The following is a 57,671-nucleotide window of genomic DNA, read 5'->3' on the forward strand; positions in this document are numbered from 1 at the left end:
ATTCAAGAAAAATTAAACCACCTATCCCCTAAAGAATTTAGGGAACAGATGGTTTAGGTGTTTTGATAGGTGTCCCGTTTTCGGGGTTCACTTCATTTTTTCAAGGAGGGCTTTTTCTTGTTTAATGACTTTGATGTTTCAATTCCACCAGACATTCTTGTACTAAGGTTACTGCCTGACTCATTGCAGCTCCCCCAGCAAACGCGGCTGAAACACCACAAGCTTCTAAAATTTCTTTATCAGAACATCCTTGGTCGATACAGCCCTTCGTATGATAAATCGTACAATATTCGTCTTGTGTTGCTAAACTAATCCCTAATGCAATGAGCTGCTTTTCTCTTTTAGTTAATGTACCCTCCTGAAAACATGCTTGTGTAAAAGCGTTATATGTTTCTGCAATTTCAGGGATTTGTTGCGTAAAATTCCCTATACCTTCTTTGTAATGAAGTAATACATCATTTATAGATCCATATTGTTGATTTTCCATCGTATATCCTCCATTCATTTTATTCACACTTACTTTAGTATGAGATAAAATGAAGGACATATACAAATATTTACCTTAAAAATAGAATGAATTTTCAGTTTATTTAACTTTTAAATTTGCACGTCTACAGTTTCAGCTCATTATCCACCGACACTTTTTCTTTAGAGCTTATCCTTTCAACCTCTTTACTACGCTCTTCCCAAATCGTTAAACCTTCAATTCCTACTTTTTTAGGATCAAAAACCGGATCTTTTCCTTCTTTTTTCTGCGTTTCATAATCTTTTAACACTTTTAATGCAGTTTTGCTTAACAATAGGATTGCTATAAGGTTTAACCATGCCATACTACCAATTCCTAAATCTCCGAGGTTCCATAAAAACGAAGCTGATTCTACACTACCGATGTATACCATAATTAAAAATCCAATTTTTAATACTGGTTTTAACCAGCTATATTTGAGCCCACGATCTAAATAAGTAAGCGTCGTTTCAGCGATATAGTAATAAGCAAGCAAAGTTGTAAATGCGAAGAAGAAGATTGCGATTGAAATAAATATTGGACCAAATCCGGTCATAACAGTTTCAACTGCTTGTTGTGTATAAATTGGACCTGCTTCCACATTTCCTATATTCCGTACAATTGCGCTTTTCCCTTCAGGTATAACATTATACATACCTGTTATTAATATCATAAGAGCTGTCGCTGTACATACTACAATTGTATCGATATATACAGAAAAAGCTTGCACTAACCCTTGTTTTGCAGGATGCGATACTTCAGCAGCTGCAGAGCTATATGTTGCTTCTCCTACACCAGCAACGTTTGAAAATACTGCACGCTTTACTCCCCATGCAATAGCTGCCCCAACGATTCCTCCAAACATTTCATTTACACCAAATGCACTTGAGAAAATTAAAGCAAACATACTTGGAATTTCCGTTATATTCGCAATTAATACGATACATGTAACAATTACATACCCAATTGCCATAAATGGAACTAACATTTGTGAAACGCCTGCAATTCTCTTTACTCCACCAAAAATAATCGCTGCCAATAATACAACTAAAAATATACCAGTTATATATTTGCTAATACCATTAGAATTTTCAAATCCAACTGCGATACTACTCGATTGAATACCTGGTAATAAAACGCCATATGATAGTGTTACAACGACCGCTACAATGACCGCAAACCATTTCATTTTCAAGCCTTTCTCAATGAAATATGGCGTACCACCACGGTATTCATTGCCTACTTTACTTTTATATACTTGTGCTAATGTTGATTCAACAAATGCACTAGCTGCTCCTAATAATGCCATCACCCACATCCAAAATACAGCTCCAGGTCCGCCGAAAGCGATAGCTGTCGCTACTCCTGCGATATTACCAATTCCAACCCTACCTGATAACGCCAAACAAAATGCTTGAAAGGATGATATCCCAGTCTCCGAGCTCTTCCCTTCAAATAATAGTTTAATCATCTCCTTAAAATAGCGAATTTGTAAAAAACGAGTTGCAATTGTGAAATACACTCCTGCTCCTAATGCGAAAACAACTAAGCCAATACTCCAAACTTGCCCTACTAACCATTCTACTAACTGCTCCATCCAAATCCCCCTTATCATTCTTTTGAAAAAGCAATTTTATATATAAGAAAACGGACAACCTTTATCCTACCTACCAGTTGTCCGCATCTCTTACTATATTTCATCATTCTTTTATTCTTCTATCCTGCTATTCGCAGGCAGTAAAGCTCCTCAGCGAATAGCGTTTCACTTTATATTTACCCAAACACTTTTCACTTCTGTATAGTTATCAAGCGCATACGAACCTAACTCACGTCCAACACCAGATTGCTTATATCCACCAAATGGTGCAGCTGCATTTTCTAAGTTATAATCATTAATCCACACTGTTCCTGCCTTTAATTTATTGGCAACTTGATGTCCGGTTTTAATATTTTGTGTCCATACGCCCGCAGCAAGCCCGTAAGACGAGCGATTTGCTCTTTCAATTACTTCTTCTGTCGAATCGAACGGGAGTACAACGACAACTGGTCCGAAAATTTCTTCCTTAACGATTGTCATATTGTCTGTAACATTTGTGAATACTGTTGGCTGTACAAAATAACCTTTTTCAAATGCACGTTCACCGCCCGCTGCAACAGTAGCACCTTCAGCTCTTCCTTGTTCAATGTAATTTAGCACACGCTCTTGTTGTTTTTTAGATACGAGCGGTCCCATTTCAGTTTCCGCCTCCATACCTGCTCCAAGCTTCACGTTATTTGCCATTTTCACAAGTTCATTTACGACTGTTTCATAATGCTTTCGATGAACGAAAACTCGAGATCCTGCGCTACAATTTTGACCATGATTATACATAATTCCTTGGAACGCACCGTTAATCGCTTCTTCTAAGTCAGCATCTTCTAAAATGATGTTTGGTGACTTACCACCAAGTTCTAATGTTACATGTTTAATTGTTTCTGCAGATTGACGCATAATGTATTTCCCTGTAACTGTTGAACCTGTGAAAGCTACTTTATCAATATCATGATGGTTTACAATTGCAGCTCCTGCTTCAGGTCCGAAACCTGGTACAAAGTTTACGACACCGTTTGGAAAACCAGCTTCTTTAAAAAGCTTCGCTGTATATAGTAAAGATAAAGGTGTTTGCTCTGCTGGTTTTAATACAATCGTACAACCTGTCGCAAGAGCGGCTCCCATTTTCCAAGAAGACATAACGAGCGGAAAATTCCACGGAATAATTTGACCTACAACGCCAACCGGTTCATGGCGTGTGTAATTTAAATAATCTTTTGAAATTGGAATTGTTTGCCCGATAATTTTTGTAGCCCATCCCGCGTAATAGCGGTAATTTTCTACAGTCGCTGCAATATCATCATCAAGTGCTACTTGATATGGTTTTCCATTATCTAAAGCTTCCAGCTGTGCTAATTCTTCTCTATGCTCTTCAATTAAATCTGCTAATTTATAAATAAGATGTGCTCTTTCAGCAGTAGTCATCTCTGCCCACGGGCCTGATTCAAAAGCAAATCTTGCCGCTTTTACTGCGATATCAACATCATCTTCTTGCGCTTCACATACAACCGCTAGAACGTCTTCTGTCGCTGGATTGTATGTTTCAAACGTCTTCCCACTAATAGAAGGAACAAATTCGCCATTAATAAACATTTTAATTTCTTCATTTAAAAACGCTTTCACTTTTGGTTTCAGCTCAATGTTTGTCGTTAACATATATACTCTCCTCCTTATTTAAACAGCTGCATGAGCTGCAATTTCTGATAAAATCGTTTGAAGCTTTTGATCTTCTTCTTCCGTTAATCCTAATCTCGGATAGCGAGAAGGTCCTCCGACTTGCCCATGTAATTCCATTGAACGTTTAACGATTTGCACATACTTTCCTGATCCTTCAAGAAACTCACAAAGAGGTAAAATAGCATCGTTCATTTCCCACGCTTTTTCTAATTCACCATTTTGAAAATGCTCATACATTTTCGTAACGAGTCCTGGAACGATATTTCCTGCTACTGAAACCCATCCCGATGCACCAACTAAATAAGATTCCATAACTAAATCTTCAGATCCACAGAAGACTTGAAAAGCACCTTCGCCTTGTCTTACTAAATCTCTCGCTTTTCGAATATCTCCGCTAGATTCTTTAATATGTGTAACATTTTCACATTCTTTTCCAATACGGAGCATTAGCTCTGTACTCATATCAACACCAGAAGTAAATGGATTATTGTATAGCATAATTGGTATATTTACAGCGTTTGAGATTTCTTTAAAATGAAAATAAATTTCCTCTTCTTTCGGTTTACAGTAATACGAGTTTATAATTAAGGCACAATCTGCTCCGTGCGCTTCTGCATGTTTCGTATATTCAATCGTTTCTTTCGTCGTCTCCGCAGCAGTTCCAATAATAACTGGAATACGGCCATCAACTTCTTTTAATACTGTTTCTACCATGTTAAATCGTTCTTCTTTTGATAAACTAACAAATTCTCCCGTACTTCCATTAATAATAATTCCAGCTACTTTTTGCTCAATAAAGTAGTTTACGTTTTGTTTTACACCTTTCCAATCAATCTCTTGAAACTCATCCATTGGTGTTATTAATACTGGAAATGCCCCTTTAATATTTTGCATCTTTATCTCTCCCTTTAACATATTATTTTAATAAGAAACCTGTTGGAAACGGATCGGTAGGATCTAATATAAATGTTTGCATACCTGTAATAAACCCTCTACTTTCAAATCGGAAAATGTATCCGAGTTCTTCTTTCTTCACTTTTTCTACTGTTATAAAGCTATTAAAAATACTTTCATTTTTAAAAGGTTTATCCGCTATATATTCATTTTTAAATAAAGCATGAACATAAGACACAATAGTAGAAACAAAACCTGGTGAACGTACTATAAAGTTATCTTCATGAAATGTAATCGACTTTATATGGTTCTTTTCTTTTTGCATAGAATCTACTAAAATAAGTCTTTTTATTAATGACTGTTTTTGTATATTTTGAAGTGTAGCTTCACCCCATTTTTTTAATTTAGAGATGTTTTCAATACTGATTTCTGGCGAATACGTATCCTTTTCTACAACTGCATATACTTTATCTGCCTGTATGAGAGAGTAACTTATATTACCAATCTTTAAATTTTTTTCAATCATATAACATAGTTTACTTTCAAACGAAACAGATACAACTTCATCATTCTCTACATATGCATCCACTGAAAATATGCCAGATAGCGTTTCGATTTTGTATTGATTAGACTCTCTCTTTTTTAAATACCCGCTTTCTAGTAACATCGTTATTACTGCGACAATGCCTCCGTAATGAAGAAGAATGGATCCTTCATGATTAAAAAACAATACAGCTGCATCCACTTCATTATGAATAGAAGGAACGACAATACACCCATTTAAACCGATAAAACCACGTGGTTCATTTAATAAAAGCTTCATTTCTTCTGCTAATTCACCTGAAAATTGTTCGTTTAATTGCTCCAAACTGTAATAGTATTTGCATGGTACGTCTTTCATTACACGAAACGCCTCGCCATTTACGTGTACGTCTACTGCTGTATACATTTTTTGAATATTCATTTTACATCCTCCGTTTCATGTTCCATCGGCGGAATTAGCAAAAAGCCTTCTTTAAGTGGATCCTTTTCATTGTAAAAAAATCTATGCATACCCATAAGCCAAGCTGATCCTGTAATTTTCGTTATTACAGCTTCAATATTTTCCACATATGTCGTATTTATGACACACCCTTTAAATAATGAGCCAACGATACTCTCATGAATAAACTCTTCATCGATTTTAATTTTTTTATGAGCGTATAATACAGCTAACTTCGCTGATGTTCCTGTGCCACATGGAGATCGATCAATTCCTCCTGGCGGAACAACAACTGTATTTTTCACATGCGCACTTTCATGAGTAGGATCCGTATAAAATTCAACATGTGTTAATCCTCTTATAAACGAATACTCTGGATGAATGATTTCAAACTTCTCATTAATTGTATTTCTAATATGAATCGCCTTATCAATGATTGTAGATGCGTTTTCTGGTACTAACTCTAAACCTACTGACTTCGCATCGATAATGGCATAAAAATTCCCTCCATACGCAATATCCGCCTCTACAGTTCCAATTTCTTCGACGTGTACAGAAATATTTTTCAGTAAAAAAGCTGGTATGTTACAGAAGGAGACTTCTTTCGCTTTCCCATCTTGAACAGAAATATCTACTTCAACTAAGCCAGCTGGTGTATCTAGCTTTAAAGAAGTAACCGGTTCAATTACTGGAATTAAACCTGATTCAACTAAAGCTGTACATACACCGATTGTATCGTGGCCACACATCGGCAAATATCCACCTGTCTCTATGTATATAACACCTATATCAGCTTCAGGATGACACGGATCTGTTAATAGTGCTCCTGACATTACATCATGACCACGTGGCTCATTCATTAACAATTTCCGAATCCAGTCATACTCCTTTTTCATATGTAACATCTTCTCTGCCATTGTCTCTCCAATTAACTTAGGAAGTCCGCTAATTAATGTCCTCGTTGGATTCCCTCCTGTATGTGTATCAATCGTCGTAAAGACTCTTTGTAACCTCATCCGTTTAACACCCTTTCTGTAAAACGACTCAAACGAAGTGGTTCAATAGGAATGATTGTTTCTTTTTCATTTAATAACTCTTCAATCACTTTTCCAGTAACTGCTGCAAGACTAATTCCATCACCTTCATGTCCTGCTGCAATAAAATAATTCGGAATATGTTCCACTCGTGAAATTATCGGCAAATGATCTTCTGTCCACGGGCGTAATCCAGCATATGAACGAATCACCATCATATCTGCCATTTTCGGATAAAAACGAATTGCTCTATTTGCAATACATTTAATAACCTCGTTATTTATCTTCGTATGAAACCCTACAAACTCTCTACTACTACCAATTAAAAAATTTTGGCTTTCTGTCGGTTCAAATACAAGAGCTACCCCGTATTTCTCAGTTAAAGCATCCACTTTTCGTTTTCCACCAAATTTAGAAATTAAATAACCAAATTCCATTACTTTACGGCAGCCAACGTGTTGTTGCCTTGAAGCTACAATAATATGTCCCTTTCTCGGTTCAATTGGGATATTCACATCTAACATCTGTCCAATTTTAGGAGCCCACACACCGGCTGCGTTCACCACTTGTTTCGCAGTAAACGTTCCATTTGTCGTTTCTACAATAAAGGAACCGTCTATATCTCTTTTCACTTCTTTAACTTCCGTATGATTAAAAGCTTTTGTACCAAATTTCTTCGATTCTGTAAGAAGTGAAAAAGCAAGAAGATATGGATTTACAGTTGAATCCGTTGCACATTCTAAACCACCCAATAAATCATCTGCAAAAAATGGTGATTCCTCTCTTATATCTTGCCTATCAAGCATTCGAAATGGTAAGCCAGCCTCTTTTTGACGATTTACCCATTGCTGTGCTGCCTCCATCTCTTCGTCTGATTCACAAACGAGAATGCTTCCTGGCGCTCTATATTCAAATGAGTGCTCCAACTCTTCACTTAATTCAGTTACTAAATTTTGACTTACTAACGACATTTGACTATCAAACCCTGGGTCTTTATCAATAGCCAAAATGTTCCCGTCACACCGTGAAGACGTCCCACTGACAAATTCCCCTTTTTCGATGATTGTTACGTCTCTTCCGTATTTTGATGTATAGTACGCGATAGAGCAGCCTATAATACCACCGCCTATTATTAAAACGTCACAGTGTCTCACATAGCGCCCCTCCTTTCTCCTAAATCTCTCACTTTCTATTTATGCAATTGGTGTGCCAACTCTACATACAGAACTATTTATATGAAATAATTTTTATTTGTAAAAATATTTTAAATTTATCGTAAATAGGTGTATTATTTTTTTATCACTGTCTAAATTTTTATACATAATAGGAGGGCAATATGGCATTTTCATTCCCAACAATAAAAGAGTTTATAAAAATTTTATCAATTGATCGTACAAGTATCGTTAAGCGCATGAAACAGGTAGGTGAAAAATTTTATTACCTCCATTCACCTACTGAGGAATGGAGGTGCACAGTTATATATGAAGATGACTCTTTCACTACTTTAATCGACGCATTTTCTCATGAACTAGCCGTTGTCATCATTAAAGAAAATCAAGAGCCTTTATGCTGTATAACTGCTCAGCAACTGATTCCTTTTCTTTATAAGTATTACAATGAACTACTAGCTTTTTATAACACTGTTATTCAAACGTCTGATTCTTCTGTTACAGTCATCGATGATAAAGAATGCGTTCGTACTTGGACAGATGGCGCTGAAAAGATTTTTTCAGTGAACCATAATGAAATTATCGGACAACCCATCACCCGTTTTTTTGATTATAAAGATTTAGAAATTCTGCAATCATTACATGACGGAAAAAGCATAATTGCTCAGTTCCATCAGCCACGTCCAGATTTGTTCGTATTAATTAATTCAAACCCAGTTTATTGCAACGATAAAATTATTGGAGCAGTCGTTTCAGAAACGGATGTTACAAATCAAGTCGTATTAAATGAAAAACTATTTAATATGTCGCATGAAATGCACCGTTTAGAACAAGAAGTAGCAAAATATAAAGATACATCCGACCCTTTCCTTGCGATGAATGGAAAAAGCCCTGTTATACAAAGAACGATTCAATTAGCTAGAAAGGTTTGTTCAGTGAAATCTACGGTCTTAATACTCGGAGAAAGCGGAGTTGGAAAAGAAGTGTTTGCGAAAGCAATTCATGAAGCAAGCGAAACAGCAAATGCCCCTTTCATTTCAATTAACTGCGGCGCAATCCCAGAAGCGTTATTTGAAAGTGAATTATTTGGTTACGAGCGCGGGGCGTTTTCTGGTGCAAATAGTAAAGGTAAGAAAGGTAAAATAGAACTTGCACAAGGCGGTACTTTATTCCTCGATGAAATAGGCGAAATGCCGCTCGATATGCAAGTGAAACTTTTGCGTGTACTGCAGGAACGAAAGTACTACCGAGTTGGCGGAGAAAAAGAAATAAATATTGATTTCCGCATTATCGCTGCTACAAACCGTGATTTACAAGAAGAAATGAGAAAAGGAACTTTCCGAGAAGATTTATACTATCGCTTAAATGTAGTTAGCTTGCTTATTCCACCGCTGCGCGAAAGACGAGAGGATATTATCGAATTGACGTACTCCTTTTTAAACGATTTTTCAATAAACTATAACAGGCCTATTCGAGACTTACCTTCAAATATTATGCATGAACTACTTCATTACAATTGGCCTGGTAATATTCGCGAGCTCCGAAACGTAGTTGAAAGACTCGTCGTATTTGCGACAGACGGCATTATTAAACAAGAATATTTACCATTTCATACAAATGAAACTTTAGACAATCATACAGCTCACTCCCTATTACTCAGCAACAATAATACGATTCTTTCTTTACAAGAAGAAATGGATGAGCACGAGAAAAAGGTAATTGAAAGAGCTTTACGTATTTTAGATGGTAATAAATTAGAATGTGCGAAACAACTTGGCGTAACAAGGGCCACTTTATATAACCGTTTAAAAAGACTGGGGTTACAATAATCCCTCTCCACCTCTATATTGGCATAGTTTTTGCATAATAATTTATGTAAACCGAACTAGAGGAGGAATACATATGACGAATAAAGAGAACTTAATTGTTTGTCGTTGTGAAGAAGTTACATACGGACAACTTCAATCGACAATTGCTGAATACAAATGCTCGGCAAGAGAATTAAAACTAAGAACACGTGCTGGCATGGGATTTTGTGGTGGTCGCACATGTAGAATGATGATAGATCGAATGATTGAAAGTACAAACCCTGACATAACTCCCAATGAAATTTCATTAAAATATCAGCCACCCGTGCGTGTAGTTACTTTTGGAGCGGTAGGTGAAAATAAATGAGTAGAATTACAGATCACCCTATTTTAGGTAGTTTAAATAATAGTGAACGCATCACTTTTCAATTTAACGGTCAACAATACGAAGCTTATGAACACGAAACGATAGCTGCTGCCTTGCTAGCAAACGGAATACGAACTTTAAGGGTCCATGAAGATAGCGGGACACCACGAGGTATCTATTGTAATATCGGGCATTGTTCAGAATGCCGCGTGACAGTAAATAATCAATCGAACGTACGAGCATGCTTAACAATTGTAGAAGACAATATGGTTGTTGAAAGTGGAAAACAGCATCCGAATATCGTGAGAGAGATGGTGAAAAAGCGATGATCGATGTAATTATTATTGGCGCAGGACCAGCAGGATTATCAGCGTCTATCTCTTGTGCCCATTTTGGACTTAACGTACTTGTTATTGATGAATTTATGAAGCCGGGCGGGAGATTGTTAGGTCAGTTGCATCAAGAGCCTACTGGGGAATGGTGGAACGGAATAGAAGAATCAAAGCGCCTTCATGAAGAAGCAAAATCCCTTTCAGTCGATATTCGGTGCGGTGTTTCCGTATATAACTTAGATGAAGATGAGGGGTCTTGGTTCGTGCATACAAATATCGGTACGTTAGAAGCACCGTTCGTACTAATTGCTACTGGGGCTGCTGAGTATTCCATTCCCCTTCCTGGCTGGACACTTCCAGGAGTTATGTCAATTGGAGCAGCTCAAGTTATGACAAATGTTCACCGCGTTCAAGTTGGTAAAAAAGGAATCATTATCGGTGCTAATATTTTGTCATTCGCCATTTTAAACGAATTGCAATTAGCTGGAATCACAGTGGATCATATTGTACTCCCTGAAAAAAGCGAATTAAGCCAAAAAGCCGGTGAACCAGAAGAAGTTTTAAACTCACTCTTAAATTCGGCTCACCTCGCCCCATCTCCCTTCCTACGTATAGGTAGCCGTTTTATGAAATATGATTGGATTCGAAAAGTTGGATTAATATTTTATCCAAATAGCGGCATGAAAATAAACGGGACGCCGCTTCATCTTCGTAAAGCTGCACTTGAGATTATCGGAGCGGAACAAGTTGAAGGTGTTCGTGTTGCTAACATTGACTCTAAAGGGAATATTATTAACGGATCAGAAAAGATATATGAGGCAGACTTCGTTTGTATAGCCGGAGGTTTATATCCGCTTGCTGAGCTTGCGGCTGTAGCGGGATGCCCTTTCCATTACATTCCAGAATTAGGCGGACATGTTCCACTTCATTCAGAAGAAATGGAAACCCCTCTTCCAGGTTTATTTGTAGCTGGAAATATTACTGGAATTGAAAGCGGAAAAATCGCGATGGTGCAAGGAACAGTCGCTGGATATTCAATCGTAAAACAAGCTAATAAAACATCTAATTCGGTTGAAAAACATTTACAACAAGCAATTCAAAATGTTCACACTGTACGTCAGAAAGCTGCGATTCAGTTTAATCCGATGGTTGATGTTGGTAGACGGAAGATGAATGAACTTTGGCGTGATTTTCATTCTAAAAAGGATACTTCATATAAGCAACAAGAAATTATTTAATATTCTTATACTACACTTTCTATGACAAAAAGCTCCCCTTATCAACAATAATAAGGGGAGCTTTTCAAATTATTTCACTTCAATTGTCCAATCACCATCTGCTTGAATAGTGAATATATGTATACCGTTTTCTTTTACAGGCATTTTTTTCGTTGTATCAGCTGCACCAATTTCATTAAATACTATACTATCATTTAATTCAACAATAAAATTACTTTCACCGTTCATATGTACACCATGTAACTCTTTCAAGCCTTTTTCAAGTTTTACAAAAACAGCATCAGATCCATGGCCACTAATTGTTCCCGGAGTTGTTATTACTTTATCCATTGAAATAGACTGTGACATATTAACTTTCCAATGACCATCCGCTGTAGGATTAATGAAATATTTACCGCTCTTTTTTATGAGAACTAACCTTTTTTCTTTTCCATTACCAATAAAATTTGAAAGTGAACCAGCGTCATTACCTTGTTCGTCTTTCAACTCAAGAATCGCATTACTTTCTCCTGTATGTTCTACCTCAGCAATGACAAATCCAGATTTCAATTCAAAAAAGTCAGAAGAATTCTCACCATCACCTTCTAATGACACATTATGATCTTGAGATAATCTCTCCACTGTACTTTTTTCTGTTATTTCTTTAGCTTTTGGACTAGTAGTTCCAGTTTGTTGTTCCACATTATTATCTTTCTTTTCGTTCGCTTGTACATCTTTCGTTTGTTCTGTTGAATTGCAAGCAGTTAAAGATAAACAAACCGTAGCTAATGCTACTAATAATTTATTTTTCATTATATCCTCCTATTAACATAAAATATTCTTGATTATAATAACATGCTTTTACCAATTCATTAGTTTATTAATAATTGGATTTTATCCCAAAAGAAGAAACATACTAACAATATGAATCCAAATAAAAAACTGTTAGAGCATACAGCTCTAACAGTTTTATTGTTCATTATTATTAAATTTCGCTAATGCGTAAATGCCTTCTTCATCATCTAATTCAAGTTGCAATCTTGCTGCAAATGAATTGACATTATATTCTCTATCTAGCAACAAGCGTAGTGCTTCGATTAAGTTTGCTTGAATTAAAATTTGCTGGCGACCATTTACCTCTACTTCTGCAGAGAAACCGTAGTCATCATCATACATTAGTTCAACTGAAACTTCTTCTGGACCAACTTGTCTTTTTTCAGCGATATATACGCAAAGCGCATTTATAAGCTCTTGTTCAGAAATTTTTATTGTTTCCATGCTACTTCATCTGCCTTTTTCTTACGTTGATCTTTGAAGTATTTAAATGCACGAACTGCTAACATTACGATACCAGCCATTAATAACATATTTACCATAAACGCTAATACAGAACCAAGAGCTCCCATATTTGCAAATAAGCTACCCATTAGTAAACCACCAAGACCACCTAGTAATAAACCTTTCATAAAGCCACCTTTATTACTTTTTGGCGCTGTGTTTGTTGCTTTTGTTTTTGAATCAGTTGTCGTTTTTTGTGAATTCACATTAGAATCTTTTTTGTTTAAATCAACTTTTGACTTTTGACCTGAACTTGGTGTATATGATTTTTTACCAGATTTGTAACTTTTCGCTGCCGCATGATCTACGAACATAAAGCTACTAGCCCCAAAGATAACCATGAATGCTGTCATTACTGCTACAAGTTTTTTCAACATATTATATCCATTCTCCTTTTATATAGATATATGTGAAATCTACCTTTCTAGTAAATTCAGAATGATAGATTTGTTTTAAAACCATTTTAAAGGTTCTTATGAACTTATTATATGAACTTTTGTCGAAATATGCAAGCATTATTTACTTACGACAATTTCATGACATAGGAAAAATTAAGCAAAACGGAATTGACTTTAAATGAAACAAAACATATTATAAGTTCATAAGAACTTTTTATAATTTTGGAGGTGAAAAGATGGAAACATTTCATCTCACACGAAACGAAATGGCAACGCTCCTTCTATCACTAAGAGGATGGAATACGAAGAAGCCTCTCGGCATTTTACAAGAAGCTTGGGCAAAGTCACATAAAAAAGATATTGAAAGCGGACAAAGCGTTACTGCTTTTATTACAACCGCACTTTCACCTATTTTTGAAAAATTGATTAAGATTGACGATACGGATGTCGGTTTTTCTTTAAATGAAATAGTTGCGCTTGGCAATCAGATTGAAAACACGAGTTTCTCTGTAACTGCTATGCAAAACTGGGTGAAACGAGATATAAAAGAAATGATTGGCTCACCTCAAAAAGGGAAAAAATACTCCATCGAACAAGCAGCATTACTATTCATTGTCGAAGATTTAAAAACAGCGCTTGATTTTGAATCTATTCGCAAACTATTACGACTCATCGTAAATGACCCGGCCGATCGAAGTGATGATTTAATTAATCCTCTTCATTTATATGTAGCTTATTCTTCTTTATTTGAAGAACTGAATCAAGGGAATTGCTTACAACTAAATGCTACAGATACAGTTCATACGATCGAAAATATCGTAAAAGAAAAGGCTGATAAAATAGCAAGTAAGTTCGATCAAATTAATAACGAACAACGCGAAGCAATTCGTAACGCTATTATTATCGCCACACTTTCTGTACATACCGCTTATGTACAAATGCTAGCAAAACGTTACGTTTCAGCAACGTTATTTTTACAAAATTTAGATGTGAAGCCGTAAAAAATAGGAGCAGAATTGCTTCTATTTTTTTTATAACAAAAAGGTATTTAATTTTAAAGACGAAAACAAGCATAACCCTGTCGTATATTGAGAACAGGGTTATGCTTATTTTCCCTCGATGTAAGATACTTAACTACACTAAACAATTTAATCAGAAATTCTTTTAAAATCTAAATTTCATTCCATTAGATTCCTAACCGATTTTTTCCATAAATCTAATTACTTCATCCCTATAATTGAATTTATCATTAATCTTTTGTAATAATTCAATATCATGAGTATGGGTTTTTCCTGTTTCGAGCAGTTCTCGATATAAATCAATATACGGAAGTTGTTTATTAATAGCATTTTTTAATTCCTTTTCTACATCATAAGAAATTTTTTTAAATCTCACCTCTGCAATCCCTGCCTCATCAATTTCAAGAATTGCATACTGAGCACGTAGGTCAGAGTTTAACTTGTCCCATCTGTAAAAAGGTTGTCCAATAGTTCCTGGGTTAATAATTAATTGATCATTGCTACTATAGCGTAACAATTGGTGATGGGTATGAGCGTAAATTGCAATATCATAATCATGATCAAATAACTGATCAAAATTTTCCTGATTATTAGTGGGCCATAAATCTCCTCCATAATTTTTATTTGGTAGATTATGACTAATACTGATAGATAAATCATTCACCCGTTTTGTTATATGTAATGGTAGATTTTTAATATGATTTATATAGTTTTTATCCAGATTTTCACATTGATACTGCACTAATCTAGAAACATAAATATCAGTAGCGTTATTAATATCAATGTTTTTATTAAGCACATCAAGAAAGCTATCTTCCCAATTCCCTTGAACATAAGTATCAACGTTAATACTCTCTAACATCTCAAATAAATCATTCGATCCAGGCCCAGGCATAATTAAATCTCCTAAAAACCAATAATCAGTCACACTTTCTTTAATAGAATCTTCGATAACTGCTTTTAAAGCAGTTGCATTACCATGGACATCGGCCAGTAAAGCAATTTTATGTTTCATGTATTTCATTTCCCTCCCTTAATTTACAGTACATTCAGAATTAATTATATGTAATTTTTTCCTCTTTCTTAATTCTATGCATATCATACACTTTCACTTGATTCTCTATATACGACTTTTCTTTTTTAAATCCAGCTTTCTCATAACAACGAATGGCCCTCTTATTATCTTCCCTAACTTGCAATACAACGGCTTGTATATCCGGATCTAAAAATGATTTACTAATAAAATACTTTGTAATCTCCGTTCCAAGCCCTTTTGAATATAAATTCGAAACACCAATGAGGATAGAGTATTCCATCACGCACGCATCGTCATATTGCTTCTTTTTTAATCCGACTCTCCCTATTACTTCATCCTCTACTACTATTACATGATAACTCGCATAAGACCGCGACAATTTTCCAGTCCAATACTGCCGAAGCTCTTCGATTGTATATCGCTTAAATGATTTCACATCTGCTATGTTATGTAAATATTCGTCGTTATATCATTCTAATATAATTGGCATATCATCCAATTCTAAAAGACGTTCTTTCCAATCCATATTTCCACCTCATTCATTTTTAAATTTTCGAACCAATTTAAATTGAATACGCATATTCTTTTTTAGGCAATTTTACTATCTCTTGAATGAAAGGTGATTGTTCTATAATATCCTCTAACTGATCATTACTATAAACATAAATACCACCCATGTATGAACTGTAAGCCTTTTTTTCAGTTATTACTGCTAAGGTGCTATTTTCCTTTTTAAAATCACCCTCTAGTCCCTTTTCAAATGATAAACTTTTAGAAGCTGAAAAATATAGCTGGATTAACGTCGCTATTTCTATGTCGTCTGATTTTGCAAAATACTTTATTTCATTTAAAATCATTTCATCTTGTAACGGAAGAAAGTCCTCTACTTCTAACCTCTCCCCTTTATGAAAGAAATTTTGTAACTCAGGAGTATAGAACGAAAGATTTTTCTCCTCTACCTTTTTAAAAATAGATTGTATTAATAAGTCTTTCCCTATTACAAATGGATGGCCAAAGCCATTATTGTAAAGCCCTTCTTTTATTTTCATTAGTTGTTCGATCAAAGGGATTCCTGATTCTTCAATAACAAGTTTACCGTTAATAAAACGCATATTAGCAATCAATTCTTCTATTCGTAAGCCCTCCAATTCAAGCGTGGAATAATATAAATCTCTATTCCAAAAATCTAATTGATCCATTCCTAATGAATTAAATAATAGCTCATCTATAATCGGAAAAACTCCATCTTCGGTTAAAGCTTTCGTTACATCTTCTAATAATCCAGAAGTCTGATTTAAAATCGTGCGTATTTCCTCATCCTCCTGAATCATTCGAACAGTCCAATCACCATGATCCTCACCTGATATTTGCTGAAAACAATGTGAATATGGACCATGTCCAACATCGTGTAGAAGGGCTACAGTAGATACTAACTTTCGCTCATATTCTGACAAATGAATGTCACCAATCTCCGTAAGATGTTCTATCACTTTATTAACTAGTACATATACACCTATTGAATGTTCGTTCCTCGTATGTATTGCGTTCTCGTGTAAAAAATATGTATGTCCTTGTTGTTTAATATGAGCCAACCTTCGAAACGCTTTCGTATCGATCAATCGTATAATATCTCTATCTTGAATAGTAATTGATCCGTAAATAGGATCTGTAAAACGCATAACTTCTCCCCCTTTTTAAATTCAACACTCACATCATTATACAAAATTTTCAGTCTACTAACCCTTTCATTCTCTTTAAATATGAGAAATTTTTAATAATCTTTTCATTATCTCTTCATGAAAACATGGCTTATATCCTTTACTATAATACTTATGAGAGACATAAAAGAATTGAAATGGCAATCCCCTATATAAATAAGGTATAATCTACATATAGTGAACCTTTTATATTGTTAAATAAAGGGGCTTATATTCAAAATTCATAAATTAGAAGGTGCAACAATGTTAAGTAGTTTTATTCATTCAGTATTAACATTTTTTGAAGGATTAGGTTATTGGGGCATTATGCTCGGACTTATGATTGAAATTATTCCAAGTGAGATTGTCCTTGCTTATGCGGGATATTTAGTATTCAATGGTAGTATCTCATTTGTAGGCGCAGTTATATTCGGTACAATTGGTGGTGTTATTGCCCAAATCTTTGTTTACTGGATTGGACGATATGGTGGTCGCCCTGTATTAGAACGTTACGGAAAGTATATTTTCATTCATAAAAAACAAATTGACGCTGCTGAAGATTGGTTTAATCGATACGGAACTGGCGTAATTTTCACTGCACGTTTCATTCCTATCGTTCGTCATGCGATATCAATTCCTGCTGGTATTACAAAAATGCCATTACTACGTTTCACTACATTAACAGCACTTGCGATCATCCCTTGGTCTATCATTTTCATTTATTTAGGTGAGAAACTAGGTGAAAATTGGGAGAATATTAACGATATTGCTGGACCGTATGTGAAATCGTTCGCTATCGGTGGCGTTGTACTTATACTTTTATATTTCGTAATAAAAAAGTGGACAAAAAAACGTGAAAATCTTGCTTAAGATTATAATAAAAACCGCTATAAATTCATTAAGAATTATAGCGGTTTTTATTATCGGCTTGATCATGTATTAGAAATTGTATTATTTCTTTTTTATGCTTTAAGTCATGCTCGATAAGTGATGAAAAATAATTATTTAACCTCAATTTTTTTGTGCCAAATTGATAGTCATTATTAAAATTCCGAGCAGGAATTCGCTCAATTTGGTCTACTAATTGTTTACGAGTAAAGCTAAATTGATCTATTAGTTCTTCTTTTGAAATACCAGACCTTGCATATTTTATTGCACCCTTATTCATTTCCTCAACATCTGTTGGAACGATAGGTACAGATTTCCCGCTTACAAAATATGAAATTCTATACTTCATTAGAAACTCATCCCAAACAATAAAATGTGAAATTACATCCGCAATTGCCCATGAACCTTTTTTAAATGGTTGAAACCATATATCCTCCGATATTCCATTCAATGTTTGGCACCATTCTATTAGATTTAACTTTTCTTCCAGAATCCTTCCTTTCTCCATAATGCACTCCTCTTCCACACAAATAATTCATTCATATTAATGATTTCTAGACATTTCATTAAAACCCTCCAGTTTAAGATTTACTTGGATAAGTTACAATTCATTTGTAATTTCGTATAGTAACTCAAAAAGGAGTGATCCCCCTATGCATTGGCAGCAAAAAGTACCATACTTAATCGGACGCCCTGTTGGTGTTTCTCTTATTAATGGGCAAGGAACTTCCGGCGTTTTATGCGGCGTTCAAAATAATCAATTATTTGTTTACGAATACCTTTACCAAGCCCAGTTCGCCATGAAACATTATGACTTTAGACAAATTCAAGATATACACGCCTTTCCAAATTGCCCACACCAAAATCCTCTATACTAAAAAACAGGAACGGCTTTATTGCCATTCCTGTTTCTATTGTTTATGCATTATTTTTCAGAGTAAAACTTCTGCACTGCTTCATCAAAATAGATCCATCCTTTCCAGCCTAAATGAATCGTATCTTTTAAGAAATACTTATCATATTCATGGCTAGAAAAATCGACTACTGGGTATCCTGCTTTCTCAACTTGATCGCGAACCTTATTGTAATACACATCACGACGTTCTTTTGGGAAACCAGCGTAATCATACCACGGTCCGTTTACAGGCACAGAAATAAAGAGTGGTTTTACATTTTTTTCTTTGAAAAGATCTAAAACAATTTGTAAGTCATCATATTCTGGTGAATCATCATACGATTCATTTGCTCTAAAGTTTTTTAAACCTTTTAATTTTTTCTTTAAATTATGTTTATAATAATATGGATTTTCAATTCCGAATGTATTTGTTGTGGATCCTACTTTACCTTCTTGTTCCGCATGTTTACGTGCATCTTCCCAAGAAAGCGAACGTAATCCCATATTTGTTTCCTCTTTCATCGGTTCGATCTTAAATAGAGAGTTAAATAAATCTCGATGATCTAAAATGTTCCGGTACATATACGCTAGCGGTTTAGCTAGTCCAGCTTTTATGTTATGTTTTGTATCGTTATATACAATACTTTCTAGCGAACTACTTAATATCGCATCCTTACGAACAACTTTATAATCTAGTAAACGTTTCGCGATTTTTTTCTTCATTTCAGGCTTTATTTCGTCATTAAAAATAAAGTGATAGGCTTGTTGTTTGGAGAAATTATTTGTAAAATCCCCTTGTGATACACCGGTTTTTGTAAACCATTGTGGTGAAAGAACAAAGACTACCTTTTTACCTTCTAATTCATCCATTGTAGACGTCATATTTAATATATGAGCCAAGCTTTGCGTGCCACCAGTCCCTATTAAAAATGGAGTAAAACCTGCTGGATTTACTTTAAAATAGTTAGATGGATGATATGCATCCATTCGTAAAAACTCTGATGAACCATACATCGGTAAATACTGCGAATTCTCTAACATTTTCTGTTGCAAGAAAACACTTTGTAATTTCTCTTTTTGTAAGGAAGTTGCTGCATCTTCTATCTTTTTATCGCTTAATAGTGATACTAAACTCTTAGATGGAATAAGCAATACAATGAAAAAAAGTACGCAGGCTAAAATAATTGGTCCGAAAGCATGCTTCATCTTCATCTGCTATTCCTCTTTCTAGTACTATTAAATTGTAACCCTTGTTTTTGACACGTCATCATTTTTCTCCTTTTTCTCTATACATGTTCCATTCTATTTATCTATTATTTACATGTATGTATTCCCTTTCTTTGCACTATTAAGTTAAATACTTATAGAGCAAGAAAGTGTTTCCAAAGAAACATGTTAATTATACAAGATTCTACATAAATTTCACACTGGAATTTTAGTAATAATTTTATTTTTAAACAGTGAAAAAACACGTAAAATGTCTATAATCCATCAGATGATGTATTGAGTTCAAAATATGATAATAAACGCCCACTATGATCAACATCTTGAGTATATGTAAAGCCTAGCTTTCGTAAAAGTTTTTTCGAATTCTCATTAGCTACTTTAACCCTAGCAATTATTCTTTTTAAATTCATCGTTTCTGTTGCATATTGAATGGAAGCCTCTGCTGCTTCTGACGCATATCCATTCCTCCAATACTCTGGATCAAGGAGATACATAATTTCTGTTTCACCTGTTTCATTTACCTTTCTTAAACCACAATGTCCTAATAACTGGCCTGTTTCATTTTTGAATAACAGCCATACACCAAAATCATACTGTTCCCAATGCAATATAAGTTGACTCATATAATCTTTAGTTTCATCTATTGACATACCTCTTGATTTAGCAAGCCATTGACCAACCGCTTCTTTTTTCAATATGTTATAAAATTGATCAACATCTTCTATATTCGGTTTTCTCATCACCAATCTTTTCGTATGTATTACTTTCCCCTTTACAAATACAGACATAGTGCCCCTCCTAATACTGTTTATAGACTAGTAAATTATACCATGAACTATCATCGGCTTTAACTAAGGAAAAACAGACTATCACATACGTGAAGTCTGTTTTTCCTCTTTCTTTACTTTTGTACGTCCGCCCATTTCAAGCTAGTTGCTGGACCAAATTGGTGAACATATAAATCTTTTACGTACGGTTTTTGTAAGTAAGATAATCCGCGCTGGAATACCGGTGCAATTACTGCATCATCAAGAAGTACTTTTTCAGCATCTTGCATTGCTTTCCAGCGAGCCTTTTCATCATTACCTAATTCAGTTTTAATCTTCTTAATTAACGCGTCATACTCTGGATTTGCATATCCTGTATTATTTACGGTACTTCCCGAAAGGAAAACTTCTAAGTATGTCATTGGATCTGGATAATCAGGTAACCAACGTGATAACGACATTTCGTATTCTTTTTTCTTCTCTAACGCTAGTTTTTGCGTATGTGGTTGTAATTTCACATTAACTTTTAGCCCTGGTAAGTTTTTCTCAAGCTGTTCTTTAATATATTCTCCTACTTTTTTAAAGTTCTCTAAGTCATAGTTTAATAGCTCTAACGTCACTTCATTTGTGCCCGTCTCTTGCTTCGCCTTTTCCCAATATTCTTTCGCTTGTTTTACATCAGTCTTATTAAACTCACCTACCGTACTTCTAAAGTCTTTCTTATCTGGTCCTTTTAAAAATCCTTTTGGTACGTAATAATTCGCAGCAACTGATCCATCATTTAAAAATGAAGTCGCAAGCCCTTTCTTATCAAACACTGTACTTAGCGCAAGCCTTGCATTTTTATTTTTAAGAATCGGTACACTTTCATTAAAACGGAAGAAGTACATAACCGGATCTGTATATTGTTTTAGCTCTTTATTGTTTTTATATTTATCTACGAATTCTGTTGAAATGACAGCTCTATCTACTTTATCTGTTTCATATAAATTTACCGAAGTTGAAATTTCTTTAACAATTTGGTAGTTTACTTCATCTAATTTCACTTCTTTTTTATCCCAATATTTATCGTTTTTCTTCATTGTAAAGCTCGCTTCGTGCTTCCACTCTGATAATGTAAATGGCCCATTATATATCGCTTTATTTGCCTCTAACCCGTATTTATCACCTTGCTCCTTCGCATATTTTTCATTAATTGGATAGAAAGATGGTAAAATGAGTAGTTTCGTAAAATACGGTACAGGATGTTCCAGCTCTACAACGAACGTTTTATCATCTTTTGCTTTCACACCTAATTCTTCTAAGCCTAATTGTTTCTTATTTATCTTCTCCGCATTTTTCACATCGTACGCGATATATGCATATTGAGAGGCTGTATCTGGATTTATAAGTTGCTTCCAAGCATATACGTAATCATGAGCTGTTACTGGATCGCCGTTAGACCATTTCGCATCACGCAAGTGGAATGTATAAGTCTTTCCGTCTTTACTCACTTCATATTTTTGTGCTCCAGCCTGGATCACTTCATCATTTTTCGATAAACGGAATAACCCTTCCATTACATTGTTTAAAACATTAAACGATACGGCGTCTGTTACTTTTCCGGAATTTAGTGACGGAATTTCACCCGTTTCTAATAGTTGCAATACTTTCTTCTCATCTTTCGGCTTTGTAGCTGTTTTTTCTTTAGCACAGCCTACTAAAAATGAAGATACAAGTAGAGTACTAACTAATGAGTAGCGAACAACCTTCTTCATATAAAGCCCCCCTATCTTTTTTAAGGTAAGTAACGACGAGCACCAGCGTATTCTTCTATATATCCTGGTGTATTTAGCGGTATAATTTCTACCGATCTTTCAGCTCTTGGTGAGTGAATCATATTTCCATCACCAATATACATGGCAACGTGATGAACACTACCTTTTCCTTGATTATGTGCAAAGAATATTAAATCGCCCTTTTGTAGGTTTTCTTTATCAACCGCAATTCCTGCTTTTGATTGTGGCCCAGAATCCCTCGGTATTGTAATGCCATGTGATTTATAAATCGTATGTGTAAATCCAGAGCAATCAAATCCAAAACCACTTGTACCAGCCCATATATACGGTAATCCTAAAAACATTTTTCCGGTGTTTATTAAGTCATCAGCGGTTGGAGTCGGAATATCATTTTGAGAATGGTAAACAGTTCCATCATTTTTCCGTAGCCACGCCTTCTGACCATTTGGCAATAATACGCGGTATGAAATCGTATCTTCACTTAGTAGCGGTAATCGCGTATTATAGCTGACTTCAAGCGATTTATGTTTTTCAGAAGGGTTAATATATACAATTGCTGTCGGTTTCGTTATTAATACGAAAGGTTCGTTTGTTTTATCTACAAATTCTTGATTATACGTTAATTGTTTTTCAGGCATCCACCCTGGATACCCTTCTTCATTTCGCGGCGTTGGCTGTCCGTGCACTAGTACTTTTACCCAATCACCTTTTTTATCAATTACTGTTACTTCTTGACCGAGTAGCGCTTGCGTTTCTAATTTATTTGCACTCGTTAACCAAAGCTTCTCATCTAGCGTCATTGATTTCGTCCACTTCCATAAATCAACTGGATTTGTTGCGCTCGGTGCATCAATTGGGCGTAATGAGTCAGGTGCAGTCCATAACGTTGCAGCAGATACATCTATAAATGCTTTATTATCCTTCTTATCTTCAGCATTTGCCGATGTAAACGATGAAAATATAAATAAGGTTGTCAAAAATGCAGTTCCTACTTTTTTCATATATATCCCCCTTAAAAGATAGTTTACTAGGTACTACTTCTAAGATTGTATATTCACTACAGAATGCAGGTTTACCTTTGGACCATTGTAAGTCATTCCTTCCGGGTCTTCCATTAACCATAACGGTGCATCAAGATCAAAGTAATGAATGTTCGGATGTGCCGCAGCTAAATGGGCAACAGCACTAACTGAAAGTGAAGATTCCATCATACTTCCAACCATACATTTCACACCTGCTGCTTCCGCAATATCTGCAATTTTCCAGGCTTCTCGTATGCCGCCGCATTTCATTAATTTAATATTAAGTAGGTCTGCATATCCTCCTTGGACAATCTTTAATGCGTCGCTTGCCGAAAACATACTTTCATCTGCCATAATAGGCGTTTGTACATTGTCCTTCACGTACTTTAATCCTTCCCAATCTTTCGCATGAACTGGTTGTTCTACAAATTCTATATTTAAATTTCTATTCTCCATTTCTCTAATAATAGAAACCGCTTCTTTTGGATTCCATCCTTGATTTGCATCTAAACGTAACGTCGTATTCTTTGGTACTACATTTCGAATTGCCTCTATGCGTTCTAAATCTAAATGTGCCTCTTTACCCACCTTAATTTTTAATGTTTGGAATCCCTTTTCGATATGCTTTTTCGCTTCTTTTGCCATTAATAAAGGCTCATCCACACTTACTGTAATATCAGTATAAATCTCTTTCTTCCCACCTAATAATGCATATAACGGTATGTTGTGAAATCGACAATATACATCGTATAAAGCCATATCTACCGCCGCTTTCGCACTTGTATTTCCTATACAGCTCATTTGAATGTGTAACAATAACGTTTGAAATTGTAGCACATCTTTATCAACTAATACGGAGCGAATTGGCCCTAATATTGCTTCCTCAATCCCGTTGGTAAAATCACCTGTAATAACCGGTGTTGCTGCAGCAGCTCCTTTTCCAACAATCCCTTCATCTGTATGAATAAACACATCTATACTTTCGATTTCCGTTACAGTGCGAAGCGCAGTTTTAAACGGTGTATGAAGCTTTACATGTCGGCGGTTTACCTTCACATCGGTAATTTTCATTTTGTTCATCCTTTCATTGTTTATAGAGTGATACTTTAATCCCCGGGTGGCTTTTCCGTTAATGCGAAACAAAAAAATCCAGCCATAAGAAGATTCTTACGGCTGGATTTTGTCTATGAATGTGTAGACAAAGCAGCGATCTGATTATATTTTTTCTGTGCATCCTTTAGCGCTACAAGTAGCGCCTTTTGAGACGAACCGAAGTATCGATTTTTTATTTCTGTTACTAATGCTGGGTCATTAATATTTTTATGTAGAAACAAATATTTAACAAATTGAGATGTTAATGCAATTGTGGCTGAGCAATCTGCATCTACAATTTCCCCTGTATCCTTCTCAAGTACAAATGCTACAAAATAACTTTTGAACTTTTCGGTAATGGGATTATTTTGAGGTGCTTTCGCATCCCCTACGACGTAAATTGTATTTGAAGCGTACACAGCTATCTTCCTTTCTTATACGAGGATAACGGTTTTCTTAACAGACGTATAAGCTGTTAACTCAACGTTGATTAAAAAATGTATCCGCTTACCTTGTATTATATACAATTGACAGAATTTTAACAATATTTATTTTGACATATATTCCATAATTATGAAAATCTCTTGAAACAATTAAAATTGGCTCAAACTTCTCATTTTTACAATATGTCATTGCTCCTTGTACCATGACATTCACACTACAAACAACTTTTCCCTCATACATCAAAAAACAGTTAGCTATCGCTAACTGTTCCACCACTTCACTTTGGCAATACGAATATTGTTTCGTTTGACTTAGAAAATTGATACTCTTTTCTAGCAAACTTTAAAATCTCTTCTTCATTATCGGTTAAATTCTCAATGTTAGTCTTTAAAGAACCTTGATCTTTCTTTAAAGAAACTAATTGTTTCTTTTGATTTGTTATAGTATTTTTTTTGCCATTAATTACTTCTTGTTGTTTCGTTAAAATATATTGAACGTACAAAGTAGTCGCAGCAATAAAAATGAACATGAAAATAAAACGCCTTAACTTCTTCTTATTTATAGTTCGCTTGTCGTTAGGCTGTGATAGTTGCTCTGGTATATTAGGAACATTGACTCTTTTGAGTTTCCTCATTTTCAAATCCCCCTAACCCATATTTTCTCACTACCATAGGCACGATCTCTTACTAACTTAAATTCTATTCTTATAAAATAACCTCCTTCACAAAAAAATCTCACAAATTAACCAATTAGAGATAGCGTTCGACGACATCTCTGTATTTAAAATGAGAATTTTTATTTATGCTGCTATAAAATAGTAGTTTATGTTATTCTTTTTCCCCAATTGTAGAAAATATTTTTACACATATAAATTCTAGTTTTGCATACCGATGTTATAACATGCTTACAAGGAGGGAAAATGATGCACTACCGTACATTAGGTAAAACTGGAATTACTGTTTCTGAAATTGGCTTTGGAGCGTGGGCGATTGGCGGCGATGAATGGGGTCCTGTTAACGACACACAATCTATAACCGCTATGAAGAAAGCCATTGAATGCGGCGTAAACTTTATTGATACTGCTGATGTATACGGATTAGGACATAGTGAAAGGTTAGTAACTCAAGCGATAAGAGAGCACCGTAATAATATCGTTTTATCAACGAAAGGCGGTTTAATTGGGCATCACTATGATCCAAGTGGAGAGCCTGTTTATAATACTGCCGAAAAAGTGATCGCAGTATTTGAAACTAGCTTACTACGCCTAGAAACAGATTATATTGATGTTTATTTCTGTCACATTTGGTGGGATAAACAAGAAGAAACAGAAGCATTTTTACGAGCATTTGAAATATTAAAACGGGACGGAAAAGTAAGAGCTGTTGGTGTTTCAACTCACGACATACAATATATAAAACACTTCAATAAAAATGATGAAATTGATGTTGTGCAACTTGATTACAACATATTAAACCGAAAACCAGAAAACGACATACTGCCCTACCTACAGGAGAACAATTTAGGAGCTGTTATACGCGGCCCTTTAAAAATGGGGATATTAACTGGAAAGTTTACAAATAAAACAACTTTTCTTGACGGAGATTTACGCCAAGAATGGCCAAAAGAAAAGTGGTTTCAAGATGATTTACAAAAAGTAGAGAAACTACGATTACTCTCAAATGAAAATCAAACCTTAGGGCAACTTGCACTTCGTTATGTCCTCACTCATCCAGCGATATCGGTCGCAATTCCTGGCGCAAAAACAGAAAAACAAGCGAAAGAAAATGCAGACTCGTCTATCCGCCCGATTCTTACAGATGAGGAATTAGCGCATATTCAGTCAATATAAAACAAGACGAGCAGCTGGAAATATCCAACTGCTCATCTTGTTTTATTTTTAATATTGTAAATCAATATCATATTCCATTCTCTTCGCTGTTTCTTCAGCAACCTCAGCACCCAACAAATTTTTCACAATATGAAATGACATATTAATTCCGGCTGAAATTCCACCAGACGTAATAATATGCCCCTCATCTACAAACTTTACATTCTCTAATACTTCCACATTCGGAAAATCATTTCTAAAACTTTCAATACTTGCCCAATGTGTTGTCGCTTTGAAGCCATCGAGTAATCCAACTTTCGCAAGTAAAAGCGCACCGGTACAAACAGAAGTCATTAACTTTACTTCTTTCATTTGCTCGCGGATCCAATTTGTTATTATTTCATTTTTCATTTCGTTTTCTCTAACACCTAACCCACCAGGAATAATTAAAATATCAACTGGAGGCAAGTTTTCGATACTATAGTCCGGTTGTACCTTTAATCCATTTCTCGCTGTAATCATTTCTCCATCTTGACTAACAGTATGAACTGTAAATGGTTGACCTTCACTTGTTGCTGTAACGGAAAAAACTTCAAATGGACCCGCAAAATCTAACACTTCCACTTCATTAAAAAGAAAAACCCCTACATTCCATTGGCTAATCATAAGCTCACTTCCTCTTGCAAATGATGTAATAGGGATTCATGCTCTTTTTCTAAAGCAATATCATATGCGGTTTTCCCATCATTTTTCTTAATCATTTTATTAGCACCATTTTCAAGAAGTAATATAATGATTTCTTCATTTCCTAATAACGCTGCTTCATGAAGTCCTGTCCAGCCACCACTTTGCACAGCATTCACATCTGATCCCTTTTCAATTAAGAAAGCTACAAGCTCGCTTTGCTTATTCGCAATTGCTGCTTGAAGAGGTGTATTTTCATTTTCGTTTTTTGCTCTAATATGTATTTCTGCTCCCTGTTCTAAAAGGAAACTTGCAATTTCTTTCTGTCCAAAATAAGCAGCTAAGTGAAGCGGTGTCCATCCATCTTCACTAAATGAGTTAACAAAACTTGGATCCGTATTAATGATTTCTACTACCTTTTCTTTTTCCCCGCTTATGACTGCTTGTGATATTGATATGATTTGTTCCATAATGAACCTCCATGTATAGAAATATTAAGTACCCCTTAATAAATTCCATTAATAATCACATGTTCCTTTCTAAATAATTAAGTTTACATAATAATATTATTTTTATAATTCGTTATCCTAATAAAAAAACAACCGACTCTAATGAGTGGATTGTTTTTTAGTTTCATTTTTATAATCGTTTTAAAAAAATATCGTTTTCACTTACAACTAATAAACATTATTAAAAATGAAATGAAATTATATATTTAGCAGCCATGAACTCTTTACATATCAAAACCGGCTATTTACTTAAATTAATAGTTTTTTATCATTTGAAAATAAAAATGGAATTTATCCTTACATTTGAAAAATACGTATATAGCAAGAATCTATAGCAGTACTCTTATCATACTAATCTATAACAATTCTGCCTTCTTCCCTTACCTGTATCCTTTAAAACATAAGACTTTAAAACGAGTGCTGTTAGTGAATCTGTTAATGTTTTATATGATAAATTTGAAAGAGCTAATAGATCGTTCGTATATAACATTCTATGCTTCTCTAATAATAATAGTACTAATCGTTCTGACGGTTTTAATGTTTCATCACTTTCTAGTATAAAATCTATATTTTTCATATTCCTACTTCTTACTCCTTATATAAAAAAATGATTTTAGTAGTTATTTAATATAAAAATACTACATAACAAATTTGAAGATATATCGAAATAACATAACGCCCAAACACTTTTATACTATAACATAAAAAAGACATTTCCCCAAATTGAAAATGCCTTTTTATATCTACTTCTCTTTTTTATATAATTGATATGATTGTTCTAGCCCTTTATTATATTTCGTATTATTATCTGTCCATTCTCCCCCTAAGTTTCCTGGCCACCCTGATGTATTAGCAACATATTTAAGCAACTCCCAATCCTGCAATCCTTTTTTCACACCACGTTCATACGATTTGACCATACTTGAAATTGCTATCGTTGTATTTATACGCGAATCCACTAAACTCTCTTCCGATAATTGCACTGGTGCTAATCCACCACGATGTAATTGGAATAATCCAAAAGATGTTCCGTTATCTCCTATTGCTTTTCGGTTAAATTTTGTTTCATGATCCGCAATTGATAATGGTATCCAATCTGGAATATCATACCTCTTTGCAACTTCACTAATTACTTGCTTATTATTTTTAATCTCTTTCTGCTTTTCATAGTTAATATAAATTACATAACTTAAAGTAACTAACGTAAATAATATGAATATATATTGTAGTGCCTTTTTCATCATTTCATCTCCTGCTTTGTATATGTTTCACTTTCTATATACACTATAAGACTTTTATGTGACATTCATTTGACGAAATAATATTAATTATACATAAGCAGTTACAGTTTTAACTATCAATCTAAAAACTACAATTCTTCTAAAAGACTCCTTCAACACAGAAAAACAATCAGCCTTTCATGTATAGTACCTGAAAGGCTGATTGTTTTTCACTACACTTTTTTATGTATACAGTATATCCCCACTATTATAAGACAAATTGAAATTATAGATAAAGTTGTACCATGAATTTCATAAAATGCAGTAAAGAATTTCCCGCTTAGTCTATCCCAAATTTCTAATGAACCCGCGTAAATTGCGGAAGTTATATATGTAAGGCCAAATAGGAGAACTCCCGAAAGAACATAGGTTGTTCCAATATTTTTCATTAATAGCTCACCTCTATTAATTTTATTTGTGAATAAAACAAAAAAGACCTTTATACGTTAAAGATCTTTTCCATCTTATTTTTGTTACAAAAAACGCCAGAATCTAAAACAAAAACTCACTTCAGGATACGTATCTCCATATACAAATTAAAGACTATAAGGTTACCAGCGTCTTCTCGATTATCATTTTTACATTAAATGTTTCTTGCAATATGCGGTTTGCTGTAATGACTCGTTCCACCGCCACCTACTACTACTTTACCACCTTTTTCGAAGATTAATAATTTACTTGAACCATCTGAAAGTAAAACTATTACTTCAGCATGATCACTTGTAGCTACATAGATTACATAACCACTTTTTGAAATACAAGTTTCCCAATTCTCATCAAATTCTGATCTCACTACTCGATTTGAATACACTTGATTTTCAATTCTTCCTTGTTCTTCGTTTTCCAAGTTTATTCCTCCCACTTCTCTAAAGTGTCATTTATAGTAAAATAACAGCCCATTTAAAATAGTGACTGACTTTAACATAAATAGTATATGTAGTTAGTAGGAGAATGCTTGGACAATGAAAACGTAACAGCATTTAAGTATTTTACAATCGGAATTTTCCCTTAATCATTACAGCTACTTCTTTAGCATTCAAATGAGTATTATTAATTTTTATGTACTCTTTTTTTTCAATTTCATCATGAAATGAATTTAATCTATGTTTTTTCATCGTTTCTTTTAAATTTTTTTCAGACCATTCAATGTCTCTTTTTTTCGGTTTATGCTCTAGTCTATGTGGACTTTTATTTCGCTCTAATCTTTCATCTAATTCTGCCTCGAGCTCTACAAAATATACTGCTGCGCCTTTTGATTCAAAAATACTTACTACATGGTTTATGTACTCCCAATCCGATTGAATGTCAAATGCCCATACATATGTAAAAATCATTCCGTATAAATCACTTTTAGACACTTCTTCAAATATTTCATTACGAAACAAACTTACTAATCTTTTTGCTTCCTTTGTACTGTAATCAAAAAACGGACTTACTAAATCAATGGTCATGTGATTATGAAAAATTTTCAAATCTGTTAGTTTCGCTAATTCTTGTCCGACTGTCATTTTCCCGACTGCTTGCGGGCCAAATATTAAGATGAATTTCATTTGTTTTCCTCCGATCTTTCTCTATAAACAATGAAATAAAACATATCCTAAAATTGAAAATAAGGCAGTCGATGTTGTGTCGATTGCCTTATTTTCATGAATAGTTCCTATATTATTCCTTTCGTACAGCTTCAAAAGTAATAATTTGTTCTGCATTTGACGGTTGCTTTTCATAAACATAGTCAGCAGAGCAAGTAATGTCAGTGAAACCTATACTTTCTAAAAGGAGCTTAAACTCTTCTATTCCATACCACCGCATTGCAAAACGTTGTAGTTCAGTTTGTACTAACTGTCCTTTACTCCATTTTTCATATTTTAAATATGATACAGTTACTTGGTTAAGCCAATCTATTTCAATTGATTTATTTTCTAATGTAATTCCGTCCCCGCTTGGCAGAGAAAAAGTCGATGTATGAATCTCACCCGTCTTCCAGTCATATGGAAGCGCAAGATCTACAATTAAACGCCCGCCTAGATTAAGATGTCGATAAAAACATTTCAGAGCATTTATAGAATCATCACGATTTTCAATTAAACAAAAGGATCCAGTAGGAATTATTATCGCTTCATATTTATGTGGCAGTGAAAATTGTTGTAAGCTTCCTTCATATAAATTAGGATGCAAGCCTCTCTCTTTACACCGCATACGGCAAGAGTCTAGCATTTCAGGCGAATAATCTATCCCATCAACTTTAAAGCCAGATTCAAGAAATGGAATAATGACACGTCCCGATCCTACTGCTGCTTCGAGAATTCTCCCTTTACAACTTTTTAAACGATCTTGATAATATTCAATATCACCATTCAAAGAGTAACCGACAGGTTTTGTGAAATCATATAATTCCGTACAAAGTGTACTATAATAACTAAACATTTATTTTCTCCTCCGTTTTATGTGTACGGAAGATTCTAATTTACTTAATCTTTCCGTACCTCAAATTTTAATGAGAATTCGAAAGAGCTGACTGTCATAATATATCACTCGCTTTCCATAGAATATAATCATATTGTATAATATTCCCTTAAAAATGAACATATAGAAACCAAAATTCAGACTTATACCGAAAGGAGGATATGATGAATTCATTAATTGGATTTGTTTTTCTTCTTATCATATTTAATACACTGATTTTCTTTATAGCAAAGCAGTATAAACGAATATGGAAAATAGCCAGTGGTATTTTCATTCTTTCTTCCCCCATTGTTTTCTTTGCCACTATGCACGTAATTGGAGAAAAAGTAGGAGATGGATTAGCTGGAGGTTTTGCCGCTTTTACCTTTAGTGGCCTTTTAATCATTAATGCAATTTTTTTATTTGTTGTAAATATTATTATATCTACCAATAGAAATGCATAATACACTCCCTATGCTTGTAGACATTTCTATTTCAAAATTTAAAGAGCTTACTATAGTAAGCTCTTCATCAAAAACTATTTATTTCACAATCGGCAATGTCACTTCACTCAATTTCACAGTTAGCTTCGTTCCTGCTTTCGGTCTAATTGTATAATCGTAATCACTTGCGATTAAAACGATTCCCATTTGATGCCCTGCTTTAAATACGTAATCATCTGGCTGCATGTCCCATGTAAATGTGTAATCTTTACCAGGTTGAATCGCTGTTGAATTTTCTATACTATTTAAGTTTTGCGGATCCATCCAACCTCTCGTTACAATTTCAGGCCTCGCTCCGCCATAATCAACGAGTAAAGCTGTTAAATTCGAAACAGATCGATCAATATTTCCTGTTATTGAAATTTTAGGCGTACCACTTATTCGCATATCTTTTTGCAGTATAGGCATTGTATATACTAATCGATTCGCTATTTCTAACTCAGGGTTTTCTACTAGTTGATTTGACTTTATTTTAGCATCATCTACTAATGAGAAAACATTGTTTACTGATCCCATACTTAATGGTAGATTGACTGCTTTATTACTTAAATACATACGGACTTTTGATGGTACAGCTGCTGGATCTGGCCAATTTTTTATTTTTTGCCACGATTTATTTTCACGTTGTACATCTACCATCGGTTCATCCATAATTCCATTTTCAATTCCATATAACCAATAATCGAACCATTTATTTTGGGTTTGTTGCCAGTTATTACTTGATGTTCCGCCATGTCCACCTTGATGTAACCACATTTTACGAGGAACATTATTTTTGCCAAGAGCTTCCCACCACTGTGCGAACTGCTTCGTTTTTACATTCCAATCATTTAAACCGTGAACAACAAACACACTAGCCTTCACATTCTTAACATCTTTTACATAGTTACGTTTATCCCAAAAATCGTTATAATCGCCTGTTTTACGATCTTGTCCAGCTGTTAGTTCTTTAATAATTTGCCCGCAAACTTCAGGGTTCTTTCTTGTCAGTACTGCTTCTGCCATATTATCTGTATCTTCTCCTTGATAACCACCCGGCGCAATAACCGCCCCATTTGCACGATAATAATCATACCAGCTACTAATCGCTGCGATTGGAATAATTGTTTTTAACCCTTCCACTCCTGTCGTTGCGACAGCATTCGGTAACGTACCATTATAAGAAACTCCTGTCATTCCTACATTTCCCGAAGACCAATTTGCATTTACTTCCTTACCATCCTCTGTATATGCTTTCGCACGTCCATTTACCCAATCAATGACAGACTTAGTCCCTAATATTTCTTGCTCATCTCCAGTGGTCGGACATCCATCTGATTTCCCAGTTCCGATACTTTCACCTAAAATGACTGCATATCCTCTTGGAACGTAATAATTTCCGTATGAACCAAGATTAACAGCTCCATACGGTTTTCCTCCATATGCATTCAATTCTTCATCAACACTATAAACAGGAACATCTTTCAATCCAGATCGATATGGGCTCATTTCATAAATAACAGGGACTTTCACATCTGGATTTGTCTTTGGGCGCATAACCTTTACTGATACACGATCTTTTTTACCATCTCGATCACTATCAACTTCTGTCTCTACAAATAAATTTTCTACGATGGCCTCATCAAGTGAATAGATTGGCTTCGTCATCCCATTTTCTAATTCAATTTTTGTGTTTGGAGTTAAAGCTTCTGAGACTTGACCATTTAACTTAATATCACTCCCTTTTACAGAGCTCCCTTCCTTATTTTCCGCATGTGCAGTCATACTAGAAACTCCTGAAGTAATTGTTAAAGATAATATAGCTGAAAGTGTTATTGCTAATTTCTTTTTCCTCATGCCCTTCCCTCCCCATATATTCCTTCTTTTACTATACAATAAAAATGCAGAAAATTCAGTTTATTTTTCATAGAAAGTTGAGAAATTTGTAAAAAATTCGAATCTTTCAAGATAATAGAAAAGGAACTAATGACAATTAGTTCCTTTCTATATACATATAAAATTGTATTTCTCCATCTTCTACCGAAACTCCGTATTCAAAACCATGTCTTTCTAATATACTTTTTACAATCGCTAATCCTAATCCAGTACCTGATTTTTCTTTGCTACGTGAAGACTCTAATACGTAAAAAGGCTCCCAAATTTTATCTATCTCTTTACTGCCCTCAGCAGCAATACCATTTTGAATTTGAAAATACACAATGCCATTTTTCTCTTCTAATATGATTTTTATATTTTGATTCGTTGTATATTTTATCGCATTAGAAATTAAATTTTGAAAGACCATTCTCATTTTATTTAAATCAGCATAAACAATCGTGTCACCAACACTATAGTTCACTTGCAACTTGATTTCTTTCGACTCCAGTTCAATCTTATGCTTATCTATTATACTTTGTACTAGTGGTTCAATAGGGAATTCTTCTTTTTGTAAAATATCTCTTTCTAGTTTAGAGAATCGCAATAACTCTTCAATTAAATTTGAAATTTGATCTGTTTGTTTAATGATTGTATCAACATATGTGCCATCATCTAAACCGTCTTTTATTCCCATAGAATATGCTTTTACTAATGCGATTGGTGTTTTTAATTCATGAGTTACATCGCCCATAAATCGTTTTAAGTGGTCATTTCGATCTGTTAAATCTTGATGTGCTTCATGTAATTTATCACTCATAATGTTTATACTATTTGCTAAATCACCTATTTCATCATTTGTTTTAACTTTCGTCCGTTTAAATTTCAGACGTGAAATATCTTCTGCGACATCACTCAATTCATTCAGTGGTGTAGTGATTGTTTTTGAAAAAATCCAGACGAGCACGATAATAAGAAATAGTGAGAATCCCAAAATGTATAAATAAAATGAGTTAAGCGTGTTAATTACTTCATTGGAATGTGCGATAGAAACTCCTACTAAAATCAACATATCATCTTTCGCAATGTATTTCGCAAAAAAACTAGATTTTATCTTTTCTTGATCATATATTTTATTCGATTGTCCGAGGTTCTTCACTTTCGTAATTTCTTCTTTTGTAATCCAAAGTTTATTCAATGCAACTCTCTTTTTTGTAAGTTGCATGCGTAATTCTTCATTAATAGCATCTTCTGAACTATTTATTGATGTATACGCAATCGTAACATTACCTTCATTTTCAATACGATTTATAGCATCATCCAGCTCTTTACGCGGTATTGACTGGATTTGCGCTGTAATGCCTTCTAAGCTTTCGCGTGTTTTGTGCACATTATATTTTGGTAAAAAATAGTTAATTAATAATAAAGAGATGGCAAAAATAAGGATGACTGTTAAAGAGATGCTGAAAAATAACTTTTTACCGAGTTTATTCACACTCTTCCTCCAAACTGTATCCTAAACCGCGATGTGTCTTTATAATATTTTCTCCTATTTTTTTACGTAATCTTCTTACATGCGTATCAACCGTTCGCTCTTCCCCAAAATAATCAAATCCCCAGACTATATCTAACAACTTTTTCCTCGTTAAAATCGTGCCTTTATGATTTAAAAAGCACTTTATTAATTGTAATTCTGTCTTTGTAATGTCTAATTCTTTCTCATTTTTATATACTTTATTTTTGGTGAAATCTATTTTTAAATCTTGAACTTGAATAACCTCTTCATGCTGTACAAGCTTTTTCGCTCGCGTAATTAGCACTCCTGGGTGAAATGGTTTTTTCACATACTCATCTGCCCCACTTTGAAGAGCTGCTAATTCATCTTCACTTTCACTTTTCGCAGTAAGCATTAATACTTTTACACTCGAATTCTTTTTTATTTCCTGACAGACAGCAATACCACTACTTTTCGGCATCATCCAGTCTAAAATAGCTAAGTCAATTTTCTCATCATAAAATATTTGAAGTGCTTCCTCTCCATCCTTTGCTAATAAAACTTCGAAGCCTTCTTTTTCAAAATACGCTTTTAAAATTTTCAGCATATCTTGTTCATCATCTGCGATTAATACTTTCATTACATTTCCTCCATTACTTATAAACAAATATCAATTTTATCATACAACTTCTTTGTTACATCAATGTGACATAAAAATATTTACAACGTTTGAGGGTATAGTAAGTGTGAGGTGTTGTTTCATGTTCAAAAAAATAGGAGTCATTACTCTTCTCTTCTTTTTATTATCAACAAATGCGTTCGCAAATACAAATAAACAAATTGAAGTATTTGATTGTAAAAAAGAAATGGTCGTTCAAAAACAATCTTTAGATCCAGCTATTCAAAAAGAAGCTGTTCAATATGCTAAATCCATTACTGGCCCGTTCAAAAACTTAAACGTCGTTCCGAAAGATGGACATATGATAAAAATCCCATTATCGAAACCTGTTCCTATTACAAATCAATGGTTACATACAACAATTGATGAAGTACTCATCCTTCTCCCACTTAACGAAAAACCTTACATTATGCTTTACGATGATGAAAATAATCCGCATTTTTATTATGTAAAAGGTAATCCGAAGGGTTTATTGAAACAAATGAATGTTAAGATGTAATTGCATAAGAAAGGTTCCATACGCAATGAGCATGGAACCTTTCTACAATATTATATAGTGACTCGAACCTTTATAATATTCTCCTTTTACAAATCCATTTGCGCTATAAAACTCATCACCTTGCTTTGTATCCGAATGTAGAACAACAACGTGAAAATACTTTTCCGCATGTCTTAATAGTTTCTTTAATAACAACTTCCCTAATCCGATGCGCCGATAATCCTTTGAAATATAAAATCTCCTCAATCGGCCAATCTTATTATCTTTCGTATACGGATCTTGATTTAATCCACCGATTCCAATTAACGTATCACCTCGAAAAATGCCATATAAACATTCGCCCGTTTTACTAAATGTATTTCTTTTACTTTCATATTCATTTATTAGTTTTATTAAGAAGTTAAATCCTTCTTTTGTACTTTCTTCGATAAGATGATTGATCTCATATTTTAGTAAATCTTCAATTTTCTTAATTTGTATATCTTGTAGCATAATTACCTACTCTTTCTATCGAAATCATTTCAAACTTCTTCTTTATCATTATTTAACCAATTAACCACTTTAAGAATTGTATCTGCATAGAAATTAATATCATGTATTGTTTCTACTACTTGAATCGTTCCTAATTTCTGTTCTTCTTCGTCTGTACATTCAATTCGTAACGAGCGTTTTAAATTATATTCAAGCCATCCTAGCCTTCCTAAAAATCCAGCTGCTAATACTATTTTCCAGTTCGCGTGTAGTTCACCATATTTATTTTTATAGCCACTAATAAAAGAGGAGAATCTTTGTTTTTCAAGTTCATCTTGTTCATTTTTTGACCAGTAAATTGCGGTTTCAATTAAATCTTGCATTGGATTTATATAACCTGCTGATTCCCAATCAATAAGCACTGGTTTATTATTATTCCACATTACATTTTTAGGATCTAAATCTCTATGACTTATTACCTTTGATTTTGAAAGCATTTCGGATGATTCAATTGCTGCTGCGTTCCACTTTTTAAGAATTTCATTGTTTTTTAGGAATAAGTCACCCCATTCCAACTGATCTTCTTTACCTCTTAGCAAATAATAATTCCAATCGATTAATTGGTCATTATCCAACCCATCATTGGTTATATCTAACTCCCCAAAATCCGTTTTATGTATTTCCGCAAGGATTTCACCTATTTTTTCGCAGTGGACATTATTTATTTCATCGTCTTTCAGCCTTTCGCCTTCTATCCAATCAAATATGAGATAAAACTGATCATTTATTTTTTGTATAGAATCACCTTTAATTTCTTTGGCTGGGAGAGCTGGTACCTTTTTAGATACGCGAGTAGCTATTTTCTCTGAATTAATATAGTTTTGCATCGCCTTTGGTCTAAGCATTATTTGAGGATTTAGAAGTTTTATCGCATACTTTCCTTTTGTTGTTTCAATAACATACATCCGATGTAAAAGCCCACCACATATAGATTTTGGAACATTCAACATCTCGCCAAGTAAAGAATTTTTGCATATACCTTCAAAGTCTAAGTAATATTTGATACTATCCATTTTTCCACCTACTTTTCTATGTAATAATTACAAAACAAAAATGCCCTAAAATATATTATTTTGAGCATTCATTTGTCTGTTCACTTATTCAATTTGTAGTGTAAGAATTCTTCAATTCTGGTAATATCCCCTTCAGTTCCATTAAATCATCAATTACTAAATCAGCATGAGCAAGTTCATCTTCTTGTGCAAAATCAAAATTACATCCAATCGCAATTAAACCATTATCTTTTGCCGCATTAATATCGGATAAACGATCTCCAACTACCGCTGCCTCTTTTATATCATATTTTTTCAAAATACTTTTTACTAAGTCACTTTTATTAAGCGATTGAATTTGTTCAATACTAAACGTTTCAGTAACCCATTGGTCTAAATCATAATAAGATACGATTGCCTGTAAATATTCCGTTAAACCGTTACTAGCAATGTAAATGGAACAGTTATTTTCTTTTATAAAACTAAAAACTTCCTTTACATTCGAATATAAGGCACCATTTCCGCTCTTTATATTTTCAATTAGTCTTTCTAAAAAATATGCATCTGTTTGTTCCCTTACTTCATTAGAATGATTAGGTAATAAAGCTTCCCAAACTTTAGGTAAAGGTACACCCATAATTTCACGATATTTATCAATTGGTGTTATCGTATCCCATAATTGTAGTGACCGTAAATGATCAAATGTATCATCTAGTGATAACTCTAAAACTTTATCTGTTTGAAATAAAGTTCCATCCATATCGAAAATTAGTGCTTGTAACATGATATTCTCTCCCATTCTTTACTTATGAACTACAATACAGCTTTACTCGAAATATTTTTAAGCATCTCAACAATAATTTCTGAACAATAATTCGCTGCAATTTTCGCAAAGTCATCATATGAAACTTGCGCTGAATCATCTGCACTGTCAGAAATGCATCTCAAAACGAGAAACGGTATGTCATTTATATAAGCAACATGTCCAATTGCTGCTCCTTCCATTTCTGTACAATGAGGTGCATATTCAGTGACTAATTGCTCCTTTAATTTTGAATCCTCGACGAAGCATTCTCCGCTGACGATTCTTCCTTCATGAACAGTAATATTTAAACTACTACTATTAACAGCTTTTCGGGCTAAATCTCTTAATTCCTCACTTGCATGAAAAGCTTCTTGAAACGGAAATAGATTCTTCATTTGATGTTTATTAACATCATGATGCGTAACATTTGTAGAAATAACTAAATCGCCAATTTTCACATCCGGATGTAATCCACCCGCAACACCTGTATTAATGATAGAATCCACATCAAATTTATTAATTAAAATTTGTGTACATGCGGCAGCATTTACCTTTCCTACACCACATCGCGTAATAATAATTTCTGTATCCATGAAGTTTCCTTTATAAAAAGGTATTCCCGCAATAGTATATTCCTCTTTAATGATTAGTTTTTCTAATAGTAAGTCTATTTCCATTTGCATTGCTCCGATAATGCCGATTCTGTTCATGTATGTAGTCCCCTTAATTAATTTGCAAATATTCATCAATATCTTTATGAATTTGCATAAAAGCTTTATTCCAAAATTCATACTCCGTTAGATCAATATCAAAATGTTTTTTCATCAATTCTTCAACTGTGGCCTTTCCTGTTTCTCGTAAAAACTCTTTATACCTCAAATGAAATGCATTTTTATTTTTATTTTCCTTTGCTATTTCAATTAAGCTAAAACTCGCTAAATACCCAAATGTGTATGGATAATTGTAAAAAGGAACATCTGCTATATAAAACTGAACGTATTTCATCCAAACAAACGGTTGATATTCTGTTAGTGCATTCCCGTATGCCTTTTCTTGCGCGGCTATAGATAATTTCTCAATTTCATCAGCACTTAAAGGACCTTCCTTGCATTCTTCATAAAACTTCTTCTCAAACTGAAACGATGCACGAATTGCCATAACATAATTAAAACTATTTCTTATTTTCCAGCTAAGCAATGACTTTTTCATCTCTACACAATCTGTTGTTTGAATTAAATAATTCATGATTACCGTTTCAAAGAAAATAGACGCTGATTCAGCTGTACTCATTGGCAGATAATCATCTAAAAATGTTGTAGATTGTTCAAGACTCATAACATAAAAATGCCAAGCGTGTCCTAGTTCATGAGCAAGTACTCTTACACTATCAATTGTTCCATCATAACGAAGTGAAATGCGAGATTCTTTTTCACTGAAAAAAGGAGCACAAAATCCACCCGGTGGTTTATTATCTCTCGGTTCAGCATCGATCCAGCCATTCGCTATTGCATTCTGTGCGAACTGTGCCAATTCTTCATCTATATTTTTTAGTGCATCATATATGTTTTTTACTGCTACTGAAAAAGGAATAACAGTCTCATTACTTTCTTTCCATGTCATTAGCTCGTACCATGTAATTGAATTCTTTCCTTTTTTATAACCGTTTAACGCAATTACTAGCTTCGTAAGATTTTGTTCCGTTGCATTCCACATCTGGGATAATGCAGTTTCAGAGATGCCATTTGCTTGTAGTGATTGTTTTAAAATCTCTGTTCCTTCCATTTCATCACTTTTAGCATGACGTAATCTTCCTATTTGATTCAATACAGTAGCAAAGATATCTTTTTCCTTATTCAAAGCATTTGTAAGAGAATCAAATACTATTAATCTTTCATTATGATCATCACTATTCATCACAACGTAATTTGCTTGTCCAAATGATAAAGTCTCTTTATCGTGTATTACTTCTATTTTATTTCGTAATTGTGTATACATATCTTCCCAAGCTTTTAATTCATTTTCTATTAGTTTAATACTTGAATGATTTGTATTAACACTTTGTCCCTTACTAGATTCTATTAATAGTTGAACTTCTTTCTTTAATTGATTTACTTTTACACTTAGTAAAGTATTTTCAGGATGCTTCTCATCTTCAGCAGCACGGCAATATAAGTAATACTCTGCTTTTTCGATAGCCTGTATAAGTTGTGAAAGGATTACTGAGTCTTTTGTTGCTTTATATTCAATTTTTAATCTTTCTATCGTTTCTATAGAAAACGTGAAGTTTTGTTCTTGAGGATATAGCCTGTCCAAATCCCATTGAGATTGGGCTTGTATTATTTTATTCATTTTGCACCCTCCTTTTTTTACAAATAGTTACAAAAATCTACTCTTTTCACTATTATATATGAACTATCAAAATTTTAATATCTTGAAATGTTCAAACTTATATGAATGTAATTTGATATTTCATTTTCTATTTCTTCCTATTTATATAAGTTGTAAGTATTACTACTTCTACTAGGGAATTTCTAGGTTCGTATAGACTACACTGTTTATTTACTCTTTCTTTTGTTTGAAGTTTATAACTTTCACTCCACTTGGATTAATGTTATAAGTAATTGTTACAACATGATTTGGTGGGTTATGGGCGTTTGTATAAGTTCGATACTTTGCAACGACAATGAAGTTAAAAGTGTATTTGGGGGATCGGTCAATTTTTATAACCTTCACATCAGTTAAACTATACTGATGCGAAGGTCCAAGTTTGCTTTGAATCGTTCGACTTGCATACGGAGCCAATAAAGTGTTATAGGAATCATAAAAATCTTTATCAGATATGTTAGCTGCGTTTCCTTCTTTCGGAGATGCAAATATGACCATTATTAGAATCCCGTAAATTATTAGGGATAGTTTACTCTTTAGCATGAGATTCACTCCAGGCTTATTAGATGATAAACTTTAGGATGCTCTAAAAAATAATGACTATTCTCTTTATGTTATTCTTAGCTTATTAAGCATCAAATAAATCAGAGCTTTTACTTGCGAGTCAATATTTTTAATAACATTTATGCTAGCTCGAATGACTGGAACTGATTTTTAAATATATTTCAAACAAATTGAAAAAAATACCACCCTAACGATATCTAAAGATGCTGGCTTTTACTGAGTATATATAGAATTTAAACATAGTAGAAAGTGAGAGAATAACTTATGACAACTCATATTGTACAATCAACCGACTATAATCAAGCATCTGATGCATTACGACGCGAAATTGCTGTAATGCTACAGCAGGTTTGGCCAGATTTCGATTCCACGCCTAAGGAAACAATTTCAGAAACTCACCTTAAAGAATTTAATGTACGCTCATTTTATTCCTACATAGATGGAAAGTTAGTCAGCTATGCAGGTGTAGTGCGCAAAACTATCCATCATAATGGGCAAATATTTAATATAGCCGGACTTAGTTGTGTAGCGACTGATCCAGATTATCATGGGCAAGGCTTAGGTTTACAAACAGTTGCTGCAGCTACTGAATGGATTGAAAAACAAAGCAATATAGATTTCGGTATATTCACATGTAAACCATCTTTAGCTCACTTTTATAATCGCGCTGGTTCCTGGCCTGTTTTACCGGATATAGTGCTTATTGGTAGAGAAGATGAAGATGCTTTATCTAGTGAATCCTTAGAAGTTGTTGTTTTAATGCGTTTGTTTTCAAAGAAAGCGAACTTCCATAAATCAATGTTGTGCCATACCACTATCAATCTTGATTTTCCAGTTGGCCAGTTTCTATAATACAGATAAACAAAAGCCAATTTCCATACGTTAAGGACATTGGCTTTTTCTTTTTTATTTTGCTTCGCATATGCAATTCACATTAGCGGTTCTTTCCATACAGAACCGCTAATGCGGGATAAAAAAAGTTTCTCCCTAAGGGCGTTAAAACACGTACTCTTTAGGATAACCCCTAATAATTTATAAACTAAGAAAACATATTACTGAAACCCTGTTTTAATCCATTTTATTTTCAGCTGATATTTTAAAATACTTTGCAGATAATTTATAGGAACGATTCTCATAATAATAATCTCCTAATTTATAAGCTAATTCAGTAACCAAGCTATATTGCTGTTTTTCTATCCCCATCTCAATTGCTGTTTTCATATTCTTCTCATATCCATTATAATCTGTCCATATTTTAGATTTTTCCGCTTTAAATCCATATAGTTGAACATGGGCATACGGTACATCACAAATCGATAAAATTTCAAATGCCTCATCTATAAGTTTAGTTACTGTTTGCCAATCTTTTAATTCTATATAAATTTCTATTAAATTCCGAATTGTATATACCTTACCTTCTTTGTTTGGTAAATACTCACAAAGAATCAAGTTTTCCTTGTAACACTTTATTGCATTTTTATAATCTTTTAATGCTTGATAAATTTTCCCGTAATTATATTTCAAAAAACATAAATTCAATGGCTCATTTTCCACCTTTGATTCATTTTCTACTTGTTTTAAAATTTCATATGCTTGTTCATACTGTTTATCTTTGTTATATTGCATCGCAAGAAGTATTAGCGCATAAATTTTATATTGTTCTATATTAAACTTTTTATACAATTTATATGCTTTTTTTGCATATATGCGACTAATACTTTGATCTTTATTAAGATTCTGACTTACTATACTTAGATTGTAATACGTATCTGCGTGCAACTCTGTCTCTTCTAGTTCCAGCATATTTTCTATCTTTTTGTAAACTTCATATGCTGTAAAATATTCACCTTTATTAGAAAAATAAAGACCTCGAGCTCTTAAGTAATAAATATAATCCTCAGTATCTTGCATTTCCACCTGACTTGGAATCATTTGCGAAGCTTGATCTACAAATAACTTCACATATAATAAGTTTTTATTTCGGACATGATAGTATATGATGACGCCATACGTCTTTAGTAATAAAGGAATTGCGTCCACTTCACGAACGTATAATTCTAACAAAGATAATTCAGCTTCAGTTATAATTTTATCTTTTTTATATTTATTACATATTTCAAGAATAGTAAGCTTTATCTCCTCGTAATTGCCATCTATGAGAAAATCGCAATCAACACCCAGCTTCTTAGAAACTTGTTTTAAAAAAGAAGATGATGGTTTGATTTTCCCACTCTCAATTCTACTTAAATATGTTACTGAGCATATTTCTGATACGAGCTCCCCCTGTGTCAATCCTTTATGCATACGAACTTGCCGAATACGTTCCCCAATTTCCATCTTTTTCTCTCCCTAATTAACCATTTCATGCTTTTCACTAAATAAGTCATTATGTATTTCTTAATCTTTCATACTATATAAAATATACAATTTCACAAATGTAAAAAAATGTATCATTTATTTTAATATTACATTCATATTATGATTATTTCTAGATAGCTTGTTAAATTTAATGGTTTAAATTTAAGGTTTTTGCCCACTTTTTTCATACAATTTTACTTCTTGTTATTAACAAAGACGGCGCCATATACTTGAATTACGATAAACTTAATGAAAAGGATTTAACTACATGTAAACTATCATTCTTAAAATAGATCGAATGGTTAATTACATTTACCTAGTACATGGAAGACATCTATTGTAAATGAAAATAAATTAAATGAGCTCAATAGATGAATTATCAATATCACATCCTAGAAATTAGTTTGTCGAATTATTTAGTAAATATGAAAGGATGACAAATATGATTGTAAAAACAAAAAAAGATTCAACACGAAAAATAGCAAGATATGTTGGAGGCGCTGCTACTCTTTTATTGCTAGCATCCTTCCTTTATCAGTGGAACAATGGTTTAGTAGTTGATGATACTGAAATATTTAGTTTCATACTAGCCTTCACTTGTTTCCTTTATACCTTCTTACCTATAAAACAAAGCACTAATAAATAGTAAATTCTATATTTTATTTAAAGAAAAAAGGATTGATCAAAAGATCAATCCTTTACTCTACTTCATTTAAGAAAAATAATGTTAACGCACCTGGTCCTGTATGCGCTCCGATTGCAGCCCCAATTGTATTTACGATAAATACTTCACAACCGAATCTTTCAGTAATTAATGCTTTTAATGCTTCGGCAGTTTCTAAATCATCACCGTGAGTCATACCGATTGTTTGACCTTTAAGGTCTTTCCCACGCTCTTCCATAATATCAACAATTCGGCTTAATACTTTCTTTTTCCCTCGTACCTTTTCAAGTGGTACAAGTTTTCCTTCATCCACATTTAAGATTGGCTTAATGTTTAGCAAACCACCGATGAAACCGGCTACTTTACTTAAACGTCCACCTCTAACAAGGTACTGTAAGTCAGCTACAGTGAAGATATGCTCCATATGCTCCATTAGAAAAGCGACACGGTTTAATATTTCTTCTTTTGATGCGCCCTCTTTTGCCATTTTTGCAGCCTCTAATACGACAATACCCTGACCGAGTGAGGCACATTTTGTATCAATAATTTCTAAATCTAAATCAGTGTATGTTTCTTTCACTTCTTTTTTAATGAGAACTGACGATTGATATGTACCAGACAATTCAGATGAAAAAGCTAAATATATACAAGGGTTACCTTCTTTTGCATAAGAAATAAATTTTTCTTGGAATGTTTCAAGTGAAGGCAATGACGTTTTATAAACTGCGCCTTCTCTCATTTTTTGCAGTAATGTAACTGATTTTAATGTAACCCCATCTAAATACTCTGTTTCTGCTTCATCATATACACGGAGTGGAATTAAATCAATATCATATGCTTGCAGCAATTCTACCGGTAAATCCGCCGCACTATCCGTAATGATTTTAACACCCATTTTTAAACCTCTATTCTGTTATAAATATATAATAAATAAAATAAAAAATATTACTTTTAAATTATATACGTAAAACTAAAATGAAGAAAGGAAAAGACTTTATATTGTATGCACTATTATTCAAAACTTGAACTGCAAATAAAAATGATTTCATTTTAGCCTCTTTTTACAAGTTATTACACTGTGTATAATGAGAATATTACATTTTTTCTGAGGGAGGATACATATGAGTATTCAACTAGCTACATCTAATGATTTAGAATGGGTTAATAATCATTATGAATCGATAGGATTTGTACCAAGTGATTTAACACGAGACACAGTTGCGATCATTATATACAACAACGAGTATGCAGGTGTTGGACGTTTAGTCCAAATAGATGAAAATACTATTGAAATGGGTGGGATTTTTATTCTCCCTAAATTCAGGGGTCTACAATTAGCTGGGGAACTCGTATCATTTTTAGTACAAACTGCGAAAAAATTACAAATACAAAATGTGTATTGTCTTCCTTTCGAGGAACTAGAAAACTTTTATAAAAAATATGGCTATACTGAAGTCGATACTACGAAAGAAGTTGTCCACCCAATTATTCTAAAAAAATATAATTGGTGTTTGGAAAATTACGATAAACATGTTTTACTATTTAAGTTGTGAGTTTTGTAAAAAAGGAGTCAATGCACTTTGTATTACACATCAAATTATACAAGAAATTATCTGTGAATTAGCTTCTTTATTCAAACAACATATACGCCACATTTTATGCCTATTTTTAATAAGTGTTAGCAAGTTCGTTGACAAACTTGTTAGCACCTTTTTAAAACATAAACCTGAAGAAATTCATACAATTAAGTAACTATCCTAGCTAGCAATAATATCATCCTTCATAAATATTAAAATGAATTCATTGAGGATAAACCGTTTGGAGGATATTCTATAGTACTGAATGATTTACAAAAGATTACGCATTGATACGCTACGAATAAAAATAATGAGCTAATCAAGGGAATATAATCATTTTTATGTAATTCGCACTTGTACTTCCTGTTCTTGTATCACTTGAATGATTAATTCCAATACAATATTTTGTACTAACTGATACACATTGTCATGAAATGTACTTTGTTCTGATATGTATTCAATACATTGATATATATATCCTTCTACCAATAAGCTCCCTTTTTCAACTATAAATTTATTTTGTCCATTCTTCTTTACTTTAGGTACTAAAAATTCGGTTTTTGTCAAAACAATCTCCTGTTCCACCTCTTTTATTCCTATGACTTTTTCTGTAAATACCACTTTTTCTCGTAAACTAATTTCACCTTTATATTTTCCTATTTCTACTGGTAGTCTGGCTGTTATATAATTATTTACTTCTCCTTCATTTCCACTCTCTAATATTATGCTGTGAATAGGAATCCATGAAGATGTCTCTACCTTATTCTCTTCATTATTCCCTTTAACTTTTTGATTATATAATTCAACAAGCACTCTCTTTTCATGAAGATTTAAAGAAACTAATTTACAATAAGCCTCCGAATGATATTGTTGCACTGTAGTTAATAACTTAGAATCTAATTCACGCTCCTCCGCATCTTTTTCATTTCGAAATACAAATGCATCTTGATTTTTCACATTTATTTTTGGAAATACTTTAAAGCTAGACACTTCTGAAATAATAGAAAATGGCGTTTTCACTACCATTGAATGCACTGAAGTCTCTATTTTTGATCCTAAACCTATACTTTCTCTCTTTGATTCAGTTTCTTCACTTTTTTTCTCTGATTCATTTGCTACTTCTACTTTCTCTAATCCAATCACTTTATTTTCTTTTGCTGGTTCAGTCTCTTCACTTTCTTTGTTTGATTCAATTGCTATTTCTTCTTGCTCTAATTCTCTTTCTTCATATTCTTTTGCTGATTCAGTTTTTCCACTTTTTTTCTCTAATCCAATTACTTTTTCTTCTTTTTTTGATTCAATTTCTTCATTTTCTTCCTCTAATCCAATTGCTTTTTCTTCTTTTGCTGATCCAGTTTTTTCACTTTCTTCCTCTAATTCAATTGCTTTTTCTTCTTTTTTTGATTCATTTTCTTCACTTTCTTTCTCTAATCCAATTACTTTTTCTTCTTTTTTTGATTCAATTTCTTCATTTTCTTCCTCTAATCCAATCGCTTTATCTTCTTTTGCTGATCTAGTTTTTTCACTTTCTTCCTCTAATTCAATTACTTCATCTTCTTTTTTTGACTCTGTTTCTTTACTTTCCTTTTTTTCTCTTATTTCGCGCGAATCATCTTGAACATTCAGCATTTTCCATTTGTAAACTTTGTTCCATATTTCCTTACCAACCCATGGCTTATTCATCACCATCCCCCCATCTGATGAAATTCATAAAAATATGCTTTTTGTACGCGACCATTCCATCATTATATATGTTTTATAATAATAAAAAAGACATTGTCTTTTTATTAAAGACAATGCTTTTTTAGTCTTATACTTGTACTTGTTGTACTTGTAAAACTTTTAAAGTAAGGTCTAGTACAATTTTTTCACGAAGAGTTCCAAATGGCTCGTTTAATTCTGTTGGACAAGGTGAAAAGTCTAATTCGAAAAATTGAGCACTTACTAATTCGACATATGGTTGTTCGTTATAAAAAACCGAATTTTGGAAGAAGTATTTATCTAAACGTGGTAAATCGCCGTTGTTAGGATTAATAAAATGAGATGTAGTGTCTGAAGAAGCAGCTATTAAAGCTAGTGATAGAAAATCAGCTTCTGTTAGATCTGCAAAACCAGAAAATGGAACATTTGCAATACGATCATATAGAACTCCATTACACTCATCATTTGCATATTCAATATTTTTACGAATATACCCTTGTACAAATAATTTTCCTCTTGTAACTCGGTTGTAAGGTGTACCAACTACCGGAGTAAATGCTACAGGAACTAACTTACCTTGTGTTAAAAATACATTTTTTAAGACACGTTTAATCTCAGTTGCTGGAGGATCTAATGGAACATCGGCTTCTACAACAATTTGAATTGTTCTTTCCGCTAATACAACTGGTATTTTTACGATTGGTGCTCCTGGAGTAGTAATTGGTGTTGCTGCAGCATCACTTAATGGTGTTTGGGTTTGTCCCGCTACCTGACATGGTACATTAATTGGGCATTGTTCACTCATATTTTATAATCTCCTTTATATGAAAAATTTAGAGCTTTTTAACTCTCTATACTGTATATGTTTGTCTTCTATTAATGCGTGGGTTTGTATCATAGTCACTTTTATCATTTACAAATAAAAAGAGTACTCTCTCTTTAATAGTCAAATACACATAACTTAATGTACTTAATTTTCATGTATATTTACCTATGAAAAATAGAATTTCTTAACTCTCAACGTGGAAAAATACAATGATACGTTAATTAAGTTCAATAGTAAAAAAGATAACCATATTTTCGAAGAAACTTTCAAAAAATCTATTCTTACATTTATTAAGGCAGATAAATTTAAGTTTGTTGATTTCTTCATCTCATAATATCTTTGCAACTGCAATTTAATATTGGGTAACACCTGATTGTTAAAAAATAAAAACCGACTTAATAAAGTCGGTTTTTATACCTACATTGTTGTGGAATCACTTCATCTTTATCATTCACATCGTTTTTTTACTCTCACCTTTTCCAATAGAATTTATCAATACTTCTAATGAAAACAATCTTGTCGTTGTTCTCCCCTCTAATACTATTAATTAACATCTCTCTTAACACCTTTAGTTTAGGTAAAATTATCTTTGGATATTTTATCTTTGTAATTATAAAAAAGGGCTAATTGATGTTAATTTAATTGGATTTTCTAGCCTTTTTATGTTGTAAAATTCAATTCGTACAAACTCGTTCATTTACCTATTATTTACAAAAAAGTATCATACGCCTTATCAAAAACATATCCAAGCTTTTCCACTAGTTTAGCAGAAGTGCTATTCGCTGCATCCCAGTTTGGATATTTCGTCTTTTCTAAACAATCCAATATTAAAGCCGTACTTACTGCAGTCACCAATCCTTTTCTTCTATGATTCGGATCAGTAGCAACTTCAATTTCAATCCCATCATCATAAATACTATATGATGATGCACCGCATACAACGTCTCCTTTATAGAAAATACTATAACCAATACCTCGATTTATATAATCATCTATCAATTGATAAAGTCTTGCCGTGGTCAACGGATTTTCCATCTAGATGCAGAGTGCCGAAAAAAGTGAAGTAAACAAAAAATAACTCCAAAATCAACTTTTAATGTATATTTTGGAGTTACTTTACGCTTACTTTAAATTCGCAATTTTCTATTTTCCTTTTCTTATTTATGTTTATCAGCTAAGTATCTAGCATAGTGAACTAAATTTCTAGCTACATCTAATTCAAGATTAAATATATTAGGTACACCTGGTCTCCAATTCACCTCAAACAACCACAATTTTTGGTTTTCATCAATCCCAACATCAATTCCTAACTCATCAAATAATACATCCTTATATAAAGAATTAAAATGGTTAGAAAAACTTACCGCAAATCGTTCTAAATACCTTTGAATATTATACCAATCGTTATCAAACTCCGTTTTTAAAAAAATATCTAAATAAGTACTATAACCACCGCTAGCCATATTTGATACAACACTTCCTAATGGACCTATTCTCGGGAATATTGAAGTAATAACCCACTTTCCTTCTCCATTTCTTTGAACATGCAATCGAAAATCATAAACATGACCAGATTTCATTTGACATGAAATAAACTGTTGAACTATGTAACCTTTCTCTTGAATCTTATCAGATAAAAAACTTAGCAATTGTTTTTTATTTATTAATGAAATTTGTTCTGACTCATTCATACTGTAATTCATCCCATGTTTTTCAATGAAAACGATACCCTTACCTTGATGTCCAGAAATTGGTTTAATAATAACTTTTCCATAACGATCAATCATGTCAAAAAACTTATTAACATCATTTAATTCATAAAAAGGAATAAGATATTGCTTAAATTTTTCTGCTTTTTTTATTCTGTTATATACACTTAATTTATCTCCGATTGAATGACTTGTGAATGGAACTTTATCATATAGATAATCAAAAATTTGCTGATTTTTATCACTAACATGAACACTTGCATTATAAATAACATCAGGAAAAGAAAATTCTTGTTCAACCCATTCACCATTTTCATAAGTTTTACCTAAAATCTTCTCAGTCTCTATATTTACTTTCCCTAAAGTAAAATAAAAAAAGTTTATACCTTCAGCTTTGGCTACAGCAGCATAAGTATATGCTTTCTTTACGACATTCGGATCTTTCCGATGATGAAGCATACCAATTATAGTCATATCGGTTCCTCTTCCCCTCTTTTTAAAGATCTTTTTCAAAACAAATATCAACTTCATTATATATATATTCATGTTCTCCTTCATTCAACCATTTTTCGAAAAATCCAGAACAAGCTTCCCCTCATTTTAATATTCTACCTATAGAAATATTAAATCTAAGGGTTTATAAAATAATTAAGGTTAGGGTGGCATAAGATGGATACTATTGTTTTTATTGAAACAAATAAATCTGGATCAAGTAGGGAAGCAATCAAAGCAGCTGAAAAACTTAATTTCTTTACAGTTTTGTTAACAAAAAAAACAAAATTTATTGAAGAACGTGATACATTCCCTGATGTACATCAGATGATTTTCACCGATATAAATGATTATGATAATATAATTACAACAATTGAAAAATTAAATAAATCAGGAAAGAACATAAAAGGGATCTTTAGTTTTATTGATCCCTTTGTTTATCTGGCTGCACGTTTATCAGAAAAATTCTGCTCAAATATTGTATCTACTGAAGCTATCTATCGGATGGAAAACAAAATATTAACTCGTAATGTCCTTAAAGATTTACCAATCTCACTCAACTATTTAATTTACAAACCAACAGAACCATTATCATCTTTTCTTAAAAAAAATAAAAAGATAAATTTCCCTCTTATTGTGAAATCCCCTAAATCATCAGGATCAAAAGATGTATTATTAGTAAAAAATAAAAATCAATTAATTTTATCTATACAAAGTCTTTTAAAAAAACTACCTAATGAAGAAATTCTTCTTGAAGAATATGTAGATGGACCTCAGTACTTAGTCGAAATTTTAGTTCAAAATGGAAAAGTCCATATTATAGCAGTAATTGAACAAGAAATTACACTCTTTGAACGTTTTATTGTTACTGGTTATTCTTTACTAGGACAGGTAGACAAAAGTCTATATACTAGTCTTTTCAATGCAGTTAATTCTGTTATTCAGGCTTTTAATATGAAAAATGGAGCTTGTCATCTAGAACTCCGGAGAATAAATAATGATTGGAAATTAATTGAGATAAACCCCAGAATATCAGGTGGAGCAATGAATGATATAATTGAAATTGGACATGGAATCAACTTAGTGCAAGAGACTATTCAGTTAATGTTAGGAAATAAACCTTCACTAAATAAAAAACATCATAAATATGTATACACTCATTACCTAACAGTTAAATCTAAAGGAAAACTAATTCGAGTTACAGGAAAGAACCGTAGTTCTAAATATCCTGGTGTAGAGAAAGTTTATATAAAACCTAAAAAAGGAACTGTCTTAAAACCACCTACATCAATGGGACATCGATGTGGCTACGTTTTAGCAGCATCCTATTTTAAAACAGAAGCTAAAAAAATAGCTTTAAAAGCAGCCAAAGAAATTTCATTTGAAATCCAAAAAGAATAAATGCAACATAAAAAACAAGATATATACACCAACTCATAAAAATATACTAAAATCAAGTTTCTTACAATTCTAATTATCATAATGCGTAATAAAAAAGTTCTCTCCTTATCTACATTTATAGAAGGAGTGAACTTTTTTATTATGAAATTTTAATTTATTTACCCAACAAGCGACTCCAAAATGACTTCTTCTGTTCTGAAGCTACTATTAAGCATTTACTTTTATATAGTTTTTCGAATACTTACAAATGAGCTTTTATCTAATTAAAAATGTTCTCCGTGAATAATAACAAAGTAATGTTTTTTATTATTTTATAAATTTTTTCGAAACATAAAATTTTAACTAAGAGGGTTAATCAATAGATACGTTATAACTCCTTCTTAGAAATAAAAGATTCCGTCGCACCATTTTTATATATTTTAGTCAACTTAATAATTGACTTGTACGTATTATTGTCATTCATTATCATCTTTTTCATCTCTTCTATTTCGGCATTACTAGTCCCACTCTCTATTTTTAAACAGTTCGAAATGGAAAGATATCCGCTTGATGCTAAAATAATAATATAAGTAACATCAGGGAAATTAATAAATAGCAATCCAAATTTCAAAGGATTCCCAGCTGTATCCGATAAAATTAATCGAAAATCTAACAGTTCAGGTACTGGAACAAAATCCTTAGAAACAATCGCTTCACCTACTATAGTAATTTGCTTTACTACATTCCCAAGCTCATCTACAAATTCAACACATCTAGGTGGATCAATCATTTTTGCCTGTAAAGATAAACTTAATTCAGGGTTATTAAAATCGAAGAATAGTGTACTTCCCTCAGTTAAACAATGTGGACAAACATTTCCAAGTAAACTGAATTCCTCTTCGATAAATTTAACTTTCGTTTTACAACTACAAACTTTCCCTATTCGAATCGCATCAATTCTTGAACAATCTACAAATATTACCTCACTGTCTTCTTGTGCAAACGACACTATACCTTTTATCTCATTAAATGAAATAAAATAGGATACAACTATTTCGTTTCCGTCTATTACGATACTCTCAACCCTAGAATAAGGATTTAACCTTTTCAAAAATTCACATATACTATTTTGACAACATTGACAATCACGTTTCGGCTCACAATCCACTGATTCTCCATTCCTTTCCTATATGTTTTACCTAATAAATATAATATGAAAGGCACGTAAGAAAAGCTTGGACAATATAACTCTAATATTAGTCTAGATAAGTATACAGACATATGCCTGTCAAATTAAGAAACTAATCGTTCCTCAAATAAGTAATAAAATATATTTTTCACTATAAATGCATATAACAATTTCATCTTTCAACAAAAAAGCGTTATAATAAAGTGAAACTTCTATTAGCAGGGAACTTTATCTCCTACTAATGGTTAGCCCTCACCAATCGGGCAGTCATCTCCCGCCGTCCTCATCATTTACTTCTTCATCTTGAGGTGGGAGTCTACTGCTCGTTATTGCGGGATGAATTGCAGCCTCTAAGATTACGTTATAAAGGAGATTAAAACAATGACTAAAATTAAAGTATATCAAGCAAAAGAAGAAAATATGGAAGCAGTAAAAAACATCATTGATGTTGAGGAACAAAACCCAACTGCTGAGAACTTACAAAATCTATATACATGTGTATTAGATACTGAAGATATGGCATTACCTGAATCATACGTTGAAGAAGATATCTTAATTGATTCTATGGAAGTTATGGTTAACGCTTCTCAAAGCAAGCTAAGAGACTTAGGTACATATGATGTAATCGAAGTTGAAAACAAAGGTAAGAAAACACAAATTTTATTATTAGCAGACGAAGAATACGAAATTATCGAAGGCTAATTCGACTCCGTACATAAGAAAAAGCTCCTTTCAAAATTGAAAGGAGCTTTTTCTTTATGCTTTTGATGTTTCACTTTTCACCTTGTTTTGTTCTTTCTTATATACCATGCGCTCATTTCCCATAAAGAAAATGAATACGAACGCTAAACTTGCGGGGACTAACGCCCACATAAATGTCTGAACGATTGAACTAGAGAGAGCTTCAATAATTTTATCTAATATTTGCGGCGGAATTTGAGATCTTGCCGATTCTGATAGAATAGCTCTTGAATCTCCTAAAGCGTTTGTATTCATTCCTCCGCTCATACCTTTAAACGATTCTTCTAATTGATCCTGGAAACCAGTTCTTTGAATCATCCCGAAGATTGTAATACCAAGTGTCATACCTAATGAACGAATGAAGTTACTCGTTGAAGTCGCAGAACCGCGTTGCTCCATACCGAAGTTATGAATAGCAGCCATACTTAGTACAGAGAATGAGAAACCAACTCCAAAACCGATAATAACCATATAAATTGTTAATAATATACGACTTGTTTCTGGCGTTAATGTACTTAATAAGAATAATCCAATTAGCATAATTACAGCAGAAATAATCATAATGTTTCGGTAGCTAAGTTTCGATGTTAAAAATCCACCTAACTGCGCTGTAACTACTGATCCTAACATCATTGGTAATAACAATAATCCTGAGTTTGTTGCCGTACCACCGTATACACCTTGAATAAATAACGGAATGTACACAGTTGCTGACATAAATGCCGCCCCGTAACATAAGGCAATAATTGTACTCATTCCGAATAGACGTTGTTTAAACATCTCAAATGAAATGATTGGTTCTTCTACTTTTCGTTCAATAACAATAAAAGCAATTACTAAAATAGCGAACCCAGCAAATAAACTTAAAATAAAGCTAGAATCCCAATCATACTTTTGTCCGCCTAATTCTAAGGCGAACATTAAACAAACTACTGCACCAACTAAAGTAATTGCGCCAAACCAATCAATCTTTTGTTCTCTATGAACTCGTGACTCTTTATAAAATAATGTAATAAAAATAAGTGCTAAAATTCCAAGTGGTAAGTTAATATAAAACACCCAGTGCCAGCTAATATAATCCGTAATATATGCGCCAAGTAATGGCCCAAAGATACTTGATAAACCAAATACAGCTCCGAATAATCCACCCATTTTCCCGCGCTTTTCAGGAGGGAAAATATCAAAAACGATAGTAAATGCGATCGGCACTAGTGCCCCGCCGCCAATACCTTGAATGGCACGATAAATACCTAACTGTGTAATATTTTCAGCAGTTCCACAAAGTGCCGAACCAATCATAAAGACGATTAAACCGAAAATAAAGAATCTCTTTCTACCATACATATCTGATAGTTTACCGAAAATCGGCATCCCTGCCATTTCTGCAACCATATAGGCAGAAACGACCCATACAAAGTTTTCAAGGCCTCCTAAATCACCAACGATTGTTCCCATCGCTGTTACGACAATGGTATTATCCATTGATGCCATTAAAATCCCTAGCAATAAGCCCGCCACAACAAAACCGAGCTTATTATTCTTCTCAACCATAACCTTGCTCTCCCTCATACTACTTATATTTGTTTATGTTCTTTTACGACTGCATTACCTTTCTGATTAAAACTAGTGTGATATTCTACTACACTAATTTCACAGCCAGGGCCAATTATAACATGATTTCCTCTTACTACGTCTGCTATTGTATGTTCTAAATAAATATCATCCCCTTCAATAATTGATGTTTGAAGGCTTCCTGCATGACTTGTAAAAGGAATAAATCTCGATTTTTTACGTACTGTAATCTTTTTCCCACCGATTTCTCTCACTTTACTTCCTTCATAACGAAGTGAGATTTCAATATTTTCAGCATTAAGCAAACCATCACTTTCAAGACCACCAGTTAGTAATAATTCCTCTACTTCTATATCTCCCTTTACATTTAAAGCGCCTTTCACATCTACGAAATCACCGGATAGCTTCCCTTTAAATTCTATCATACCTCTAACTTTTGTTTTATTAATTTGTCCGTCGCCTTGTACTTGGGCATTGCCATATACTTTTACATATTCCGCCTCCATATTCCCCTGTACTTCACTATCTCCATACACGACATAATTTTTCGCTTTCATATTGCCACGTACTTCACTCGTACCATACGTTTTAAAATCATTACAACTCATATGATTAGAAATTGTTCCTTCGCCGCGTATCTTTACTTTGTTATACTCTCCACCTGCTGAGCTACCTGATCCATTTACAGTAAGACTATGTTGATTTTCCATACCGATTCCTCTCTCCCTTTTAAACTTAAACTTGCTTAATTTCTTTTACATTTGCGCTTTTATCAACAGTAAGAACCCCAGTATATTCAATTAGTTCAATTTCACAGTTCGGTCCTACAGTAACATTGTTTCCCCTTACTGTTTTAATGTGAGCATAATCAATATCGATATTGTCACCTTCCAGCAGTTCAGCTTCTAACTGTAAGCCAAATACTGTTTTAAATAGTCTACTAAAAGCACTCAATCTATGTTTTACTTTAATGGTTTGGCCACCAATTTCTTTCGCTCTACATGTACCATGAATATTTATATTAATTTCATCTGCGCTTAATAATCCACCAACTGTAAATTGCCCTTCTGAAGAAAAAATATCAACTTCACAATTACCATCAATCGTCGCTTGACCATTGATTTTAAATTCTTCACCAGTTACATTACCACCTATCGTCCCTTTTCCTGCAATTTTTAAAGTGGTAGCCTTTACATCTTGTGTAATTGTCCCTTTCCCATCGATTCGCATCATTT

At 33.3% G+C, this 57,671-nt stretch carries 62 protein-coding genes and 2 pseudogenes (1 of these 64 running past the window's edge); 15 read left to right on the plus strand and 49 right to left on the minus strand.

All coding sequences use genetic code 11. The features are described from left to right. Positions 1-121 precede the first annotated feature (121 nt). The 7 genes from DET63_RS18675 to DET63_RS18705 all read right to left on the minus strand — a co-directional run bounded on the left by DET63_RS18675 (position 122) and on the right by DET63_RS18705 (position 7,837). Complete coding sequence (locus DET63_RS18675) at positions 122-487, minus strand: carboxymuconolactone decarboxylase family protein (RefSeq protein ID WP_113937464.1); 366 nt, start codon at positions 485-487, stop codon at positions 122-124. A 124-nt stretch (positions 488-611) separates the two neighbouring features. Then, a complete protein-coding gene (locus DET63_RS18680; protein ID WP_113937465.1) occupies positions 612-2,102 on the minus strand; it encodes an alanine/glycine:cation symporter family protein in 1,491 nt (496 codons plus the stop codon). A 165-nt stretch (positions 2,103-2,267) separates the two neighbouring features. Beyond that, positions 2,268-3,752 (minus strand): aldehyde dehydrogenase family protein, encoded by a 1,485-nt coding sequence (locus DET63_RS18685; RefSeq protein WP_113937466.1) that lies wholly within the window; start codon positions 3,750-3,752, stop codon positions 2,268-2,270. An 18-nt stretch (positions 3,753-3,770) separates the two neighbouring features. Further along, on the minus strand, positions 3,771-4,667 hold the full coding sequence (gene dapA, locus DET63_RS18690) for a 4-hydroxy-tetrahydrodipicolinate synthase (protein ID WP_113937467.1): 897 nt from the start codon (positions 4,665-4,667) through the stop codon (positions 3,771-3,773). A 22-nt stretch (positions 4,668-4,689) separates the two neighbouring features. After that, positions 4,690-5,631, minus strand: a complete 942-nt coding sequence (locus DET63_RS18695) for a proline racemase family protein (RefSeq protein WP_113937468.1) — start codon at positions 5,629-5,631, stop codon at positions 4,690-4,692. Then, positions 5,628-6,665 (minus strand): proline racemase family protein, encoded by a 1,038-nt coding sequence (locus DET63_RS18700; RefSeq protein ID WP_012261087.1) that lies wholly within the window; start codon positions 6,663-6,665, stop codon positions 5,628-5,630. Before DET63_RS18700 ends, DET63_RS18695 begins: the two co-directional genes overlap by 4 nt. Then, a complete protein-coding gene (locus DET63_RS18705) occupies positions 6,662-7,837 on the minus strand; it encodes an NAD(P)/FAD-dependent oxidoreductase (protein WP_113937469.1) in 1,176 nt (391 codons plus the stop codon). The genes DET63_RS18700 and DET63_RS18705 overlap by 4 nt, the downstream gene beginning before the upstream one ends. Before the next feature lie 182 nt (positions 7,838-8,019). Between DET63_RS18705 and DET63_RS18710 the strand changes: the two genes are divergently transcribed. From DET63_RS18710 to DET63_RS18725, 4 genes are all read left to right on the plus strand, one after another. Continuing rightward, the gene (locus DET63_RS18710; protein ID WP_113937470.1) at positions 8,020-9,681 is read left to right on the plus strand and encodes a sigma-54 interaction domain-containing protein; all 1,662 of its coding nucleotides are present in this window, start codon (positions 8,020-8,022) and stop codon (positions 9,679-9,681) included. Between the two features lie 73 nt (positions 9,682-9,754). Continuing rightward, positions 9,755-10,027: a (2Fe-2S)-binding protein gene (locus tag DET63_RS18715; RefSeq protein ID WP_113937471.1), complete on the plus strand. Its 273-nt coding sequence runs from the start codon at positions 9,755-9,757 to the stop codon at positions 10,025-10,027. Further along, positions 10,024-10,356 carry a (2Fe-2S)-binding protein gene (locus tag DET63_RS18720; protein ID WP_113937472.1) on the plus strand — a complete coding sequence of 111 codons (333 nt, stop codon included), beginning with the start codon at positions 10,024-10,026 and terminating at the stop codon, positions 10,354-10,356. Before DET63_RS18715 ends, DET63_RS18720 begins: the two co-directional genes overlap by 4 nt. Continuing rightward, a complete protein-coding gene (locus DET63_RS18725; RefSeq protein ID WP_113937473.1) occupies positions 10,353-11,597 on the plus strand; it encodes an NAD(P)/FAD-dependent oxidoreductase in 1,245 nt (414 codons plus the stop codon). Before DET63_RS18720 ends, DET63_RS18725 begins: the two co-directional genes overlap by 4 nt. Before the next feature lie 69 nt (positions 11,598-11,666). Here DET63_RS18725 and DET63_RS18730 read toward each other — a convergent pair whose 3' ends face one another. The 3 genes from DET63_RS18730 to DET63_RS18740 form a co-directional block, all read right to left on the minus strand. After that, positions 11,667-12,389, minus strand: coding sequence for a hypothetical protein (locus tag DET63_RS18730; protein ID WP_002142100.1), 723 nt, complete (start codon positions 12,387-12,389; stop codon positions 11,667-11,669). 156 nt (positions 12,390-12,545) lie between these two features. Continuing rightward, the gene (locus tag DET63_RS18735; protein ID WP_000447767.1) at positions 12,546-12,854 is read right to left on the minus strand and encodes a YxcD family protein; all 309 of its coding nucleotides are present in this window, start codon (positions 12,852-12,854) and stop codon (positions 12,546-12,548) included. After that, positions 12,842-13,291, minus strand: a complete 450-nt coding sequence (locus DET63_RS18740; protein WP_002085037.1) for a hypothetical protein — start codon at positions 13,289-13,291, stop codon at positions 12,842-12,844. Before DET63_RS18740 ends, DET63_RS18735 begins: the two co-directional genes overlap by 13 nt. A gap of 257 nt (positions 13,292-13,548) precedes the next feature. Here DET63_RS18740 and DET63_RS18745 point away from each other — a divergent pair, with 257 nt between their 5' ends. Continuing rightward, on the plus strand, positions 13,549-14,313 hold the full coding sequence (locus DET63_RS18745) for a DUF1836 domain-containing protein (RefSeq protein ID WP_002065900.1): 765 nt from the start codon (positions 13,549-13,551) through the stop codon (positions 14,311-14,313). 193 nt (positions 14,314-14,506) lie between these two features. Here the strand turns inward: DET63_RS18745 and DET63_RS18750 are convergent, their stop codons facing one another. The 3 genes and pseudogenes from DET63_RS18750 to DET63_RS18760 form a co-directional block, all read right to left on the minus strand. Continuing rightward, positions 14,507-15,346: a metallophosphoesterase family protein gene (locus tag DET63_RS18750; protein WP_113937474.1), complete on the minus strand. Its 840-nt coding sequence runs from the start codon at positions 15,344-15,346 to the stop codon at positions 14,507-14,509. A 40-nt stretch (positions 15,347-15,386) separates the two neighbouring features. Next, positions 15,387-15,893: pseudogene (locus tag DET63_RS18755) on the minus strand (GNAT family N-acetyltransferase). A 37-nt stretch (positions 15,894-15,930) separates the two neighbouring features. Beyond that, complete coding sequence (locus DET63_RS18760) at positions 15,931-17,046, minus strand: HD domain-containing protein (protein WP_113937475.1); 1,116 nt, start codon at positions 17,044-17,046, stop codon at positions 15,931-15,933. A 282-nt stretch (positions 17,047-17,328) separates the two neighbouring features. Here DET63_RS18760 and uptA point away from each other — a divergent pair, with 282 nt between their 5' ends. After that, a complete protein-coding gene (gene uptA / locus DET63_RS18765; RefSeq protein WP_016101251.1) occupies positions 17,329-17,934 on the plus strand; it encodes an undecaprenyl phosphate transporter UptA in 606 nt (201 codons plus the stop codon). A gap of 28 nt (positions 17,935-17,962) precedes the next feature. Here the strand turns inward: uptA and DET63_RS18770 are convergent, their stop codons facing one another. After that, a complete protein-coding gene (locus DET63_RS18770; protein WP_002136771.1) occupies positions 17,963-18,460 on the minus strand; it encodes a DinB family protein in 498 nt (165 codons plus the stop codon). A gap of 145 nt (positions 18,461-18,605) precedes the next feature. On the opposite strand from DET63_RS18770, the gene DET63_RS18775 reads away from it, so the two are divergent. Continuing rightward, positions 18,606-18,830 (plus strand): hypothetical protein, encoded by a 225-nt coding sequence (locus tag DET63_RS18775; RefSeq protein WP_002032598.1) that lies wholly within the window; start codon positions 18,606-18,608, stop codon positions 18,828-18,830. A 47-nt stretch (positions 18,831-18,877) separates the two neighbouring features. On the opposite strand, the gene dltD is transcribed toward DET63_RS18775, so the two are convergent. The 8 genes from dltD to DET63_RS18815 all read right to left on the minus strand — a co-directional run bounded on the left by dltD (position 18,878) and on the right by DET63_RS18815 (position 25,811). Beyond that, a complete protein-coding gene (dltD, locus tag DET63_RS18780; RefSeq protein ID WP_016095607.1) occupies positions 18,878-20,059 on the minus strand; it encodes a D-alanyl-lipoteichoic acid biosynthesis protein DltD in 1,182 nt (393 codons plus the stop codon). Positions 20,060-20,328: 269 nt separating this feature from the next. Next, positions 20,329-20,862: a GNAT family N-acetyltransferase gene (locus DET63_RS18785; protein WP_002136774.1), complete on the minus strand. Its 534-nt coding sequence runs from the start codon at positions 20,860-20,862 to the stop codon at positions 20,329-20,331. A gap of 113 nt (positions 20,863-20,975) precedes the next feature. Continuing rightward, a complete protein-coding gene (locus tag DET63_RS18790) occupies positions 20,976-22,598 on the minus strand; it encodes a peptide ABC transporter substrate-binding protein (protein WP_113937476.1) in 1,623 nt (540 codons plus the stop codon). Positions 22,599-22,618: 20 nt separating this feature from the next. Beyond that, a complete protein-coding gene (locus DET63_RS18795; RefSeq protein WP_113937477.1) occupies positions 22,619-23,620 on the minus strand; it encodes a C40 family peptidase in 1,002 nt (333 codons plus the stop codon). A 39-nt stretch (positions 23,621-23,659) separates the two neighbouring features. Next, on the minus strand, positions 23,660-24,721 hold the full coding sequence (locus DET63_RS18800) for a dipeptide epimerase (protein ID WP_181777938.1): 1,062 nt from the start codon (positions 24,719-24,721) through the stop codon (positions 23,660-23,662). Positions 24,722-24,825: 104 nt separating this feature from the next. Further along, the gene (locus tag DET63_RS18805) at positions 24,826-25,152 is read right to left on the minus strand and encodes a DUF3870 domain-containing protein (RefSeq protein ID WP_002012954.1); all 327 of its coding nucleotides are present in this window, start codon (positions 25,150-25,152) and stop codon (positions 24,826-24,828) included. Between the two features lie 88 nt (positions 25,153-25,240). After that, complete coding sequence (locus DET63_RS18810; RefSeq protein ID WP_113937479.1) at positions 25,241-25,516, minus strand: hypothetical protein; 276 nt, start codon at positions 25,514-25,516, stop codon at positions 25,241-25,243. After that, positions 25,455-25,811 (minus strand): FtsB family cell division protein, encoded by a 357-nt coding sequence (locus DET63_RS18815; protein ID WP_002085024.1) that lies wholly within the window; start codon positions 25,809-25,811, stop codon positions 25,455-25,457. The genes DET63_RS18810 and DET63_RS18815 overlap by 62 nt, the downstream gene beginning before the upstream one ends. 288 nt (positions 25,812-26,099) lie before the next feature. On the opposite strand from DET63_RS18815, the gene DET63_RS18820 reads away from it, so the two are divergent. Further along, the gene (locus DET63_RS18820; protein WP_113937480.1) at positions 26,100-27,026 is read left to right on the plus strand and encodes an aldo/keto reductase; all 927 of its coding nucleotides are present in this window, start codon (positions 26,100-26,102) and stop codon (positions 27,024-27,026) included. A gap of 48 nt (positions 27,027-27,074) precedes the next feature. On the opposite strand, the gene DET63_RS18825 is transcribed toward DET63_RS18820, so the two are convergent. From DET63_RS18825 to DET63_RS18860, 8 genes are all read right to left on the minus strand, one after another. After that, positions 27,075-27,671, minus strand: a complete 597-nt coding sequence (locus DET63_RS18825; RefSeq protein ID WP_113937481.1) for a DJ-1/PfpI family protein — start codon at positions 27,669-27,671, stop codon at positions 27,075-27,077. Continuing rightward, a complete protein-coding gene (locus DET63_RS18830; RefSeq protein WP_113937482.1) occupies positions 27,668-28,159 on the minus strand; it encodes an ankyrin repeat domain-containing protein in 492 nt (163 codons plus the stop codon). The genes DET63_RS18825 and DET63_RS18830 overlap by 4 nt, the downstream gene beginning before the upstream one ends. Before the next feature lie 385 nt (positions 28,160-28,544). Further along, on the minus strand, positions 28,545-28,775 hold the full coding sequence (locus tag DET63_RS18835) for a hypothetical protein (RefSeq protein WP_000789035.1): 231 nt from the start codon (positions 28,773-28,775) through the stop codon (positions 28,545-28,547). A 166-nt stretch (positions 28,776-28,941) separates the two neighbouring features. After that, the gene (locus DET63_RS18840) at positions 28,942-29,442 is read right to left on the minus strand and encodes a transglycosylase SLT domain-containing protein (RefSeq protein ID WP_113937483.1); all 501 of its coding nucleotides are present in this window, start codon (positions 29,440-29,442) and stop codon (positions 28,942-28,944) included. A 209-nt stretch (positions 29,443-29,651) separates the two neighbouring features. Then, entirely contained in the window at positions 29,652-29,867 is a 216-nt protein-coding gene (locus DET63_RS30965) for a hypothetical protein (protein WP_113937484.1), read from the minus strand. A gap of 194 nt (positions 29,868-30,061) precedes the next feature. Continuing rightward, entirely contained in the window at positions 30,062-30,325 is a 264-nt protein-coding gene (locus tag DET63_RS18850) for a hypothetical protein (RefSeq protein WP_002142115.1), read from the minus strand. A gap of 142 nt (positions 30,326-30,467) precedes the next feature. Further along, entirely contained in the window at positions 30,468-31,028 is a 561-nt protein-coding gene (locus DET63_RS18855; RefSeq protein ID WP_113937485.1) for an AAA family ATPase, read from the minus strand. Between the two features lie 112 nt (positions 31,029-31,140). After that, a complete protein-coding gene (locus tag DET63_RS18860) occupies positions 31,141-31,902 on the minus strand; it encodes a class I SAM-dependent methyltransferase (protein WP_113937486.1) in 762 nt (253 codons plus the stop codon). Positions 31,903-32,105: 203 nt separating this feature from the next. Between DET63_RS18860 and DET63_RS18865 the strand changes: the two genes are divergently transcribed. Continuing rightward, on the plus strand, positions 32,106-32,384 hold the full coding sequence (locus DET63_RS18865; protein ID WP_113937487.1) for a hypothetical protein: 279 nt from the start codon (positions 32,106-32,108) through the stop codon (positions 32,382-32,384). A 78-nt stretch (positions 32,385-32,462) separates the two neighbouring features. Here the strand turns inward: DET63_RS18865 and DET63_RS18870 are convergent, their stop codons facing one another. The 3 genes from DET63_RS18870 to DET63_RS18880 all read right to left on the minus strand — a co-directional run bounded on the left by DET63_RS18870 (position 32,463) and on the right by DET63_RS18880 (position 36,412). Next, positions 32,463-34,259: a Xaa-Pro dipeptidyl-peptidase gene (locus DET63_RS18870; protein WP_113937488.1), complete on the minus strand. Its 1,797-nt coding sequence runs from the start codon at positions 34,257-34,259 to the stop codon at positions 32,463-32,465. Between the two features lie 136 nt (positions 34,260-34,395). Next, on the minus strand, positions 34,396-35,772 hold the full coding sequence (locus DET63_RS18875) for a sensor histidine kinase (RefSeq protein ID WP_113937489.1): 1,377 nt from the start codon (positions 35,770-35,772) through the stop codon (positions 34,396-34,398). After that, the gene (locus DET63_RS18880; RefSeq protein WP_113937490.1) at positions 35,765-36,412 is read right to left on the minus strand and encodes a response regulator transcription factor; all 648 of its coding nucleotides are present in this window, start codon (positions 36,410-36,412) and stop codon (positions 35,765-35,767) included. The genes DET63_RS18875 and DET63_RS18880 overlap by 8 nt, the downstream gene beginning before the upstream one ends. A 121-nt stretch (positions 36,413-36,533) precedes the next feature. Here DET63_RS18880 and DET63_RS18885 point away from each other — a divergent pair, with 121 nt between their 5' ends. Further along, the gene (locus DET63_RS18885; protein WP_113937491.1) at positions 36,534-36,950 is read left to right on the plus strand and encodes a hypothetical protein; all 417 of its coding nucleotides are present in this window, start codon (positions 36,534-36,536) and stop codon (positions 36,948-36,950) included. Positions 36,951-36,992: 42 nt separating this feature from the next. Here DET63_RS18885 and DET63_RS18890 read toward each other — a convergent pair whose 3' ends face one another. From DET63_RS18890 to DET63_RS18915, 6 genes are all read right to left on the minus strand, one after another. Further along, entirely contained in the window at positions 36,993-37,442 is a 450-nt protein-coding gene (locus DET63_RS18890) for a GNAT family N-acetyltransferase (protein WP_113937492.1), read from the minus strand. 29 nt (positions 37,443-37,471) lie between these two features. After that, positions 37,472-38,494, minus strand: a complete 1,023-nt coding sequence (locus tag DET63_RS18895) for a phosphotransferase (RefSeq protein ID WP_113937493.1) — start codon at positions 38,492-38,494, stop codon at positions 37,472-37,474. An 88-nt stretch (positions 38,495-38,582) separates the two neighbouring features. After that, entirely contained in the window at positions 38,583-39,257 is a 675-nt protein-coding gene (locus DET63_RS18900; protein WP_113937494.1) for an HAD family hydrolase, read from the minus strand. Positions 39,258-39,286: 29 nt separating this feature from the next. Next, positions 39,287-39,988, minus strand: coding sequence for a 5'-methylthioadenosine/adenosylhomocysteine nucleosidase (locus DET63_RS18905; protein ID WP_113937495.1), 702 nt, complete (start codon positions 39,986-39,988; stop codon positions 39,287-39,289). Between the two features lie 13 nt (positions 39,989-40,001). Continuing rightward, entirely contained in the window at positions 40,002-41,627 is a 1,626-nt protein-coding gene (locus DET63_RS18910; protein ID WP_113937496.1) for a M3 family metallopeptidase, read from the minus strand. 210 nt (positions 41,628-41,837) lie between these two features. Further along, positions 41,838-42,206 carry a DUF3888 domain-containing protein gene (locus DET63_RS18915; RefSeq protein WP_113937497.1) on the minus strand — a complete coding sequence of 123 codons (369 nt, stop codon included), beginning with the start codon at positions 42,204-42,206 and terminating at the stop codon, positions 41,838-41,840. Positions 42,207-42,491: 285 nt separating this feature from the next. Between DET63_RS18915 and DET63_RS18920 the strand changes: the two genes are divergently transcribed. Further along, positions 42,492-43,079 (plus strand): GNAT family N-acetyltransferase, encoded by a 588-nt coding sequence (locus DET63_RS18920; protein ID WP_002084997.1) that lies wholly within the window; start codon positions 42,492-42,494, stop codon positions 43,077-43,079. A gap of 216 nt (positions 43,080-43,295) precedes the next feature. Here the strand turns inward: DET63_RS18920 and DET63_RS18925 are convergent, their stop codons facing one another. Next, positions 43,296-44,564 (minus strand): helix-turn-helix domain-containing protein, encoded by a 1,269-nt coding sequence (locus DET63_RS18925; protein ID WP_113937498.1) that lies wholly within the window; start codon positions 44,562-44,564, stop codon positions 43,296-43,298. A 463-nt stretch (positions 44,565-45,027) separates the two neighbouring features. Here DET63_RS18925 and DET63_RS18930 point away from each other — a divergent pair, with 463 nt between their 5' ends. Further along, positions 45,028-45,231, plus strand: a complete 204-nt coding sequence (locus DET63_RS18930) for a hypothetical protein (RefSeq protein WP_002110388.1) — start codon at positions 45,028-45,030, stop codon at positions 45,229-45,231. Between the two features lie 52 nt (positions 45,232-45,283). Here DET63_RS18930 and DET63_RS18935 read toward each other — a convergent pair whose 3' ends face one another. Beyond that, positions 45,284-46,144, minus strand: coding sequence for a DegV family protein (locus tag DET63_RS18935; protein ID WP_113937499.1), 861 nt, complete (start codon positions 46,142-46,144; stop codon positions 45,284-45,286). Positions 46,145-46,370: 226 nt separating this feature from the next. Here DET63_RS18935 and DET63_RS18940 point away from each other — a divergent pair, with 226 nt between their 5' ends. Then, positions 46,371-46,802, plus strand: coding sequence for a GNAT family N-acetyltransferase (locus tag DET63_RS18940; RefSeq protein ID WP_113937500.1), 432 nt, complete (start codon positions 46,371-46,373; stop codon positions 46,800-46,802). Positions 46,803-47,165: 363 nt separating this feature from the next. Here the strand turns inward: DET63_RS18940 and DET63_RS18945 are convergent, their stop codons facing one another. The 4 genes and pseudogenes from DET63_RS18945 to DET63_RS18965 form a co-directional block, all read right to left on the minus strand. Continuing rightward, positions 47,166-48,509, minus strand: a complete 1,344-nt coding sequence (locus DET63_RS18945; protein ID WP_113937501.1) for a BC_2427 family protein — start codon at positions 48,507-48,509, stop codon at positions 47,166-47,168. A gap of 127 nt (positions 48,510-48,636) precedes the next feature. Next, positions 48,637-49,332, minus strand: a complete 696-nt coding sequence (locus DET63_RS18955) for a CsxC family protein (RefSeq protein ID WP_002065863.1) — start codon at positions 49,330-49,332, stop codon at positions 48,637-48,639. Between the two features lie 718 nt (positions 49,333-50,050). Beyond that, positions 50,051-50,358 (minus strand): annotated as a pseudogene (locus DET63_RS18960) (GNAT family N-acetyltransferase); the annotation flags it as partial. 152 nt (positions 50,359-50,510) lie between these two features. Then, positions 50,511-51,608 (minus strand): YheC/YheD family endospore coat-associated protein, encoded by a 1,098-nt coding sequence (locus DET63_RS18965; protein ID WP_113937623.1) that lies wholly within the window; start codon positions 51,606-51,608, stop codon positions 50,511-50,513. Positions 51,609-51,731: 123 nt separating this feature from the next. Between DET63_RS18965 and DET63_RS18970 the strand changes: the two genes are divergently transcribed. Continuing rightward, positions 51,732-52,955 carry an ATP-grasp domain-containing protein gene (locus tag DET63_RS18970; protein ID WP_113937502.1) on the plus strand — a complete coding sequence of 408 codons (1,224 nt, stop codon included), beginning with the start codon at positions 51,732-51,734 and terminating at the stop codon, positions 52,953-52,955. A gap of 367 nt (positions 52,956-53,322) precedes the next feature. Here DET63_RS18970 and DET63_RS18975 read toward each other — a convergent pair whose 3' ends face one another. Beyond that, positions 53,323-54,102 (minus strand): BC_2878 family exosporium-associated protein, encoded by a 780-nt coding sequence (locus tag DET63_RS18975; RefSeq protein WP_113937503.1) that lies wholly within the window; start codon positions 54,100-54,102, stop codon positions 53,323-53,325. A gap of 402 nt (positions 54,103-54,504) precedes the next feature. On the opposite strand from DET63_RS18975, the gene DET63_RS18980 reads away from it, so the two are divergent. Continuing rightward, the gene (locus tag DET63_RS18980; protein ID WP_113937504.1) at positions 54,505-54,825 is read left to right on the plus strand and encodes a hypothetical protein; all 321 of its coding nucleotides are present in this window, start codon (positions 54,505-54,507) and stop codon (positions 54,823-54,825) included. Positions 54,826-54,879: 54 nt separating this feature from the next. Here the strand turns inward: DET63_RS18980 and DET63_RS18985 are convergent, their stop codons facing one another. The 3 genes in view from DET63_RS18985 to DET63_RS18995 are tightly spaced (at most 25 nt apart) and all read right to left on the minus strand, a layout consistent with a single transcriptional unit that may run on beyond the window. Continuing rightward, positions 54,880-56,415, minus strand: a complete 1,536-nt coding sequence (locus DET63_RS18985; RefSeq protein WP_113937505.1) for an MDR family MFS transporter — start codon at positions 56,413-56,415, stop codon at positions 54,880-54,882. A gap of 23 nt (positions 56,416-56,438) precedes the next feature. Beyond that, complete coding sequence (locus DET63_RS18990; RefSeq protein WP_113937506.1) at positions 56,439-57,146, minus strand: polymer-forming cytoskeletal protein; 708 nt, start codon at positions 57,144-57,146, stop codon at positions 56,439-56,441. Between the two features lie 25 nt (positions 57,147-57,171). Further along, on the minus strand, positions 57,172-57,671 hold the 3' portion of the coding sequence (locus DET63_RS18995) for a bactofilin family protein (protein WP_002189907.1). Its footprint extends 211 nt past the window's final position; 500 of the gene's 711 nt are visible here — the last part of the coding sequence; its start codon lies beyond the right edge, outside the window; its stop codon occupies positions 57,172-57,174.

It is taken from the genome of Bacillus sp. DB-2 (assembly GCF_003315125.1).
In the GTDB taxonomy this organism is placed as follows: domain Bacteria; phylum Bacillota; class Bacilli; order Bacillales; family Bacillaceae_G; genus Bacillus_A; species Bacillus_A mycoides.

Bases quoted from the DNA above. Each gene is read 5' to 3' on its own strand.
- DET63_RS18675 (WP_113937464.1), bottom strand. From the start codon at position 487: ATGGAAAATCAACAATATGGATCTATAAATGATGTATTACTTCATTAC.
- DET63_RS18680 (WP_113937465.1), bottom strand. From the start codon at position 2,102: ATGGAGCAGTTAGTAGAATGGTTAGTAGGGCAAGTTTGGAGTATTGGC.
- DET63_RS18685 (WP_113937466.1), bottom strand. From the start codon at position 3,752: ATGTTAACGACAAACATTGAGCTGAAACCAAAAGTGAAAGCGTTTTTA.
- dapA (WP_113937467.1), bottom strand. From the start codon at position 4,667: ATGCAAAATATTAAAGGGGCATTTCCAGTATTAATAACACCAATGGAT.
- DET63_RS18695 (WP_113937468.1), bottom strand. From the start codon at position 5,631: ATGAATATTCAAAAAATGTATACAGCAGTAGACGTACACGTAAATGGC.
- DET63_RS18700 (WP_012261087.1), bottom strand. From the start codon at position 6,665: ATGAGGTTACAAAGAGTCTTTACGACGATTGATACACATACAGGAGGG.
- DET63_RS18710 (WP_113937470.1), top strand. From the start codon at position 8,020: ATGGCATTTTCATTCCCAACAATAAAAGAGTTTATAAAAATTTTATCA.
- DET63_RS18715 (WP_113937471.1), top strand. From the start codon at position 9,755: ATGACGAATAAAGAGAACTTAATTGTTTGTCGTTGTGAAGAAGTTACA.
- DET63_RS18720 (WP_113937472.1), top strand. From the start codon at position 10,024: ATGAGTAGAATTACAGATCACCCTATTTTAGGTAGTTTAAATAATAGT.
- DET63_RS18725 (WP_113937473.1), top strand. From the start codon at position 10,353: ATGATCGATGTAATTATTATTGGCGCAGGACCAGCAGGATTATCAGCG.
- DET63_RS18730 (WP_002142100.1), bottom strand. From the start codon at position 12,389: ATGAAAAATAAATTATTAGTAGCATTAGCTACGGTTTGTTTATCTTTA.
- DET63_RS18735 (WP_000447767.1), bottom strand. From the start codon at position 12,854: ATGGAAACAATAAAAATTTCTGAACAAGAGCTTATAAATGCGCTTTGC.
- DET63_RS18740 (WP_002085037.1), bottom strand. From the start codon at position 13,291: ATGTTGAAAAAACTTGTAGCAGTAATGACAGCATTCATGGTTATCTTT.
- DET63_RS18745 (WP_002065900.1), top strand. From the start codon at position 13,549: ATGGAAACATTTCATCTCACACGAAACGAAATGGCAACGCTCCTTCTA.
- DET63_RS18750 (WP_113937474.1), bottom strand. From the start codon at position 15,346: ATGAAACATAAAATTGCTTTACTGGCCGATGTCCATGGTAATGCAACT.
- DET63_RS18760 (WP_113937475.1), bottom strand. From the start codon at position 17,046: ATGCGTTTTACAGATCCTATTTACGGATCAATTACTATTCAAGATAGA.
- uptA (WP_016101251.1), top strand. From the start codon at position 17,329: ATGTTAAGTAGTTTTATTCATTCAGTATTAACATTTTTTGAAGGATTA.
- DET63_RS18770 (WP_002136771.1), bottom strand. From the start codon at position 18,460: ATGGAGAAAGGAAGGATTCTGGAAGAAAAGTTAAATCTAATAGAATGG.
- DET63_RS18775 (WP_002032598.1), top strand. From the start codon at position 18,606: ATGCATTGGCAGCAAAAAGTACCATACTTAATCGGACGCCCTGTTGGT.
- dltD (WP_016095607.1), bottom strand. From the start codon at position 20,059: ATGAAGATGAAGCATGCTTTCGGACCAATTATTTTAGCCTGCGTACTT.
- DET63_RS18785 (WP_002136774.1), bottom strand. From the start codon at position 20,862: ATGTCTGTATTTGTAAAGGGGAAAGTAATACATACGAAAAGATTGGTG.
- DET63_RS18790 (WP_113937476.1), bottom strand. From the start codon at position 22,598: ATGAAGAAGGTTGTTCGCTACTCATTAGTTAGTACTCTACTTGTATCT.
- DET63_RS18795 (WP_113937477.1), bottom strand. From the start codon at position 23,620: ATGAAAAAAGTAGGAACTGCATTTTTGACAACCTTATTTATATTTTCA.
- DET63_RS18800 (WP_181777938.1), bottom strand. From the start codon at position 24,721: ATGAACAAAATGAAAATTACCGATGTGAAGGTAAACCGCCGACATGTA.
- DET63_RS18815 (WP_002085024.1), bottom strand. From the start codon at position 25,811: ATGAGGAAACTCAAAAGAGTCAATGTTCCTAATATACCAGAGCAACTA.
- DET63_RS18820 (WP_113937480.1), top strand. From the start codon at position 26,100: ATGCACTACCGTACATTAGGTAAAACTGGAATTACTGTTTCTGAAATT.
- DET63_RS18825 (WP_113937481.1), bottom strand. From the start codon at position 27,671: ATGATTAGCCAATGGAATGTAGGGGTTTTTCTTTTTAATGAAGTGGAA.
- DET63_RS18830 (WP_113937482.1), bottom strand. From the start codon at position 28,159: ATGGAACAAATCATATCAATATCACAAGCAGTCATAAGCGGGGAAAAA.
- DET63_RS18835 (WP_000789035.1), bottom strand. From the start codon at position 28,775: ATGAAAAATATAGATTTTATACTAGAAAGTGATGAAACATTAAAACCG.
- DET63_RS18840 (WP_113937483.1), bottom strand. From the start codon at position 29,442: ATGATGAAAAAGGCACTACAATATATATTCATATTATTTACGTTAGTT.
- DET63_RS30965 (WP_113937484.1), bottom strand. From the start codon at position 29,867: ATGAAAAATATTGGAACAACCTATGTTCTTTCGGGAGTTCTCCTATTT.
- DET63_RS18855 (WP_113937485.1), bottom strand. From the start codon at position 31,028: ATGAAATTCATCTTAATATTTGGCCCGCAAGCAGTCGGGAAAATGACA.
- DET63_RS18860 (WP_113937486.1), bottom strand. From the start codon at position 31,902: ATGTTTAGTTATTATAGTACACTTTGTACGGAATTATATGATTTCACA.
- DET63_RS18865 (WP_113937487.1), top strand. From the start codon at position 32,106: ATGAATTCATTAATTGGATTTGTTTTTCTTCTTATCATATTTAATACA.
- DET63_RS18870 (WP_113937488.1), bottom strand. From the start codon at position 34,259: ATGAGGAAAAAGAAATTAGCAATAACACTTTCAGCTATATTATCTTTA.
- DET63_RS18880 (WP_113937490.1), bottom strand. From the start codon at position 36,412: ATGAAAGTATTAATCGCAGATGATGAACAAGATATGCTGAAAATTTTA.
- DET63_RS18885 (WP_113937491.1), top strand. From the start codon at position 36,534: ATGTTCAAAAAAATAGGAGTCATTACTCTTCTCTTCTTTTTATTATCA.
- DET63_RS18890 (WP_113937492.1), bottom strand. From the start codon at position 37,442: ATGCTACAAGATATACAAATTAAGAAAATTGAAGATTTACTAAAATAT.
- DET63_RS18895 (WP_113937493.1), bottom strand. From the start codon at position 38,494: ATGGATAGTATCAAATATTACTTAGACTTTGAAGGTATATGCAAAAAT.
- DET63_RS18900 (WP_113937494.1), bottom strand. From the start codon at position 39,257: ATGTTACAAGCACTAATTTTCGATATGGATGGAACTTTATTTCAAACA.
- DET63_RS18905 (WP_113937495.1), bottom strand. From the start codon at position 39,988: ATGAACAGAATCGGCATTATCGGAGCAATGCAAATGGAAATAGACTTA.
- DET63_RS18910 (WP_113937496.1), bottom strand. From the start codon at position 41,627: ATGAATAAAATAATACAAGCCCAATCTCAATGGGATTTGGACAGGCTA.
- DET63_RS18915 (WP_113937497.1), bottom strand. From the start codon at position 42,206: ATGCTAAAGAGTAAACTATCCCTAATAATTTACGGGATTCTAATAATG.
- DET63_RS18920 (WP_002084997.1), top strand. From the start codon at position 42,492: ATGACAACTCATATTGTACAATCAACCGACTATAATCAAGCATCTGAT.
- DET63_RS18925 (WP_113937498.1), bottom strand. From the start codon at position 44,564: ATGGAAATTGGGGAACGTATTCGGCAAGTTCGTATGCATAAAGGATTG.
- DET63_RS18930 (WP_002110388.1), top strand. From the start codon at position 45,028: ATGATTGTAAAAACAAAAAAAGATTCAACACGAAAAATAGCAAGATAT.
- DET63_RS18935 (WP_113937499.1), bottom strand. From the start codon at position 46,144: ATGGGTGTTAAAATCATTACGGATAGTGCGGCGGATTTACCGGTAGAA.
- DET63_RS18940 (WP_113937500.1), top strand. From the start codon at position 46,371: ATGAGTATTCAACTAGCTACATCTAATGATTTAGAATGGGTTAATAAT.
- DET63_RS18945 (WP_113937501.1), bottom strand. From the start codon at position 48,509: ATGAATAAGCCATGGGTTGGTAAGGAAATATGGAACAAAGTTTACAAA.
- DET63_RS18955 (WP_002065863.1), bottom strand. From the start codon at position 49,332: ATGAGTGAACAATGCCCAATTAATGTACCATGTCAGGTAGCGGGACAA.
- DET63_RS18965 (WP_113937623.1), bottom strand. From the start codon at position 51,608: ATGAATATATATATAATGAAGTTGATATTTGTTTTGAAAAAGATCTTT.
- DET63_RS18970 (WP_113937502.1), top strand. From the start codon at position 51,732: ATGGATACTATTGTTTTTATTGAAACAAATAAATCTGGATCAAGTAGG.
- DET63_RS18980 (WP_113937504.1), top strand. From the start codon at position 54,505: ATGACTAAAATTAAAGTATATCAAGCAAAAGAAGAAAATATGGAAGCA.
- DET63_RS18985 (WP_113937505.1), bottom strand. From the start codon at position 56,415: ATGGTTGAGAAGAATAATAAGCTCGGTTTTGTTGTGGCGGGCTTATTG.
- DET63_RS18990 (WP_113937506.1), bottom strand. From the start codon at position 57,146: ATGGAAAATCAACATAGTCTTACTGTAAATGGATCAGGTAGCTCAGCA.